General features: G+C 35.0%; 42 protein-coding genes, 1 pseudogene and 1 riboswitch (1 of these 44 running past the window's edge). Of the genes and pseudogenes, 13 read left to right on the top strand and 30 right to left on the bottom strand.

Annotated features, from left to right (window positions below; all coding sequences use genetic code 11):
* Nucleotides 1–187 (bottom strand): IS200/IS605 family transposase (tnpA, locus tag ACFFIS_RS08750; protein WP_390187021.1); only part of this gene is annotated, 187 nt, incomplete at its 3' end.
* A 247-nt stretch (nt 188–434) separates the two neighbouring features.
* Between tnpA and ACFFIS_RS08745 the strand changes: the two genes are divergently transcribed.
* Nucleotides 435–1,595 (top strand): acyl-CoA dehydrogenase family protein, encoded by a 1,161-nt coding sequence (locus ACFFIS_RS08745; protein WP_390187019.1) that lies wholly within the window; start codon nt 435–437, stop codon nt 1,593–1,595.
* A gap of 91 nt (nt 1,596–1,686) precedes the next feature.
* Here ACFFIS_RS08745 and wrbA read toward each other — a convergent pair whose 3' ends face one another.
* Together wrbA and ACFFIS_RS08735 are read right to left on the bottom strand one after the other, a co-directional pair.
* A complete protein-coding gene (wrbA, locus tag ACFFIS_RS08740; protein ID WP_320378758.1) occupies nt 1,687–2,292 on the bottom strand; it encodes an NAD(P)H:quinone oxidoreductase in 606 nt (201 codons plus the stop codon).
* 151 nt (nt 2,293–2,443) lie between these two features.
* Nucleotides 2,444–2,899 (bottom strand): MarR family winged helix-turn-helix transcriptional regulator, encoded by a 456-nt coding sequence (locus ACFFIS_RS08735; protein ID WP_320378757.1) that lies wholly within the window; start codon nt 2,897–2,899, stop codon nt 2,444–2,446.
* A gap of 518 nt (nt 2,900–3,417) precedes the next feature.
* On the opposite strand from ACFFIS_RS08735, the gene ACFFIS_RS08730 reads away from it, so the two are divergent.
* Nucleotides 3,418–5,007, top strand: coding sequence for a peptide chain release factor 3 (locus ACFFIS_RS08730; protein WP_390187016.1), 1,590 nt, complete (start codon nt 3,418–3,420; stop codon nt 5,005–5,007).
* Between the two features lie 150 nt (nt 5,008–5,157).
* Here ACFFIS_RS08730 and ACFFIS_RS08725 read toward each other — a convergent pair.
* The 3 genes and pseudogenes from ACFFIS_RS08725 to helD all read right to left on the bottom strand — a co-directional run.
* Nucleotides 5,158–5,307 (bottom strand): annotated as a pseudogene (locus tag ACFFIS_RS08725) (transposase); the annotation flags it as partial.
* A 221-nt stretch (nt 5,308–5,528) separates the two neighbouring features.
* The gene (locus ACFFIS_RS08720) at nt 5,529–6,296 is read right to left on the bottom strand and encodes an alpha/beta fold hydrolase (RefSeq protein ID WP_320378756.1); all 768 of its coding nucleotides are present in this window, start codon (nt 6,294–6,296) and stop codon (nt 5,529–5,531) included.
* Nucleotides 6,297–6,411: 115 nt separating this feature from the next.
* Nucleotides 6,412–8,727, bottom strand: coding sequence for an RNA polymerase recycling motor HelD (helD, locus tag ACFFIS_RS08715; protein WP_390187014.1), 2,316 nt, complete (start codon nt 8,725–8,727; stop codon nt 6,412–6,414).
* Between the two features lie 281 nt (nt 8,728–9,008).
* On the opposite strand from helD, the gene ACFFIS_RS08710 reads away from it, so the two are divergent.
* Nucleotides 9,009–9,485, top strand: coding sequence for a hypothetical protein (locus tag ACFFIS_RS08710; protein WP_320378754.1), 477 nt, complete (start codon nt 9,009–9,011; stop codon nt 9,483–9,485).
* Nucleotides 9,486–9,710: 225 nt separating this feature from the next.
* On the opposite strand, the gene ACFFIS_RS08705 is transcribed toward ACFFIS_RS08710, so the two are convergent.
* The 7 genes from ACFFIS_RS08705 to qoxA all read right to left on the bottom strand — a co-directional run bounded on the left by ACFFIS_RS08705 (nt 9,711) and on the right by qoxA (nt 16,223).
* Nucleotides 9,711–10,595 (bottom strand): aminoglycoside phosphotransferase family protein, encoded by an 885-nt coding sequence (locus ACFFIS_RS08705; protein WP_390187013.1) that lies wholly within the window; start codon nt 10,593–10,595, stop codon nt 9,711–9,713.
* A 216-nt stretch (nt 10,596–10,811) separates the two neighbouring features.
* Complete coding sequence (locus ACFFIS_RS08700; RefSeq protein WP_320378751.1) at nt 10,812–11,177, bottom strand: hypothetical protein; 366 nt, start codon at nt 11,175–11,177, stop codon at nt 10,812–10,814.
* A gap of 39 nt (nt 11,178–11,216) precedes the next feature.
* Nucleotides 11,217–12,086 (bottom strand): CPBP family intramembrane glutamic endopeptidase, encoded by an 870-nt coding sequence (locus ACFFIS_RS08695; protein WP_390187012.1) that lies wholly within the window; start codon nt 12,084–12,086, stop codon nt 11,217–11,219.
* Between the two features lie 365 nt (nt 12,087–12,451).
* Nucleotides 12,452–12,736, bottom strand: a complete 285-nt coding sequence (qoxD, locus tag ACFFIS_RS08690) for a cytochrome aa3 quinol oxidase subunit IV (protein WP_320379772.1) — start codon at nt 12,734–12,736, stop codon at nt 12,452–12,454.
* A 7-nt stretch (nt 12,737–12,743) separates the two neighbouring features.
* On the bottom strand, nt 12,744–13,340 hold the full coding sequence (qoxC, locus tag ACFFIS_RS08685; protein WP_390187011.1) for a cytochrome aa3 quinol oxidase subunit III: 597 nt from the start codon (nt 13,338–13,340) through the stop codon (nt 12,744–12,746).
* Entirely contained in the window at nt 13,312–15,288 is a 1,977-nt protein-coding gene (gene qoxB / locus ACFFIS_RS08680) for a cytochrome aa3 quinol oxidase subunit I (RefSeq protein ID WP_320378749.1), read from the bottom strand. The genes qoxC and qoxB overlap by 29 nt, the downstream gene beginning before the upstream one ends.
* A gap of 77 nt (nt 15,289–15,365) precedes the next feature.
* The gene (gene qoxA / locus ACFFIS_RS08675) at nt 15,366–16,223 is read right to left on the bottom strand and encodes a cytochrome aa3 quinol oxidase subunit II (RefSeq protein ID WP_390187010.1); all 858 of its coding nucleotides are present in this window, start codon (nt 16,221–16,223) and stop codon (nt 15,366–15,368) included.
* Nucleotides 16,224–16,768: 545 nt separating this feature from the next.
* On the opposite strand from qoxA, the gene ACFFIS_RS08670 reads away from it, so the two are divergent.
* Together ACFFIS_RS08670 and ACFFIS_RS08665 are read left to right on the top strand one after the other, a co-directional pair.
* Nucleotides 16,769–17,725 (top strand): DUF2628 domain-containing protein, encoded by a 957-nt coding sequence (locus ACFFIS_RS08670; RefSeq protein WP_390187009.1) that lies wholly within the window; start codon nt 16,769–16,771, stop codon nt 17,723–17,725.
* A gap of 145 nt (nt 17,726–17,870) precedes the next feature.
* Nucleotides 17,871–19,145, top strand: coding sequence for a DUF5068 domain-containing protein (locus ACFFIS_RS08665; protein ID WP_390187007.1), 1,275 nt, complete (start codon nt 17,871–17,873; stop codon nt 19,143–19,145).
* Nucleotides 19,146–19,215: 70 nt separating this feature from the next.
* On the opposite strand, the gene fosB is transcribed toward ACFFIS_RS08665, so the two are convergent.
* From fosB to ACFFIS_RS08640, 5 genes are all read right to left on the bottom strand, one after another.
* The gene (gene fosB, locus ACFFIS_RS08660; protein WP_320378744.1) at nt 19,216–19,641 is read right to left on the bottom strand and encodes a metallothiol transferase FosB; all 426 of its coding nucleotides are present in this window, start codon (nt 19,639–19,641) and stop codon (nt 19,216–19,218) included.
* 36 nt (nt 19,642–19,677) lie between these two features.
* Nucleotides 19,678–20,184 (bottom strand): NUDIX hydrolase, encoded by a 507-nt coding sequence (locus ACFFIS_RS08655; RefSeq protein WP_320378743.1) that lies wholly within the window; start codon nt 20,182–20,184, stop codon nt 19,678–19,680.
* Complete coding sequence (locus tag ACFFIS_RS08650) at nt 20,175–20,801, bottom strand: hydrolase (RefSeq protein WP_390187006.1); 627 nt, start codon at nt 20,799–20,801, stop codon at nt 20,175–20,177. Before ACFFIS_RS08650 ends, ACFFIS_RS08655 begins: the two co-directional genes overlap by 10 nt.
* Before the next feature lie 13 nt (nt 20,802–20,814).
* Nucleotides 20,815–21,156: an ASCH domain-containing protein gene (locus ACFFIS_RS08645; protein WP_390187004.1), complete on the bottom strand. Its 342-nt coding sequence runs from the start codon at nt 21,154–21,156 to the stop codon at nt 20,815–20,817.
* 167 nt (nt 21,157–21,323) lie between these two features.
* Complete coding sequence (locus tag ACFFIS_RS08640) at nt 21,324–21,737, bottom strand: NUDIX hydrolase (protein WP_390187003.1); 414 nt, start codon at nt 21,735–21,737, stop codon at nt 21,324–21,326.
* A gap of 326 nt (nt 21,738–22,063) precedes the next feature.
* Here ACFFIS_RS08640 and ACFFIS_RS08635 point away from each other — a divergent pair, with 326 nt between their 5' ends.
* The 5 genes from ACFFIS_RS08635 (at nt 22,064) to ACFFIS_RS08615 (ending at nt 27,900) form a co-directional block, all read left to right on the top strand.
* Nucleotides 22,064–23,356, top strand: coding sequence for an arsenic transporter (locus ACFFIS_RS08635; RefSeq protein WP_390187001.1), 1,293 nt, complete (start codon nt 22,064–22,066; stop codon nt 23,354–23,356).
* Between the two features lie 125 nt (nt 23,357–23,481).
* Nucleotides 23,482–24,387, top strand: coding sequence for an EamA family transporter (locus tag ACFFIS_RS08630; protein WP_390187000.1), 906 nt, complete (start codon nt 23,482–23,484; stop codon nt 24,385–24,387).
* Nucleotides 24,388–24,501: 114 nt separating this feature from the next.
* A complete protein-coding gene (locus ACFFIS_RS08625; protein WP_390186998.1) occupies nt 24,502–25,401 on the top strand; it encodes a 3-hydroxyacyl-CoA dehydrogenase in 900 nt (299 codons plus the stop codon).
* Nucleotides 25,402–25,641: 240 nt separating this feature from the next.
* Nucleotides 25,642–26,382 carry an AAA family ATPase gene (locus ACFFIS_RS08620; protein ID WP_390187102.1) on the top strand — a complete coding sequence of 247 codons (741 nt, stop codon included), beginning with the start codon at nt 25,642–25,644 and terminating at the stop codon, nt 26,380–26,382.
* 174 nt (nt 26,383–26,556) lie between these two features.
* The gene (locus tag ACFFIS_RS08615; RefSeq protein ID WP_320378735.1) at nt 26,557–27,900 is read left to right on the top strand and encodes a YjiH family protein; all 1,344 of its coding nucleotides are present in this window, start codon (nt 26,557–26,559) and stop codon (nt 27,898–27,900) included.
* A gap of 269 nt (nt 27,901–28,169) precedes the next feature.
* On the opposite strand, the gene ACFFIS_RS08610 is transcribed toward ACFFIS_RS08615, so the two are convergent.
* The 8 genes from ACFFIS_RS08610 to ACFFIS_RS08575 all read right to left on the bottom strand — a co-directional run bounded on the left by ACFFIS_RS08610 (nt 28,170) and on the right by ACFFIS_RS08575 (nt 39,393).
* The gene (locus ACFFIS_RS08610; RefSeq protein ID WP_390186995.1) at nt 28,170–29,870 is read right to left on the bottom strand and encodes a methyl-accepting chemotaxis protein; all 1,701 of its coding nucleotides are present in this window, start codon (nt 29,868–29,870) and stop codon (nt 28,170–28,172) included.
* A 393-nt stretch (nt 29,871–30,263) separates the two neighbouring features.
* On the bottom strand, nt 30,264–31,268 hold the full coding sequence (locus ACFFIS_RS08605) for a homoserine dehydrogenase (protein ID WP_390186993.1): 1,005 nt from the start codon (nt 31,266–31,268) through the stop codon (nt 30,264–30,266).
* A gap of 19 nt (nt 31,269–31,287) precedes the next feature.
* Nucleotides 31,288–32,349, bottom strand: a complete 1,062-nt coding sequence (gene metX, locus ACFFIS_RS08600; RefSeq protein WP_320378733.1) for a homoserine O-acetyltransferase MetX — start codon at nt 32,347–32,349, stop codon at nt 31,288–31,290.
* A 65-nt stretch (nt 32,350–32,414) separates the two neighbouring features.
* On the bottom strand, nt 32,415–34,145 hold the full coding sequence (locus ACFFIS_RS08595) for a PLP-dependent aspartate aminotransferase family protein (protein WP_390186991.1): 1,731 nt from the start codon (nt 34,143–34,145) through the stop codon (nt 32,415–32,417).
* A gap of 95 nt (nt 34,146–34,240) precedes the next feature.
* Nucleotides 34,241–34,358, bottom strand: a riboswitch (SAM riboswitch).
* Between the two features lie 286 nt (nt 34,359–34,644).
* Nucleotides 34,645–35,271, bottom strand: coding sequence for a metal-dependent hydrolase (locus ACFFIS_RS08590; protein ID WP_390186989.1), 627 nt, complete (start codon nt 35,269–35,271; stop codon nt 34,645–34,647).
* A 26-nt stretch (nt 35,272–35,297) separates the two neighbouring features.
* A complete protein-coding gene (locus tag ACFFIS_RS08585) occupies nt 35,298–36,506 on the bottom strand; it encodes an MFS transporter (protein ID WP_390186988.1) in 1,209 nt (402 codons plus the stop codon).
* Between the two features lie 335 nt (nt 36,507–36,841).
* Nucleotides 36,842–37,927 (bottom strand): metallophosphoesterase, encoded by a 1,086-nt coding sequence (locus ACFFIS_RS08580; protein WP_390186987.1) that lies wholly within the window; start codon nt 37,925–37,927, stop codon nt 36,842–36,844.
* A 356-nt stretch (nt 37,928–38,283) separates the two neighbouring features.
* Nucleotides 38,284–39,393, bottom strand: a complete 1,110-nt coding sequence (locus ACFFIS_RS08575; protein ID WP_320378728.1) for an AbrB family protein — start codon at nt 39,391–39,393, stop codon at nt 38,284–38,286.
* Between the two features lie 377 nt (nt 39,394–39,770).
* Between ACFFIS_RS08575 and ACFFIS_RS08570 the strand changes: the two genes are divergently transcribed.
* Nucleotides 39,771–41,528, top strand: a complete 1,758-nt coding sequence (locus ACFFIS_RS08570; RefSeq protein ID WP_320378727.1) for a pyruvate kinase — start codon at nt 39,771–39,773, stop codon at nt 41,526–41,528.
* 245 nt (nt 41,529–41,773) lie between these two features.
* Here ACFFIS_RS08570 and ACFFIS_RS08565 read toward each other — a convergent pair whose 3' ends face one another.
* Together ACFFIS_RS08565 and ACFFIS_RS08560 are read right to left on the bottom strand one after the other, a co-directional pair.
* Entirely contained in the window at nt 41,774–42,940 is a 1,167-nt protein-coding gene (locus ACFFIS_RS08565; RefSeq protein WP_390186984.1) for an MFS transporter, read from the bottom strand.
* A 180-nt stretch (nt 42,941–43,120) separates the two neighbouring features.
* On the bottom strand, nt 43,121–43,576 hold the full coding sequence (locus ACFFIS_RS08560) for a MarR family winged helix-turn-helix transcriptional regulator (protein WP_320378725.1): 456 nt from the start codon (nt 43,574–43,576) through the stop codon (nt 43,121–43,123).
* Between the two features lie 300 nt (nt 43,577–43,876).
* Here ACFFIS_RS08560 and ACFFIS_RS08555 point away from each other — a divergent pair, with 300 nt between their 5' ends.
* Entirely contained in the window at nt 43,877–45,220 is a 1,344-nt protein-coding gene (locus ACFFIS_RS08555) for a sodium-dependent transporter (protein ID WP_320378724.1), read from the top strand.
* Between the two features lie 240 nt (nt 45,221–45,460).
* Here ACFFIS_RS08555 and ACFFIS_RS08550 read toward each other — a convergent pair whose 3' ends face one another.
* Nucleotides 45,461–46,105, bottom strand: a complete 645-nt coding sequence (locus ACFFIS_RS08550; protein WP_390186981.1) for a pentapeptide repeat-containing protein — start codon at nt 46,103–46,105, stop codon at nt 45,461–45,463.
* Between the two features lie 418 nt (nt 46,106–46,523).
* A complete protein-coding gene (locus ACFFIS_RS08545; protein ID WP_390186978.1) occupies nt 46,524–47,399 on the bottom strand; it encodes a YitT family protein in 876 nt (291 codons plus the stop codon).
* A gap of 263 nt (nt 47,400–47,662) precedes the next feature.
* Here ACFFIS_RS08545 and ACFFIS_RS08540 point away from each other — a divergent pair, with 263 nt between their 5' ends.
* Nucleotides 47,663–48,134: the 5' portion of a 2,3-butanediol dehydrogenase gene (locus tag ACFFIS_RS08540; RefSeq protein WP_320378722.1), read on the top strand. It continues 578 nt past the right edge of the window; 472 of the gene's 1,050 nt are visible here — the first part of the coding sequence; its start codon is at nt 47,663–47,665; its stop codon lies off the right edge, out of view.

Here is a 48,134-nt window from a genome sequence, read left to right as displayed (position 1 = left end):
TATGAATATGATCAATATCGTGGTTCCATTCAACTAATGTGATATTATATTTTTCACTCAACGACACAAATTTATCTTTAGCATAGTCTGAAATAGTATCTTCTATTACTTTCCTTCGATACTTTACGACTAACACAAGATGGTAATACATCGAGAACACCGAGTGGTTATTACTGTCCAACTCCATTATAATATCAACTCCAACACTTTATATGACTGATTATACCATATTGAGCAAAGAGGCAAAAGAAAAAGACTTTGGGCTGTCACCCAACCGAAATTCATCTCCCACTTACCGTTGGGCTACGCCCTTCACACGATTGAAGAGGGAGACTTCTTTCGGAAGTACGTTAAAAACAATATATTTGAACAGTTTCTGAATCAATGGAATAATCATACATAATCATAACATTTTTGCAAAGGGGATGTATGATTTGAAATTAACTTCATGTAAATCGATGGACCAACGGATTAAACTGATGAAAGAAACGGTGCATGTCTTCTCATCTCGTGCTTACCAACATGATAAACAAGCAAGTTTTCCTTTTGAAAACATGAAAGATCTCATTGCCATTGAATATACAGGGCTAACTATTCCACAACAATATGGTGGGATGGGAATCTCTTTATATGAAATGTTAAAACATCAAGAAATTATAGCAAAAGCAGATGGTTCTACTGCCCTATCTATTGGTTGGCATATGGGGATTATGAAAAATCTTGGTGAAAACAATATATGGGGGGATAAAAAATATCGCCAACTTGCAAATCTCGTATTAAATAACGGGGCTCTCATCAACAATTCTGCTACCGAACCTGCTACCGGAAGTCCTACTCGTGGAGGTAAGCCTGAAACAACTGCTAAAAAAACGAACAATGGTTGGAAGATAAACGGCCGTAAAACATTTACAACGATGGCTCCTATGCTTACCCACTTCAACGTTAGTGCTACAATTGAGGATACAGGTGAAGTTGGAGACTTTTTAATTCAACATTATTTACCTGGTGTAATAGTAGAAGAAACGTGGGATGCAATCGCAATGCGCGCAACAGGTAGTCACGATTTAATCTTAAAAGACGTTGTCATCGCGGAAAGTGATTTTGTTAATAAACGAACACCAGGTAAGAAATCACCCCAAGGATGGTTACTGCATATACCAGCCTGCTATTTAGGCATTGCAAAAGCGGCCCAAGAAGTTGCCGTTAACTTTGCGAAATCCTATTCACCGAATAGCATTAATACTACGATATCGGAAATTCCTACAGTCAAACAAAAACTTGGTGAAATAGAATTAAAACTTGTAAAATGCACGCATTTTCTTTATAGTGTTGCAAATAAATGGGATAAAAGCAATTCGCTAATTCGTGAAACGATGCAACCTGAACTTGGTGCGGTAAAATACGAAGTCGTGAATGAAGCGATTCATGTAATCGATTTAGCAATGCGTATAGTTGGAGCAAGAAGTTTATCTGAAAAGAATCCATTGCAACGATATTATCGAGATGTTCGCGCTGGATTACACAATCCACCTATGGATGATATGACACTCATGCAATTAGCTAATCAGTCGTTACAGCGAATAAAGACAGAGTAATATGGATCAACGACGTCTGTCCTTGAACAAAACAAAAAGGTCTGCCCCAAATTACTATGGGGGTCAGACCCTTCTTTACAACGTCCTTTTATTAACCTTTTATTCGTGCTGCAATATCAATTAAACGTTTCACTTGTACATCAACTGCAGGTTTCACATCGTTTACCATGTTACCTTCTCCATCAACAGTCACACTCGCACCATATGGATTTCCACCTGTTGTAAATAATACTGGATCTGAGTAACCTGGCGCTGCAATAATAGCACCCCAGTGCATAAGTGAAGTATAAAGAGATAATATGCTTGCCTCTTGCCCACCGTGATTATTTTGTGCAGATGACATGGCACTTACTACTTTATTAACTAGCGCACCTTTTGCCCAAAGTCCACCTTGCATATCAAGGTATTGTTTCATTTGAGATGCAATTCCACCGAAACGTGTCGCAACACTAAATAGAATTGCATCAGCCCATTCTAAATCTTCAGATGTTGCTTCAGGAATCACATCTTTAGTTGCATCCCAATGCGCTTTCCATGCTGGATTTGAAGCAATTGCAGCCTCAGGTGCTAGTTCAGGTGCACGCAATACACGTACTTCAGCACCAGCAGCTTTACCAGCTTCTTCTGCCCATTTTGCCATTTGATAATTCGTACCTGTTGAACTGTAATAAACTACAGCTAATTTTACATTTGCCATATTGTTCTATCTCCTTTAAGTTTTTTAGTTACATTCTTAAGTTAATATGTTCAGTATTCACTAATACTAAACATAAATAACCTTTAAATCATATATTACGAATTCGAGATACTTTTGTAAAAAAATATGCTCACGATGTAGCATAAGTTTTCTATAAATTTTTAGCATAATAGCCCAGTTTTTTTAATTCCTCTATCACAAATTGCTTTTCTTCCATATTAAGGCCACCCATGATTTGACGGATTGCCTCTTTATGCTTCGGAAAAATCTCATCCATTAAATTTATTCCAATAGTAGTAATTGAGGCAAATGTTACACGTCGATCATTCGGACATGCTATACGAGCAAGATAACCTTTCTTTTCAAGTTTATCTACGACATACGTGATACTACTACTCGCTAGCAATACTTTTTCACCGATTTTTTGTATTGGTTGATCGCCTTTATGATATAGTAATTCTAGTACAGCGAATTCCGTTAAGTTAAGGCCATGCCCTTTTATATCTTGCATCACCTTTTCCTCAACACTTTGTAGCGCGCGTGTTAAAACCACAAATAGCTTCAAAGATAAATTTCCATCTTCTGTGCAAAATTCTGGAGTCTCCATTACATTCATCCTTTATCTCGAATTCGAGATAATTATATAATATTTATTTATGAGCTGTCAAGTGTTCATGATGCGTGCAATATGATAAAAGGTATTTCCATCCAAACTAATATCTCATTTCTACTTAATAGCCTTTCATTATCTAACACTGATTGTACCATAGGCCTGCGTTACCGCCATCTCACTGTACTATTACCTTTGCACTCCTATAGATCAAGATACTTCTTCTTTCGCGAAGCTGCTTAAAGTAACTTCCCCTTCTTTCTTATCTACTCTAAAATTTCTAATGTATGATATAAAACAACGTACACAATATATATCATATAATCTATACATATATATATGGAATTAATGCTAGCATATCGATCTGGCTCTCTATACACTTTCAACATTGACTTACAGCTTTTTTTTATGCTATCGTTTAACGTATAAAAAATGTTATAAAGGAGTCCTATCCAATGTAAAAATCCTCGCAAAATAATACACATACCATTTCAAAATAAAAAGGGGATTTTCTGATGAGTATAAATGAAGAAGTATCTAAACGCAAAACCTTTGCAATCATTTCCCACCCTGATGCTGGGAAAACGACGATGACCGAAAGATTACTTGTTTTCGGAAACTTAATCCGTTCTGCAGGTACAGTGAAAGGAAAAAAATCTGGAAAATTCGCTACATCAGATTGGATGGAAATTGAAAAACAACGTGGTATTTCCGTCACATCAAGTGTAATGAATTTTTCATACAATGGTTACCATGTAAATATTCTAGATACGCCTGGACACGAAGATTTTAGTGAAGATACGTATCGAACGTTAACTGCTGTTGACAGTGTTGTTATGATTATTGATTCAACACGTGGTATTGAAGCACAAACACTTAAATTATTTAAAGTATGCCGTATGCGTGGTATTCCAATCTTTACGTTTATTAACAAATTAGATCGTGAAGGTCGGGAACCATTAGACCTATTAGAGGAAATTGAGGAAGTATTAGAAATTGAAACGTATCCAATGACGTGGCCCGCAGGTATGGGAAAAAGATTTTTAGGCGTCTTTGATCGCCAACACCAGCAATTCATTAAATTTAATGGAAATGAGGAAGAAACAAGTATTGATTTAGATAAAATGGCGTTACCTGAGAATGAAACGCTATTCAACGAATCCACCTATCAATCAGCACTTGATGAGCTTTCCCTTGTAGAAGAAGCTGGCGACGAATTTTCTTTAGATAAAGTACTAGCTGGAGAACAAACACCTGTCTTTTTCGGTAGTGCATTGGCGCCATTTGGTTTAGAAACATTTTTTAATGCCTTTATTTCAATGGCCCCAGGACCTGGTCCAAGAAAAACAACAGAAGGAATTGTATCACCTGACACAGAAAGTTTTTCGGGCTTTATCTTTAAAATCCAAGCAAACATGAATCCAGCCCACCGTGACCGTATTGCTTTCTTGCGTATTTGTTCGGGTAAATTTGAACGTGGGATGAGTGTGCAACTTGTTCGAACAGGTAAAACAGTTAAATTGTCCCAGTCACAACAATTTATTGCATCATCAAGAGACACCGTTGATGTTGCATATCCAGGTGATATTATCGGGATATATGACCCAAATCAATATCAAATTGGTGATACACTTGTTGATGGAAAAGAGCGGTTTGAATATGATGAATTGCCACAGTTCCCACCTGAATTATTTGAAAAAGTAACCGTTAAAAATGCAATGAAATCAAAGCAGTTTCATAAAGGCATCGAGCAACTCGTCCAAGAAGGTGCAATTCAATTATATCGCCGTGACCAGACAGAAGAATATATCTTAGGTGCTGTTGGAGTATTACAGTATGAAGTATTCCAATATCGGATGAAAAACGAATATAATGTAGATATTATGCTAGAACCAATTGGCGATAGAATTCCTCGCTGGTTAAAAGAAGAGCAAGTGAAACGCTCTCTATTTGATGATCGAAGCCTTTTAGTAAAAGACAGAGCTGGCAATTATGTTGCACTATTTAAAAATGAATTTGCTTTAAATTGGTTTAAAGAGAAAAACCCAAAAATTGAGCTCATTGATCTATTTGACACGAATCAGTTTCAACAGCTGAATTCATAACACTTAAGGCTACCTAGCTTATAAGTTAACAAAATTACTAAAAAATACACAATAAAAAAGCAGAAGCAAATTTGGCTCTACGTCAAATGACGTTAGTATTGAATTTTAGTCAATTCAAAAAATGTATTTGGTCATCACACGCTAGGGAAGTTATACTGCCCTAGCGTGTGATTTGTTTTTATCAGATGTGTTTGGTGTTTTGATTAATGGTTTCAACTTGAAATGTATTCTTATTCGATTTTTGTAATGATTAAAATTCCGATAGCCATATGCGACCCGATTAAGTACCTTGATCTTATTAGTTGTCCGGAATGAAAAGTGACCGACTCATGTGGGACAACGGTATGTACGCGCCATTTAATATTCATACTCAAACAACTACTTTTGGCCCATGAAATTAATTCGTGTAAACAAGAAAACGACGCTGGCGAGATTTGACTACCAACGTCATTTATTGTACAACCGCAAATTTATGGATTCAGTACTATAAATTGCATGCTGCTTTTTTTATTATAATCTATTCATTTTAAATCAAAAAACTCCCTCAGTACGTTTTGAAACTTTTCCTGTTCCTCAATGTTAGGTGCATGTCCAGACTGTTCAAATAACATAAATTGTGCACCCGGAATATGATTGGCAATCTCTTTTCCATCTTCTGGAGGGTTTAAACCATCATATTGGCCACTAATCACGAGTGTTTCAGCTTTTACTTTATGTAAATCAGGCCTAAAATCAAATGTTGCTAAGGCATCCGCCGCAATTTCTTGTTGTTCTGGCGTGAGGCGTCCAGGAATACCAGACATCCATGGGCCTATCTTATCTAATTGATGAAATACATAGGCTGACAACTTACCTAGTTGTTCATCAAACGCTAAGCCTTCCACTTCTTCTTTATGTTTTTCAAGTAAGCTCGTTCCTGAATCTTTCGCATGCGTATTACCCGAAATGAGTACCATCTTTTTAATTCTTTCTGGGATTTGTATTGCCACACCTTGTGCAACATACGTCCCCATCGACATACCAATTAAATGAGCTCTTTCAATATGTAAATAATCCATCAGTGAAATAACATCCTGGATATGGTCCTCCAATGTGTAATGGTTTGGCTTCTCAGATTCACCATGCCCTCTTGCATCTACACCAATCACACGATAATGATGCTTTAATACATACATTTCTTGTTTCAACATATGATGATTACTTGTTAGCCCATGAAGAAAAATAATTGCTTCCCCACGTCCTTCTTCCATATAAAAAAGCTCTACACCATTCACAGTTACTTTCGTCATAGACAATCCTCCCCAAATTGTTTGTCCTTTTTTAATCGTATCATATTTTTTATAAAATTCGAGTTAATAATATGAATACTATGCAAAATAAAAGACTTCCACATTAGAAGTCTTATTAATTATCTATTTTAAATTCCAAAACGTAACTTGATTGTGGTGCCTCATTTATAAATAAACATGGTTTTTCTGTTGTTATCATCACAAGTTCATGCATCGCACGGGTGCATGCAGTGTAAAAAAGATTTCTATCTGTTTCATTATAATAGTTTTTTTCAGAAGCATCCGGAATAATAACCGCATCAAATTCGATTCCTTTCGCTAAATAAACAGGTAAGATTAAAATCCCTTTGTCAAACTGATACGTTTCCTCGTGAATCATTTTAACTGGTAATTGTCCCTTTAAATTATGATAGAGCTTTGCTGTTTGTGCAGCAGATTTACTGATGACTCCAATTGTTTCATATCCTTGTTCTAGCAATTTCTTCGTTACATTAACAATTGTAAGATCTACCGGGTCACACTTCTCTAATTTAATGAGTTGCGGTTTCTTTCCTTCGCGGTGAAACGGCTCGATAATTTCACTACTTGGAGCAAATGTCTTCGTAAACGTTACGATTTCTGTCGTTGAACGATAACTTTTTGTTAATGTAACTCGCTCCACACTTTCACGATTTTCAGAGATTAATGGATGATTTTTCGTTGCATAATGGTAAATTGTCTGATTCATGTCGCCTAACAATGTCATTTGTGTATATGGAAATAAATATTTAATATAAGCAAATTGAAAGGCAGAGTAGTCTTGTGCCTCATCAATAAACAAATGTTTGATTTCCCCTTTTACATGATTTCCTAATAGTTGGTCCTGCAAATATAAAAACGGTGTGGCGTCTTCCCATGTTAAGACACCATTCGCCAAACTCGTCATTGTGAGCTGGCAAATATCTTCCCAATCTTGCAATGCTACCGGAGTTACAGTTTGCTCTTTAAACAGGGCAAAATATGTGGCCAAAATATTTACGAATGCAAACCGCTTCACCTTTCTTTTCATTGGTCCGAAATATCGTTTCACAACTTCTTTTCGTAATAACTGTTCTTCTAAGCCAAAATTCTCTTCATCAATAGCTTGATTTTTATAATATGCTTGTAAATAATCTTCCTTATCTAACAACTCGACTTCTTCCATTACCCAATCTTTCTCTCGTTCATCTCTTTCAATATTTTCTAATTCTGTAACAAGCCATTTTGCTACAATTTCCATCTTATTTGGAAGAATCATATCTTCATCTAAGGAGTAAAAATAAGAAGTTATTTTTTCTTTAGAAACAAGTATTTGCTTACGGAACGTGATATTTCTAAAATATACTCCTGTTTCTGCCAACTTATTTACATATCGATCAAGCAAATCTTTATAAGATAGGGTTGATTTATATGCAATACTATTCATACGAACTTCATAATCTTGGTCCGTTTGTTTTGTTAATACATACTCCATTTGCTGAAAAGGTGATTCAACTGTTAATTTCTTTTCAATACTATCTTTTAAAAAATGATAAAAGGTTTTTTGCCTAATATTTTCTTCTCCTAATTCTGGTAATACATTCGCAATATACCCTGAAAACAGTGGATTTGGAGAAAAGAGCAACATATTTTGAGCATTTAACGTTTCACGATAACGATACATGAGAAAGGCAACGCGTTGTAATACTGCAGATGTTTTTCCGCTACCAGCTGCACCCTGAACAAGCATCAAGTTACTCTTTTCGTTACGGATAATTTTATTTTGCTCACTTTGAATCGTTGCAACAATACTTTTCATCATTGCACTCGCATTATTTCCCAACGCTTCTTGTAAAAGTCGATCTCCTATCGTAACACCCGTATCAAACATTCCATCTATATGTCCGTTATCGATAATAAATTGGCGTTTTAATGTCATTTCTCCTGTTATCTTTCCATCAACGGTTTCATAAGTAGCTTTCCCAGGAGAATAATCATAATAAAGACTTGATATAGGTGCACGCCAATCATATATTAAAAAGTCTTCATCTTTTTCATCCATTAATGAAGCGATACCAATATACAATTTATCCTTTTCTGCCGTTTCGTCATCAACAAAATCAATTCTTCCAAAGTATGGGGAACTTTCTAGATCCTCCAATAATTTTAATTCCCGATAATGCTGCCTATGTGTACGCTCTCGTTCAGATAATAATTCCGCCTGCTGTTTTAAACTAGCTTCGGTTTCGATGATATCGTCTGGTTCATCTAAATTAACAGTTACATCTTCCCAAAACGTTTTTCTAAGTTCGATAACACTATCACGTAACGCTGTAGACGAATCATATAATTTTTGTTGTTTTTTATGTATAATATCGATTACTTGATCTACCCGTTCTTGTTCTATTAACCGATTTCTTTCTTCGTTTGTCATAAATAAAAAATCACTCCTATCTTTTAGTTGACACACCTAAAAATAGTTGATATAATATAATTAGATACTTGTATATATATTGATATATTATATCGTTTAACTTATAAATAATAACATAATCACTTATAAATAGCAACCGAACTTTTGATTAAAAGGGCAGGGTGCTTTTTTTATTTTGTATCAAAAACAATTATTTAATATAAACTGTGATATAAATCATTACGATTAGCTAGATAAAGCGTATACTTGATTTAACAATAATACGCGATGAGGTAACATAAATGAGCATATGGTTTTTATTTAATTTATTATTATTGCTTTTATCTATTTGGAAACTATTAATCAGACATCCATTTTCAATTTCTTATTGGCCTTTATTGTTAGGTTTTATTAGTTTATTATTCTTTTTATTTAACTGGACAAGGCATGCTGTATTTTCAACCATACGAAATACACCCGTTCGACAAAAGAAAATAAAATGGGCTAACTTATCAAAAAAAGTGATGCCAATTCATCGTTGGACAGGTACGATAGCTTTATTTTTCGTTATCATCCATGGCGTATCCATCATTTCCCGCTACGGGATTCCTATTCAATGGTCAAAGTTTACTGTCGGTCTATGTGCGGGTATTTTAATGATAAGTATGGTAATAACAGGTTGGTTACGCCTTTATTGGCCTACAAGAACAAAGAGAATGCTTCACCTATATATTGGGATGACACTATTTATTATTATTTTTCTACATATTTTATTATAGATATTAAAAGCAGTTCATAGTACATCGCCTACTTTATAAATATTTTATAGCTTGAATAGAAAGCATAAGTGCGTTAGGCTGGCTCGCAAAATATGTAGAGATATCATCTTTTTTTTAATTTTTGTCTTATCATAAGCGTAAGTAGAGAAATGATTGTTGCTCCTATCATTTCGTTTTGCTTATTATAAACAACCTTTTCCAGTATATTCCTAGTTTACTTTGTCATTACGTTTGATACCATCTTGGAATAATCCGCGTAAAATTATCGTGATCCTTTAGGACATTCATCGCATACATCATCATTTTTTCTTGCATCCCCCTCTTCGTGCCCCAAACAAGCGATGATACAAGGTGTATGACACTATATAACGTATATAGTTCCCAAAAGTCGGTACTTAATTTCGTATGCAAATGATACCCATCAACAATTCCTTGTGTAAACGGAATACTAATCGGACTAGAGAAAAACCCAAGTTTGTGCAAGTCATGTATAGGATCACCCCAGTCCATTCGCTGAAAATCAATAATTCCCGCAAACTTTCCGTTTTCTATAATAATGTTAGCTGGATGAAAATCGTCATGTTGAAATGTTGTCGGTCTCCTTTTCATTAATGATTCGTTTTTTATAAAATAATCTAAGCATAACGTTTTCAACTTTTTATCAATTTTAAGCTGCTCCAACTCTTGAAAATATCGTTTTGTCTTCTCTTTTTTATGCGAATACCAATCTAAATTCACATTCGGATCTTTATATTGATGCAATTTGTATAATTCATTACCAGCTCGAAAACCTGCATCATATTGTGCGTTTTTTGTTAAACTACTTAACGCACTCTCCCCGTCTTCACCTGCAAAGTAAGAAAGAACCATGTAAGAAAAGTCTTCTTCCATTTGATAAGTAATTGCTTTGGGCACATATTCCGAGTAATTCCCTAATTGTTTAATCGTATTAAATTCCTCACGTCTTCTACGCTCACTCTCATTTTTAAAAATTCTAATGAGGAATTTTTCATCAATTATGTATTTAATATCACTTGAATAACCCTTTTTAATTTGCTTTACGTTTTCAGATTCTAACACAAGCGGAATTTTCTTCAACCAAGTCTCCATCTAGCATTTTCACCTACCCAAGTAATATTTTCATCATTATTAATCAACATCATCTTATGGCGTTATCTATTTTTCCGTACAGGGTTCTCATTCTCAACGGACCATAATTAACATTACTTAGTTGATGCAATATTGCATACTTTAGGTTCTTCTCCCACCATTTATAGAAGTCTTTCTAAACTCATTTCCGTTCCACCTCCCCATTTTCAAAACTTACTACACTTCCTTTTTACCTAATATATTTAAAAATGCAATTCCAAATGACATACCTAATGGAAGGGCCAAATTATAAATATGCATACTTTCCTTTCTTAATAATTTTATCGCGATGAGCGCAATAGATAATCCGAAAAACCAGATAAAAAATGTTCGAAATCTTTGTCTTACAACAGACTTTGGTTGTTTACGTACGCTTAGGATAACTAAAATAATGGAATAGAGCGCAAACCCAACTAAGAAGCATCCATATCCTACCAGCGCTACTGTAGCTAGTGGATGGTAGATATTGCGAAATACAATCAACATGACAATTGCTGACCAAATAATCGCTATCGTAAGAATTACCTTATTTGACTTTTTCATTAACCTGCCAACTTTCTTTTAATTTTTATATCATTTCATCTATTTTTTACTATATATGTACGTTATAAAAAAACCAACTATAATCATGAGTGTTGCCAGTAATCCACCTTCCAGTCCGAAAGTACCACCTGTTAAAAAGTCATGGCTACTGTTTAACTTCACATCATACAGTCCATACGGCTCTGTTCCGCTCACTGCAAACCCAAAAACGGAGCCTTGAAAGTAATTCCATGTAATATGATAGCCAATTGGCATCCACAAACTATTTGACTTATCAAACATATATGCAAACAATAACCCAACTAAAAAGATATTCAGCAATCCCAATATAGAAACGTTCGGGTTTGCACCATGAGCACCACTAAAAATGAGAGCAGAGACAATATAAATTACCCATTTATGATTTCCGGTTTGTCGCATCGTTTGCATCACATAACCACGGAAAAATAATTCTTCTGCAAAGCCAACGATAATAAAAAATAGTAAGTATGTCATTGTAAACGTTGAGAAGTGGGGGGTTATTAAATCATTTTCTAATGTAATCTGCTTCGTTATAAGTAGGATCATAAAAATAAACGTAATTGATAATCCCCCTAATATGAGTCCAAATCCAAACTTCTTAAATCCCTTTCCAAAGCCTAACTCAATTATCTTTTTCTTATTTAAAAACCTCCAAGCAACAATGACACTAACAATTGTCCCTAAGACTGCTCCACCATTCACAAAGAGGTTATACCAAGGGTGGCCTTCCAACATCTGATATAGTTCACTCTGATCATGGACAACAACCTCTTTCAAAAAGAAATATATCCCTGGATATGAAAATAAACCATTCAAAATCACCATGAGAATAAAAGCTACAAAAATGAACCATCCTGAACGAATTTGGTTATTTTTATTTTTGAACATGAACCTCACCCCTAATTTTCGTTTTCATATTATGTTCACCACGATAAGTATGATATATATAACTATTAACACTCTTCAGTAATGAATGTTTTCTATTATATGTGATTTTAATAAAAAGATAAATAACTAAATAGCTTAATGTCATTTTATTTTGAGTAGATTTATTAATATCGTGCATAGAATTGTTTCATTTCTCCTTTTTGTTCTGCTGAAGCTTCCGTCATACTTTTCATTGGTTTCTATCTGCATTCTTCTTATTTGCATGTTTTACATTCGAAACCAAACGCAAGTGGTAAGATTTTTTGATTATAAAAAACAAAAAACCTAGCAGCAATATCACTACTAGGTTTTTCACATCATTGATTTTATTGATAGCCCCAAATCATCGTTAGCAATGTACCTAGAATCGTTACAATTGCGACAAATAAGGCGTATAGAACATTTGTATAAATTGATGCTTTATCTTCTGATTCACCAGCATGCATAAACATGACAAGTTGAATACTTGCTTGCATAAATGCGGTGATAAGAAGAATGACAACACCCGTCTTTGGTGATACATCAAACAATAAGACGGATAAGGCAACAGCGGTTAGTACAAGTGAAAAAATAAACCCCATCACATGTTTTACGGGAAATAATTGTTTCAATTCCATTTTACATCATTCCTTTCAAATAAACGAAACTGAATATGAAAATCCAGACAACGTCTAGAAAGTGCCAGTACAACGAAAAGATAAATGATTTATTTGTTGTCTCAGCTGTGAGGCCACGATTTTTTACCTGGAATAGAATCATAAGTCCCCAGAAGAAACCTAATGTAACGTGAATACCGTGTGTACCAAGTAATGTTAGTAAACCAGATGTAAATGCACTAACTGTTAAACCTGCACCAATTTCCACATAATGCGTGAACTCAAATATTTCTACTCCTAAAAAGCCTAGTCCTAACAAAAGCGTAATAACTAGGAAACCCATCATCGCTTTTTTGTTATTTAAACGCATTGCATTGATAGCTAGTCCAATTGTAAAGCTACTCGTTAACAGAACAATCGTTTCAATCAATACAGGAGTAAGTTCAAAAATATCATGACCAGACGGGCCATTACCTGTCCGGTTAACTAATGTAAAATACGTTGCAAATAATGTAGCAAATAATGCAATCTCAGCTCCAAGGAAAATCCAAAAGCCAAAGATTTTCAAGCGGTTTTGTTCTGTGCTATATTCACTTGGCAGTGAGTGGTCCATTTTCATGTGAAAGCACCTCGCATTTCTTTTCAGTCTCCATAATTTCTTCGACAGAAATATGATACCCGTGATCCTTTTCAAAGGAACGGTATGCCATACATGCAAATATTCCTAAAGCAGAAATAATTGCTGGAATCCACATACCAAATACCATACTAAATCCGAACACGAAGAAAATAACACTCATGATAAACGGCAATCCACTATTTGATGGCATATGAATCGGTTCATATTTACCTCTGAATAATTCTTTACCTTCTTCTTTTGCATCCCAGAAAGCTTGTGTCGATTCAACTGTTGGTGTAATCGCAAAATTATAAGCCGGCACTGGACTATGTGTTGCCCATTCAAGTGAGCGTGCATTCCATGGATCTTCAGTCACGTGTCTTGGTGCATAACGTGTACTCCAATAAATGTTATAAACAATTAAGGCAAATCCAATTGCCATACCAATTGCACCGATAAAGGATAGGAAGTTTAACGGTCCAAAACCAGTTGACTCAGAGTACGTATACATTCTTCTTGCTTGACCATTTAATCCTGTTATAAACATTGGGAAGAATGTGACGTTGAAACTAATTGCAATAAACCAGAATGACCATTTTCCAATTTTTTCACTTAAACTAAAGCCAAAGATTTTTGGCCACCAATACGTAAATCCAGCTAACACTGCAAAAACAGTACCCGGAATTAATACATAGTGGAAGTGAGCAACTAGGAACATTGTATTATGGTATTGGTAATCGGCACTTGCCATCGCAAGCATAACACCTGTTACCCCACCAATTAAGAAGATTGGAATAAATGCCATTGCCCATAGCATTGGTACCTTAAATTCAATTTTCCCTTTATATAATGTCAGCAACCAGTTAAACATTTTCACCCCTGTTGGAACGGCAATCGCCATCGTTGTCACAGAGAAAATACCATTTACCATGACACCATGTCCCATTGTATAGAAATGGTGTGCCCAAACTAGGAATGATAATGCCGAAATGGCAACCATACTGTAAACCATTGACTTATATCCATACAAATTACGTCGTGCAAACGTTGAAATAATTTCACTATAGATACCGAATGCTGGAAGTACTACGATATATACTTCTGGATGTCCCCAAACCCAAAATAGGTTTGCCCAAAGCATGTCCATTCCACCATTTGCCATCGTGAAAAATTGTGTTCCAAACAAACGGTCCATCGTCATTAGTGCAAGTGCTACTGTTAATACAGGAAAGGCAAAAACAATAATGACATTTGTAATAAGGATGGACCATGTAAACATAGGCATCTTCATTAATTTCATACCAGGTGCACGCATTTTTAATATTGTCGTAATAAAGTTAATACCGGTCATCAATGTACCAATACCTGCAATCTGAATTGCAATAGCATAGTAGTTCATCCCGACACTTGTACTAAAATCATTACTTGCAAGTGGGAAATATGCTGTCCAACCTGCATCAGGTGAACCCCCAACTACAAACGAAATGTTAAACAACATCGCCCCAAAGAAGAACAACCAAAAGCTAAGTGCATTTAATCGTGGAAATGCAACATCACGAGCACCAATTTGTAATGGGATAACGACGTTCATTAATCCAATAACAAATGGCATTGCCATAAATAAAATCATCACAACACCGTGTGTTGTAAAAATCTCATTGTAATGTTGTCCATCTAATAAACCATTTGCAGGCATGGATGTTTGTGCCCGCATGAGCAACGCATCTGCTCCACCCCTAAATAACATAAGTAATGCAGATAAAATATACATAATACCAATTTTTTTATGATCAACGGTTGTTAGCCATTCTTTCCAGAGATAACCCCACTTTTTAAAGTAAGTTACTCCAGCAACGATTGCGATACATACAACGACAATCGCGATTTGTGACATAACAATCATCGGTTCGCTATGAGGTACTGCAAATCTTGAAAAGTATTCCTTCATGTTGTAACTCCTTTTTTTGCTATGACATTACTTTTCTTTCATTCGTTCTATCACGATAACTAAATGTACAAACAATGTTATTCATTCATTTTCATATGATGGTGTCCAGCATGTTCCCCTTCAGGCGCTGGTAAGAATGTTAAATGTGTCCCATTATATGTTTTACGACCAACATGTCCATCTTTTAATAATCCATTAAAGTCTTTTTCCGTCAAATTATCTGCTGTTTGTTTCACATCTGTTACCCAACTATCAAAGTCTTTTTGTGGCATTGCCAATGTTTCAAACTCCATTTCAGCAAAACCAGCTCCACTAAAATTAGCATTTCGTCCAAAATAAGAACCTGGTGTATCTGCTAGTAAATGTAACGTATTCACCATGTCACTCATTGCATATTTTTGACCCGCAAGTTGCGGAATCCATAAACTCGTAATAGGTCCATAAGAATATAGTCGGAATTCTATCGGTCTATTAACCGGAATGTTAACGTAATTTACAGTTTCAATATTTTGTTCTGGATAACTAAAATGCCATTTCCAGTTTGAAGATGCCGCATAAATAATGAGCGGTTCCTGATCCTCATAACCCTTTGGTGTTGCTTCAACTTCACTTGTTGATTTAATCGTAACAACTGATAAGAAAGCAACGATAAGTATCGGTATAATAATCCAGATTGTTTCTAATACCTTACTACCTTCAATATGTGGTGGTTTATAATCCTTAGTCGCTTTTGAAGCACGATACTTCGTCAGCATAAATATATACAGTGAAACAACTGTTATCACGATAAAGGCCATCGTCCACATGGAAATCTTAATAACGTTGGCCTGATTTTCAGCTACTGGCCCTTTTGGATCTAATACTTTTAGATCACAACCTGTTAACATTGTGACAATAGTAATAACTAAGCCTAGTACAATCCATTTCTTCTTCATAATTATCCCCTTTCTATTTAGTTGTCTTCAGTATGTGAACCACTTTAACATGAGATTCAATTCTTCTAACCTGAACGAATGATAAGTAGATCAAAAGACTTTTTGAAACTATGTAATTTTATTCCTATTTTTTTACATTTTCCATTTCAAAACTAATATGTCACAAAATCTTCAATTGTTTTTATACATTTTGTGACAAAAGTCACAGACAAAATTTTCCGAAAGGATGTAAGTGAATTTTTATATTAATATAAAATAGCACGCATTCACCCCTCACTACTTTATGCCCAGCCCTATTTACCCTTGCCATAAAGCCCTCTTTTCACTTAATATGTCCATTAAGATATAAAAGTAATATCATTTTTAAATGTAATATGACATAAAAATAAAACAGGCTTCTATATCCAACTATTTATTTTGCTGCGACTTGCGTTACAATACACGTATATTCATAGATAAATCTTATCAAACTAGCACATGGTTGATATTGATAACAGCAAATAAAAATAAGTAGACAACTTGTCATGATAGAGAGGAGTGACATATTGATTTGCTCAAGATGTAAGACTGAAAACTCCCACGATGGATTTTACTGCGCACAATGTGGATACCCTTTAGAAAAGACGATTGAAAGTAATATTCACACACAAGATGATTCGGGAAACAGTGCGGAAATAAAAGATAAAGAATTATTTGTACATCAGTTTGAAGAGGATGTACGTTTATTTGTAGGAAAAAAGGCAGACCTATATGAAATAAAATGGGAAAAGGCATCGAAAAAAAATGGGCTATCTTTTAACTTTGCTGCATTTTTCTTCTCTTTATTTTGGTTAGGTTATCGAAAAATGTATAAACCAATCATTTTTATTTTATTAGGATTTCTCGGCATCGATATTTTATTATACTTTCTCGGTTACGAGTACAGTATGGACCTTCGCGCAGACCCCATTGATTATGCCATTCAAATTGGGGTATCTGTTCTTTTAGGATTATACGGAAATGCTTTATATGAAAAGCGTGTACAACAACAAGTAAAATTGATTCGACACATGAAGCCGAATCAGATAGATCGCGAGACACTATATAAAGAAAATGGCGGAACTAGTTGGCTAGGTATTATATTCTCTGCTGTACTCATTTTTCTCGTTTATGGCATACCTTCTTACTTTTTGCCAATACATATTAATTCCATTGACACAATTAAATATTCTCATTTTGAAGACTCACCAGAAATTACGATTGAAGAACTATTTGATTATATTTTTACCACTGGTAGTTGGGAATACACAAACAAAAATCAAGATACCGATCATGTAGATTTTCATGGTATGATGCATGTTGATAACGAGAAACATGATGTGTTGATTTCATTTTATAATGATCGTCATTTAGATACATTAGAAGTTACAACGATTTATATAAACGGAGAAGAACTTTATGAAGAAGATGCAAATGATTTTTTGGATTATTTATTTTATCTGTACAGCGATATGTCCCCATAGAATGAAGGATTCTTTGGGGATATTTCATTTGTTCTCCCTCCACTTCCCCAAGGGTATATTATCCCATGAAAAAAGTCCGATGTTTTTTTAAAAATTTCATGTCATAATAACCTATGGAATTACATCATTGGGAAGGATGATTTATTTGAAAAAGGCTAATAAAATTCTTGGTTTGTTGCTTCTTTCTGTTATTCTAGTGCTTTCAGCCTGTAGTAAAGATGCTAGTAAAGAAAAAGAAGAACCAAAGGATGCGGATAAACAGATTGAAGAAAATCAGGTTGACAAGGATGACGATAAAGAAGTAGTGGAAGAAGATGAAAATGAAGACACGGAATCAGAAACGACGAAAGATGCTTCAGACAATGAAATTATGAATCCAGAAATCGCCTCCGAAACAGATGGTGATGTCGAAGTTATCTTTACAAACAATGATCCGGATTATTACAATGATTTAGACGGTCTCGAAGTAACTATACATAAATATCAACTAGTAAAAGTAACTGACATGAATCAAAGTCAAGACATCCAGTTTAATGAGGACTTAGAAGGCTATGCTGTAACTGCTGATGTAACTGTAAAAAATACACGTAACAAAGATGTCCATTATAATTATGGTATGCGTATACAAATGGAAGACAAATTTGATTATCTTCCCTCAACAGCCCATAAATATATTCCAGAAGAAAAAAAATTGACATTTGATACAGAGAAAACAAATATGTTTTTAGCTGGTACAGAAAAAAACTTCTTTTTAACTTTTGTCATGACAAATGAACAGTATGAAAAGTTACAAAAGAATGATCCGAAGTTCATCATTGAAGCTGGAGCATCGGAGAATGAAGACTACACAAATTCATTTGGCTCAGAGGCGGTATTTGACTTTGCAATTAGTAAAGATCAAGCTGAAAAAGCAGCCAGTGCACCAACATTTTATCAAGATAAATTAACGACTGATAATATTGCCAAAAAGGAACTCATCTTTGAAGACCTAGAAATAAATAAAACAGAAGAATTATATGATTATAAGCTAACAGTAGAAGGCGTTCAATATACAGAAATCACGCCAAATGAATCTAGTAAAGACAGATTCCGTAATTTTGGGGATGATGAACTGGTCGCGCTAAGCGTAAAGCTAAGTGTTGATAACCAATCCGATGAAATGGTTTATAATGATAGCTATAGTGCTACTCTGTTTGTAGATGATGGTGATGCTAGGATTCTCTCACAAGGAATGTTAGGCGCATATGATGAGAGAAAACTAGAACCTGGTAATAAAGGTGAACATATTCTTGTCTATATCATGCAAAAAAAATACTTTGATATCTATGAAAAGTTTGAAATTGAATTTGGACCTTTCCTTGGAGAAGACGGCTATGTTTTCAAAGAAAAACGAATGAATTTTGAATTACCTAGTAAATAAAGAATGAATAGAACCCCTCACCTTTATCGTGCAGGGGTTCTTTGCTTTCACCAAACCGCCAGCTCTCTATTTATACCTCATCATAGAAATGAATATGCGGTTTTGTTTCACGATAATAAGCTAGACGGTCTTCTAATGTCCCTGTATGAAACTCAAACTTATGACCATCTGGATCGGTAAAATAAATAGACTTTTTATCACGGGGATTTCTTTTTCTACCAGGTAATATATTTACTTTTGATAAAACTAACTTCTCATATACTTTTTCAAAATCTTCCTCTCTGATTGAAAAAGCGAGGTGCGTATATGACTCCCAAATCTCACGACGCGGTATATCCTTTTCTTCATTCAAAGCAAGCCAATATCCATTTACATCAAAATAAGCAGTCTTTTTCCCTTTCAATAATAATGTAGCCCCAAATACTTTTTCATAAAACGTAATAGATTGTTCTAAATCAGATACAGAAAACAACAAATGATTCAATCCTTTTATCAACTTAGCTCCCCCTCATCGTCATTTTCAAAACCTTTTTTATGATGATATTGAAGTTTCAAAAGTAGATTGTATGTATGGAACTGAATTAAAACCTGTTACTTCACGATTGTGATATACAAATTGATGATCGTATACCATATCTTCTTGGAATATTCGTTGTAGATAATAATGTAGGTTAGCTATACCAACATTCTCTTCATGGACAATCCAAGCGAAATCTTTCCAATCCAAAATCCCTTCACGTGTTGACCTTGGTGTAGGAAATTCGTAATGGTCAATATCCGCAACAAAAACATACATTCCACCTATTCTCTTGTTATCTACTATCCAGGAAACAACACCTTTAAATTTCACATCTAGTGCATGTATGCCAGTTTCCTCTTCAACTTCTCTTATAACACAATCCATTGGAGACTCACCTGCTTCTATTTTTCCACCAACACCGTTCCAAGTTCCCATCCAAGGTGATTTTTGTCTATTTAACAGGAGTATCTCATGCCCTTTTCGAATAAAACATATGGTATATTTAATATTTACTTCCATGTCGTTACATAACCTTTCTCATTTAAAAAATACATGCTTATTTCCACACTTGTTTCAATATATCCAACTATTTGCTCTAACGTAAATACCTGTAATGAATTCTGTGAAATATCCCCATCATTATCCCAATGCGATCTTACTTGCGTTAGAAGTCGTTTCACCTGCTCAGCTGACACTTCTTCCAAATCAGGTATTTTCCTATTTTCTACATCTTCAAATATCCTTAAATCTACTTTATAATGATTGATTAACTTGCCATTCAAAAGCTGAAAATCATGATGATACCGATGAAAAAGTTCTTTATCATGCTCCATACGGTTCTTCAACCAAGGCAAATAGAATCCTTTTAACCACAGATCATCGGAAATGAGATGTATGTAGTAGCCTAAAATATAATCGATATCCTTGTAAGTACCGTACTTTTTATAAAAAGTTTCTGCTGCAATATTTCTTGAGTAATTTTCATGGTCCCCCTCATAAAAATGGGATAACACCTTCGACTGTCCATGCACTGCGTCCGGTGCTATTCCACCGAGTAATAGAGCTTTTTTATCCCTATTCGGTAATTTTCCCGCAACTTTATTTGCAATAATAACATGCATCATCCATGAACCCATTTAATTCTCCCCCTTAAATAAGTTTTATAGAAATTGCCAATGTTCCCCATTTCATCTCTTGTTCCGGGGAATAAATCTCATACGTACTCTTAACCATGTCATCTATTGACATATTGACTGTATCAAACTTTTCACTTGGTAACGTATCATACATTTCTCTAAATGTCGTAAATTTCTGTAACCCGATTACTTCTACTCTAAGTTTTTCTTTTCCCTCTGGAATTTTTGTAAATTCAATCGTATCGCCAATATTTACTTTTCGTCTCTTTTCATCGTTTAAGCGAACTTCCACAGTCTTCCTACCGCTTTTGATAGATTGAAATGGCGCTATATATAAACTCATTTTATGTAACATATTGAAATCACCGCTCTTTTATTTTATTTATCTACAATGACTAGCATATTGGATTCATCAAATTCTCAATCTCAATCTTGACTATACGCTACTTCCCAATTAACCATCTAAGTCTGCAAAATACTCGCCATAACCTTAACCAAGCTTTGTAATAATATTTAATCTATTCATTTTACTCCTTCTTCCACTAACTTTTTATTAATAAAATTTACTAGTGTATGACGGTCTTCCGGAAAGGAAAGCGCTAGATTCTTAATCTCTTGTTTTGACTTCCAAGCAATTTCATAGATTAATTTATCTGGGTCTTGTATGTTGGCACTTCCACCGATTACTGCTACCTCAAAATAATGTACTTCAACTGCATGGCTTTTCTTTACAAACATCGACCGTTTAATCATTACTTCATATCCAGTTTCTTCGCGGATTTCACGTATGCAGCATGCTTCATAAGTTTCTCCTGGCTTTTTGCCACCAGAGGGCACCGACCAGAGTTTCTCTTCATTAGATAAGCCTTGTTTCACCATTAATATCTGCCGCTTTTCATTCATACAAACACCCGCTGCACCATACCACTTATCCATCTCTACCACTCCCGTTCAACATTCATTCTGCAATACCCAATGTGTTGCAGAACGAAAATTATCTGCTTTATAATCGCGTTGCACTGTATCCCAATCACCATAATATTGGCCATCTAGATATTTTTCCTTATAAAACTACTACCCCGCCATAGTTTTGTTAATTTCTAAAATATTTCACTATTCATAGCATAACAAAAATGCCTATAACGTTTCCATATATTTCTTCCACTTATGTCCGGAAATTTCGTAAAAGTTAGTGAGACCAGATATAATAGAAGGAACAAGAAAACTTTGTAATTAACTTAAAGATAGGAAGGAACACATTTATGGTATATATTGCAATTTTAATTTTTTTCATCACACTCGTCTTTGTTATATGGCAACCAAAAGGCCTTTCGATTGGTTGGTCAGCATGTATTGGTGCAGGCTTAGCATTATTAGTTGGTGTCGTTAATTTCCAAGATGTACTAGATGTAACAGGTATTGTTTGGAATGCGACACTAACATTTATTGCGCTAATTATTATCTCACTTATTTTAGATGAGATTGGACTATTCGAATGGGCCGCTTTACATATGGCAAGAGTAGCTAAAGGTAACGGAGTAAAAATGTTTCTACTTATAACATTTTTGGGAGCAATCGTTGCTGCTTTGTTTGCAAATGATGGAGCTGCATTAATTCTTACACCGATTGTCCTAGCAATGGTACAAGCAATGAATTTTAAAGATAAAATGATATTACCTTTTATTATGGCATCAGGATTTATCGCGGATACGACTTCACTTCCACTCATCGTAAGTAATCTTGTAAACATCGTTTCCGCTGACTTTTTCCATATCGGTTTTATTGAATATCTATCCAGAATGATTGTCCCGAACTTGTTTAGTTTTCTAGCTAGTATTTTAGTTCTGTATATCGCCTTTCGAAAAAATATACCTAGAGAATATGACACGACACAATTAAAACAACCGAAAGATGCAATAAAGGATATATTTTTGTTTAAAACCTCTTGGGTTGTCCTATCCATTTTATTAGTTGGTTATTTTCTGAGTGAATTTATTCAAGTACCTGTATCTTTCATTGCTGGAATCATTGCGATAATTTTTTTACTGATTGCAAGACGAAGTGCAGTAGTTCATACAGTAGATATATTAAAAGGTGCTCCGTGGAACATTGTCTTCTTTTCCATCGGTATGTACGTCGTCGTTTACGGTTTAAAAAATGCCGGTCTCACAACGTTGTTGGCCAATGTTATACAAGTTGTTGTAGATCAAGGAATGTATGCAGCCACTATTGGAATGGGCTTTATCGCAGCAATTCTCTCATCCGTTATGAATAATATGCCAACCGTTATGATTAATGCACTTGCTATTGCAGATACGACTACATCAAGCGCAATGAAAGAGGCGCTTATTTATGCAAATGTCATTGGTTCTGATTTAGGACCAAAGATCACACCAATTGGTTCACTGGCAACACTTCTATGGTTACATATTTTGAATAAAAAAGGTGTAAAAATTACATGGGGTTACTATTTTAAAATTGGGATCATCTTAACAATTCCCACGTTATTTATTACATTAACTGGATTGTTTATTTGGCTACAAATTATACATTAGGATTCAAAAATCCATTTAAAAATAATTGAACATCTATTTTTAACAAACTATTTAATTTCTAACACATTTGTATAATGAAAGATTCATAGTATGATAAATGTATAACATTAGAAGGAGATAGCAACATGTGGTTTATTTTTTCACTTTTAACAGCATTCGCTTGGGGTGCTGCGAATTTATTTTACAAGAAAGGATCAAATATTGAGGATCGTTATAGCCATCTAAAAATCGTCGTAATGGTGGGCTTTGTAATGGGTATTCATGCAGTAGCCTATATAATGGTTACAGGTGTTAATTTTGAACCGTTTGATATGATTCGCTATTTACCCGTTTCTTCCATGTATATTTTATCGATGACGATTGGTTACATTGGATTAAGATATATTGAGCTATCAATTGTGGCGCCAGTGCAAAATTCCTCAGGTGCAGTAACCGCTATTTTATTATTTATCTTTTTCCCAAGGGAATTAAGTATGTTTGACATAGTAGGAGTAATAGCTGTTACAGCAGGTGTTATTGGACTTGCAATTTACGAAAAACAGGATGAAACAGTTGCACTCGCGACTTCCACGGAAGTTGATAAAAAGTACCGGATTGGGTTTTTGGCGATTATCTTTCCTATATTGTACGCTCTCATAGATGGACTAGGTAGTTTTGCAGATGGCATTTATTTAGATGAACTAGCATTAATTAGTGAATCTTCAGCTTTACTCGCTTATGAATTTACATTTTTAATTTGTGCAATCCTTTCCTATTTATATTTAAAATTAATCAAGAAAGAGAATTTTATTATTTTTAAGGAGCGAGATAAAGGGTTTGCTGCTATTCTAGAAACAACTGGTCAATTTTTCTATGTCTTTGCGCTTGCAGGGAATGCCATGATTGCGGCACCACTTATCGCTTCTCACGGAATATTTTCAGTAATTTTATCACGCATATTTTTAAAGGAAGTTTTACATAAAAAGCAATATATGATGATTGCAATCGTAATGCTCGGCATTATTTTATTAGGAATAGCAGATGAGTTGTAGTAATTATCGAAAAGACCAATTATACAAACTAAGTAGTTTTAGCTGCATTCTTTTCGTTTCTTGATTTATAATATAAGAGTCACCCTAGATATTACAATAAAAGGAGTCCTAAAAGTGAACTATAAAAATATTACGATTGCTGGTAGCGGTGTATTAGGTAGTCAAATTGCATTCCAGACCGCCTTTAAGGGGTTCAATGTTTCAGTTTATGACATAAATAATGAAGCAATTGGAAAGGCAAAAGAAAGAATAACTTCTTTAAAAGCACGTTATCAAGAAGACTTAGAAGCATCTATCAAAGAGGTAAACAATGCGTATGATCGTATCACCTTTTATACAAATTTAGAAGAAGCAGTTGCAGATGCTGATCTTGTAATAGAGGCAATTCCTGAAGTGATTGATATTAAAACGAATTTTTATAAAGAGTTAGCAAAAGTTGCACCAGATAAGACTGTATTTGCAACAAACTCTTCGACCCTACTTCCAAGTCAATTTGCCGAAGTAACTGGAAGACCTGAAAAGTTTTTAGCATTGCATTTTGCTAATGAAATTTGGAAAAATAATACGGGTGAAGTAATGAAACACCCTGGTACGAATATGAAATATTTTGATGAAGTTATTGCATTTGCGAAAGCAATTGGTATGGTACCACTACCATTATACAAAGAACAACCTGGATATATATTAAACTCTTTGCTCGTTCCATTATTAGATGCAGCCCAATCACTGTTAGTAAAAGAAGTTTCTGATGTGGAAACAATTGATAAAACATGGATGATTGGAACTGGTGCACCGCTTGGTCCATTCGCCATATTAGATGTAGTAGGAATCACTACTGCATATAATATTACGTTAGCAAAAGCAAAGGCTACTGGTAATCCTGAATATCAAAAAGTTGCAGATGTACTTAAAAAGGAATACATCGACAAAGGGAAACTTGGAAGAGAAACTGGCGAAGGTTTCTACAAATATCCAAACCCAAACTTTATGAAACCTGATTTTCTAAAAGGATAAATACCACTCTTTCACCGCAAAAGAGGTTGGGACAATACAAAAGGGTCAGACCCCTCAACTACTTCATTTAGTATTTATTATGAAGCTTTTACTAATTATAGGTAGTTTAACGGAGGTTTCAGGCCTTTATGTCCTTACCTCTTTTTTTAGTGATTATTTTTTAATCCTAGCCTTTCTATGTTATGATTTTATCCAAGCGATAATTGTACGGAGGTATTTTTAGTGGAAAATATAAGAGGAATGCAATATATAAGGAGTGTTAGTTTAGAACGCGAGAATATTGGTTCCTATAACCAATATCCATTTCATTTACCAAGCATTAAACGTTTAGATGAACTATCTTTCCATCCTCATGTCACCTTTTTTGTTGGGGAAAATGGCATGGGTAAATCAACATTATTAGAAGCTATTGCTATCGCTTGCGGATTTAATCCAGAAGGTGGTTCCTTTCATTTTAATTTTACGACATATGACTCACATTCATCCTTAGAAAAACATATCAGACTCGTACGAGGTGTGCAAAAGCCAAAAGACGGCTTTTTTCTACGCGCGGAAACATTTTATAATGTTGCCTCTAATATTGAAGCTATGGATAACGCCCCTGCACCAGGACCACGCATTATTGATTCATTCGGTGGTGTTTCGCTTCATGAGCAATCACACGGGGAGTCTTTTTGGGCCACTTTTATGAATCGCTTTCGTGGAAACGGCATATATATACTTGATGAGCCTGAAGCCGCATTGTCACCACAAAAACAGTTGTCCATGTTGACTCATATACATGAATTAATCAATCGAAACTCCCAATTCATTATTGCGACCCACTCTCCCATCATCATGGCTTATCCACATGCTAAAATAATTGAATTTACGGAAGATGGAGCTAGGGAGACTTCTCTTGAGAAAACAAATCATTATGTTACGATGAAACAATTCTTTGAAGATAAAGATAGACTTATACATTATTTATTGCATGATTAATCTTGAACAAGTATCATGCATACAAATTCTGCAACACTATATACTAGTAAGGAATTTGAATCTATATATTAAACGTATGAGAATAATATGTTAAATTCCCTCTTGTATATTTATACATCCATATGTATAATAAATGTAGGATATATCATACAAGCATGACCATCGGAGGCACTTATGAAAGAATTTCAATTGAAAGATCATATCAAGTTTATCGTACCATCATTAATTGGTATATTTTTATTTATGACGCCCGTTAAAACAACAGAAGGTTTTACAATTCCAATTGCCATATTAGCCGGATGGGTGGAAACAAAACTGGCAAACTATTTATCTCTCATTATGATGATAATTATTGTACTAACAGCACTTCTAACAATCGTCATGAAGATAATTGGAAAAAGGCGATTAACAAATAAGCCATTTATACAACGTCTATTTCTAGTTAGCAGCTTTTGGACGATTGTTCGTATCTTGGCAGCTATATTTGCTGTCATGGTCTATTTTAAAATAGGGTCGGAAGCTATTTATGGTGACGATACAGGAAACACATTATTAGGTAGTCTTTTGCACGTTCTTTTTTCTGTATTTCTATTTGCAGGTCTTTTCTTACCACTATTAACGAACTTTGGGTTACTAGAACTATTCGGAACATTTATGACTAAAATCATGCGCCCAGTATTTAAGCTACCTGGACGTTCATCTGTTGATGCACTCGCTTCATGGATTGGTGACGGAACGATTGGTGTTTTATTAACAAGTAAACAGTATGAAGATGGATATTATACGAAAAGAGAAGCTGCCATTATCGGGACAACATTTTCAATTGTATCCATTACATTTACACTTGTCGTTATTGGTGAAATGAATTTAAGTCGTATGTTTATTCCTTTTTATATTACAGTAGTAATCGCTGGCTTAGTTGCAGCTATCATTATGCCACGTATTCCGCCACTTTCACGGAAGGCTGATACGTATATCGATCCAACAAAAGAAAAAGTCGATGAATCAATCCCGGAAGGATATAATGCTTTCTCATATGGTTATAAAAAGGCATTAGAACGTGGAAAACAAGAAACAAGTATTAAAAAGTTTTTCAAAGAAGGCATTCAAAATGTTCTTGATATGTGGATGGGAGTTGCGCCTGTTGTGATGGCGTTTGGTTTAATTGCATTAGTTATTGCTGAGTACACACCATTATTCCAATGGTTAGGCTTGCCTTTTATTCCTATTCTTGAATTAATGCAAGTGCCAGAAGCCGCTGAAGCCTCAAAAACTATTTTAATTGGTTTTGCTGATATGTTTTTACCAGCGATTGTAGGCTCGTCCATCGTTTCGGAAATGACCAGGTTCATTGTTGCAGCTTTATCTGTCACACAACTCATATACATGTCTGAGGTAGGTGGTCTCTTACTCGGTTCGAAGGTTCCCGTTTCCTTTAAGGATTTGGCAGTTATTTTCTTACTACGTACTGTTATCACGTTACCTGTTATCGTATTGATTGCACATATTTTGTTTTAATGAATAAGTATTTGATAAAAATTACCCTAGGTCATATGTTTCTCCTTGACCTAGGGTAAAACTATTGTTATAGAATGATTACTAATCAACGTAAATAAAGTAATGTTGATTGCCAATTAATCGAATCGGACTTTTACTGGCTGTTGATTTTTCACTTAATATACCTTAAATTCCCGAATTTTTCATGTAGAGACCTTACCGCCTAGTAACTTGCCATCAGTTAAACTTTAAGATCAATAAAGAATCACCGCAAAACTATCTTCTTCACCTTACACTTTAAATCTATTCACAAGCACTTGTAAGTCCTCAGCCATTTTAGCTAAGGAGTTAGCTGAAGCGGTAATTTCATCCATAGAGGCAAGTTGTTCTTCTGATGCAGATGCAACATTTTGTGTATTACTAGCGGAAGTTTGAGAGATACGAGCCATTTCTTCCATCGAAGCATTGACCTCTTCAACACTAGCAGACATTTCTTCTGTTACTGCTGAAACTTCTTGAATTTGAGCAGTTACTTCTTCGATTGACGTTAGAATCCTTTGAAAACCTTCGCCAGTTTCTTTTACAACTTGCATTCCCTGTGATGCATCTTCTGTTCCTTTGTTCATCAATTCAACCGCAAGTGATGTGTCTACTTGTATTTGTCCAATTAAACTCGCAATTTGATCAGCAGAATCCTTTGATTGCTCTGCAAGATTTCTTACCTCACTGGCAACTACTGCAAATCCTTTGCCATGTTCTCCTGCACGTGCTGATTCAATAGCCGCATTAAGTGCTAATAAGTTTGTTTGTTCCGCAATTCCTGTTATTACCTCGGTTATCGAACCAATCTTAATAGATTGTTCCCCTAAGCGCCTAATTACTAATGCCGATTCGCTTACAGAAGTATTAATTTCATTCATTTGTCTAATAACCTTTTGCAAGGATTCATTACCTTCATTTGCTTCCTTATTCGTATCTGTTGCTAATTCGGATACTGAAGATGTTGTATCTGCAACTTGTTGAATTCCGATAGCCATTTCATTCATTGCCTGTGCACTTTCGCCCGCTTCTTTACCTTGTATTTCTGTCCCGCTCGCGACTTCTTGAATTGACGTAGCGATTTGTTTTGTAGCTAATGAAGTTTCTTCTGCACTTCCTGTTAATTGCTCTGATGATGCAGCAACTTGTTCTGATGTATCTCTGATTTGACTTATCATTTGACGTAAGCTACTTATTAAACGATTGAAGGAAATAGCCAAATCTCCAATCTCATCTTCAGATTTAACGGAGAGTTCTTTTGTTAGATCTCCTTCTCCTTCAGAAATTTCCTTAAGCTGTTTATTTATTGTTTGAATAGGTCGTACAATCGTTCTCGTAAAAAATATACTGCATATGACTGCGATTACGCCCAAAATAACAATCGTAATGGATAGGATAGTTAATAATGAAAAAACAGTATCACTTATTACTTTGATTTTTGGACCTACAAGCCACATACCAATTATTTCCCCGTTCTTGTTTTTTAAGGGTTGATACATTGTTAGGTATTTTTGTCCTACAATATCAGCTTCACCTATATAAGGTTCTTCATTTTTCAAAACAACCTCTGCAATCTCCGGGTCAGATTTCGTACCAATCGTTCTTTGTCCATCTTTCATAACATTTGTTGCAACTCTTGTATCTCCTTGAAATATCGTAGCTGCTCCATTTGTTATTTCACCAATTTTATCTAAAATCTCATTATTACCATTAATCTTTACTTCACCTTTGTATAATTCGCCGTCTTTTATCTCCCAATCTCCCTTATAAGTTTCATCTAACCAGTTATAACCTATACCTGAAACAACTTTTACCCTATCAGTAAAAACCTTTTCCATTGCTTTATTTATTTGATAATAAGACACAAATGCAATAATAACAGATAAAAAGAGAATAATTCCTATAACTAAAAGATTAATTTTTGTTCCAACTTTAAAATTCCTAAATTTCATTTCAAGTTTTCCTTCTTTCATAATTAAATTCATCACTTTTGGTTCGCCCGAATAATATTAAATAAAATATCTATAGTAACTACCTTTATGAAATATCATAAATCGATTTTCTTAATTAAATTTACTGATAACAAATGCAAAAGTTTTAGTGAATTTCGCTAACCTTCCATCATACATCATCCCTCCATCTTATTTTCTTGTCTCCAAATATATTTATCGTCAATTTTTAAACGATTGTAATCAAATGAATTCACATTTTATCGGAATTTATTATCCCAAATTTGCCAAAAAAAGGGAGGGCAGACCCCAAAGAAGCCCTACAAAGTCATTGCTTTGTAGGGCTTCTGTTATCTTTATTTCGATTGGTTTTTCAATATAATAGGTTGGCTTTTCCTATATCGTTGTTACCTCATGTCTGTTTTGTTCTTTCGTAGCCTTTGGCTTCAGTGGTAACATACACAATTCTTCTATCATTGCACTAGCAGTTGGGAGCGAGCCTGCACCTGGCCCTTGTAAAGTTAGTGAACCAACTAAATCGGTTTGAAGATGAATTGCATTTTCTACTCCTTCAACAGGGAATAGTGGATGTCCCTCTGAAATGATACAAGGCTTGACGTGAGCATGCATGTTTCCATTTTTTATCGAAACAGTAGCAATATGGCGAATACGCTTTCCCTCTAACTGAGCTTTCTTTATTTCATCAACAGTTATTCCTTGAATGCCAGTAAGTGTAACTGATTTCCAATCAGGCTGCTTACCAAAAATAAGTTCACATAAAATCATTAACTTATAAAAAGCATCCATTCCCTCTATGTCATTTGTCGGATCCGCCTCAGCAAATCCAAGCTCTTGTGCAGCACGTAATGCAGCTGTAAATGAAATTTCTTCTTTCCGCATTTCTGTTAAAATATAATTCGATGTTCCATTTAATATTGCAGTAATTCCTTGAATCTGGTTCACTTGCAACAGTTGTTTAATTGTCTGGATTATTGGTACACCCCCTGCAGTCGTAGCCTCAAAACCAATCTGTACTTGGTTTTGTTGTGCTAATTGCATCAGTTCACCCCCATGGTGGGCAAACATTTCTTTATTAGCAGTAATGACATGTTTACCTGCTTGAATACATTGTTTTAAATATGTATAAGCAGGTTCTTTCCCAACAATCGCTTCAAAAACAACATCAATTTTTGAATTCTCGATAATCGCCTTCATATCCGTTTCAATCGATACTGATCCTTGAAAATCGGTGTAATTATGTGGATTTCTAATGACAATCACAGAAACTTCAACACGTCTACCTATTAGTTGCTGTAATCTTTTTTGATGGGTTTGTATCGTTTGATATACTCCCTTACCTACCGTACCGAAACCAAGTAAAGCAACATGCAATATTTCCAAAAAAATACCTCCATCTATTTTAATTCAAAAATTCCTTAATTATATTTCCCCATTTTTCATATTCTGTTAAAAAACCGTCATGCCCAAAGGATGTAGGAACAAAATGATAGGAACAGTTAGGGGCTTCTTTCGAAAACTTTTGAATAAAATCCGGTTCATATATTAAATCATCTCCATAACCAATTGTTAATATTGGAGCCTCAAATGATTTACACCCAGTTTCCCATCCTCCTCGTCCTTCTCCAATATCATGGTAATTCATCGCTCCCAGTAAATAAAGATAACTATTCGCATCAAATCGTTGCGTCAATTTTTTTCCTTGATAATCTAAGTAGGAGATAACAGAAAATGTACAAGCTTGTTTTTCGCGCTGAAATCTTTCATGGAATAAATGGGAACTACGATACGTTACCATCCCCAACATTCTAGCTATTTCTAAACCCCGCAACATTTGATTTTCACCATATTCCCCACCGTTCCATTCCACATCATTCTTGATAGCCGACTCAGCGATATAATTAAAGCCAATACCATAATCGGAAAGAACTGGGGTTGCAGCAAGGATAATTAATTTATCCATCATCTTTGGATAAAGCAGACCCCATTCCATAACTTGCATTCCACCAAGAGAACCACCAACAACTCCTGCTAGATGATTGATACGAAGTTTTTGTAATGCCTTGTACTGTGCCTTCACAATATCTTTTACAGTAATAACTGGGAAAGTCATACGGTACATTTCGTTTGTAGCAGGATTAATGGATGACGGTCCTGTCGATCCGTTACAGCCACCGAGTACATTGAATGTTAGTATCCGGAATTTATTAGTATCTATATAATTTTGTTCACCTATTAGACCACTCCACCAGCCTGGTTCTTCCTTAGATCCAACTGTAAGATGGTTCCCTGTTAATGCATGACAAACGAGAATCACCGGAGCAGCTGGTGGACCGACTAGTTCATAACGTAGCTTCACTTTCTTAAGTATTTTTCCTGATGTAAGTCGAAGCGAGCCGATTTCAATATCAGCAACTGACCGACATGATTTAGTTGCATTCGTTTGATCAAATACTAATGACAAACAATCAACTCTTTTCTAATCAATTTATCATAATGGAAAGCCATTACCGATAATGAACAAGACTGTTAAATTTCAACGGCAACTTGTTCAATGGAATGATTTCCGCGTTGCTTTATGATTTCCTCACATATTCTTTTTCCTGTTATTACAGTAATACCGGCATTTTCCGCATATTGTAATACGGGGTCTACTTTAGTTTCATTTTCTATCCACAATAACTTTCCTTGTTTGTTTATCAACTGTTCAATAATCGTTTTCGGCAATGCTTGACTATGAGATAATACGACATCAATGCTAACGACATTTAAATCAGCAATCGTTTTATCTCCTAAAAGAACCTCATATCCAAACGACTTTAGTTTATTTATATCATTTTGAAATGAAGCTGGTGCGCTTTGGTAACCTAACACTGCAACTACCTTTTTCCTAATCCCTTTACTTCTATCAAAAGGAGAATGCAACAACCACTTTTGAGCGGCTTCCACATCACTCACATTACTTTGCAATGTAGATTTCGTTGCTTGAGAAATCGCTTGATCAAGGTCTTGAATGATATCTTCTGCAGTTTCTATCCCAATGGACAGACGAATTAATTCCTCTGATACACCACTCTTTATAAGGTCTTCCGCACTTAATTGCTGATGAGTAGTAGATGCAGGATGGATGATAAGCGACTTTGCATCCCCAACGTTTGCTAAATGTGACCAGAGTTCAACATGATCAATCACCTTTTGTCCTACTTCTCTCCCACCTTTGATTCCAAATGTTATAATGGAGCCAAAGCCGCTTTCCAAATACTTACGTGCAAGATCATAGGATGGATGTGTATCTAATCCAGGATAATTTACCCATTCTACAGCTGGGTGTTCCTGTAAAAAGGCTGCAACCTTTCTAGTATTTTCTTGATGACGTTCTATCCGTAAATGTAATGTTTCTAAACCTTGCAATAACAAAAATGCATTTTGTGGACTTAAACACGCTCCAATGTCACGAAGAAGCTGCACACGTAATTTTGTAGCGAATGCCGCCGGACCCACATCTATATAACGGAGATTATGATAAGTTTCATCTGGTTCTGTGAATTCTGGAAAGCGACCAACTCCCCAATCAAAACGTCCACCATCAACGACAACTCCTCCAATCGAAGTTCCGTGGCCACCAATCCATTTCGTTGCGGAATGAACTACAATATCAGCCCCCCAAGTAAGTGGTTTCGTTAATATCGGTGTAGCAAAAGTATTGTCTATAATTAGTGGAATACCTTGTTCATGCGCAATTTTTGCAACAGCTTCTACATCAAAAACATATAAGCTGGGATTCGTAATAATTTCTGCAAATATTGCTTTTGTTTTATCTGTAATCGCTTCTTTAAATGCTTCAGGCTTTGTACCATCAACAAATTTAGTGGTAATGCCATACTTCGGTAAAGTCTTAACAAAAAGGTTATATGTCCCGCCATATAGGTTGCTATCAGCAATGATCTCATCTCCAGCACCCGCAATATTCAAGATTGCTAATGTTATTGCAGCCATGCCAGAAGATGTAGCAACGGCCGCGACACCATCTTCTAGAAGTGCAATCCGCTGTTCAAAAGTATCAATGGTTGGATTGCCAATACGTGTATATATGTTTCCGGCTTCTTTCAAACCAAATAGATTTTGAGCGTGCTCCGTATCACGAAAAACATATGATGTTGTTTGGTAGATTGGAACAGCTCGCGATCCTGTTGTCGGATCAGCTTCCTGCCCCCCATGTAGCAAAATTGTTTCTTGGCCATGCACTTGAAAATTTGACATAAAAATTCCTCCCTAAAATTTTATCGGATTTTGAAAGAGGGGAATAAAAAACACCCCCTTCCTAAGAAGAGGGCGTATTATCTTTACCGTTCCTCCTCTTATCTTCCAGATCCATTATGATCTGTAGGAATTAGCACCTTTAAAAACAAGCAATTTTGCTTTTAGGTTGCCGGGCTTCACAGGGCCTAGTCCCTCTGCCACTCTTAATAAGAGAATTAATTTTTTAAATTTAATGACTACTATATATGGATTTTATGCACTTGTCAAGGGGAAATGGTCATTCTTTTGATATTGTGTTAGAAAACTCACACTATTAATTGATTTAACTTACATTCCAATTAGCTTTATTTAACTAGATTAGTGCGATTCAAGTGAACATGAATGAAACTAGATTTCCGACTTTTCATGCAGAAATCTTCTCGAATACTTGAGGTTTCGGCTTGCAGTAAGTTATCTGCGTTAAATAGAAAAGACACCTTTTTGAATGGTGTCTTCTTCTTTAAAGTTCAATTCCTTTATAAGGCAAAAATGGTTTTATCCCACGCTTATTACCTGGTATAAATCGCATATCCGCGAACAAATGGCTCATATATGCAAGTACACACACCTTAAACAATCCATTTAATGGAAAGTCAATTGTTAAATAATAAGCAATAATACTGTAAAAAGCCACGCCTAGCAATGAATGAGTATACGATCGATGTGCCAACAAGGAAGCAATCATTACGTATATACCAAATAATTGCATCCATATTGCCATCAGTACATACCCAACAAAAGTAATTACCATACCCGTAAGCATTAGCATAAACTTATTTGAAAACCGTGGTAATACAAATAAAAGTATAATAGAACCGATGTAACTGATATATCCCTCACTGCCCTTGGCAAAAAAGTAAGCATAGCAACCTAAAAGAATACCTATCATGCGAACAGCTGTATTTAAGTATTTTTTCGATACTGAAATGCGGTTGGCCAATTTTCCGCCAGTGTCTAAATCCGGCGCAAGTCCCGAAATCATCCCAGCGCCAATTAAAAAGAGGACATCTCCCCCTACTGCACCGGTTTCCTTTGCTACTGCAAAACCTACACTAGCACCAATTACTGCATGAGCTGTACCCCTCATGTTGCTCACCCCTTTTATTCTAGGGGTCAGACCCCTTCAATCTGTTGTTCATCTGCTTTTGTCTTTTGACCACATAGGATGACATAGACAATAAGTGCAATAATGGCAACTACAGCCATAGCCAAGTAAAGTCCTGTATAACCAGTAAATGGTATGACATGACCAAGCATGTAGGGGCCAATTCCGATACCAAAATCAAGTGCGATAAAGTATGTTGATGTAGCTAAACCGAGACGATGCGGTTCACACACTTTGATTGCTATGGCTTGTGCACAAGATTGGAAATTCCCAAATCCTAGTCCAATAATCGCGCCAGCAAAGAGCAGTGTCATACCATGTTCTGCTGCGCTTAATAAAAATAGTCCGACTGCCATCAGAATTAGTGCAGGATACACAATAATATTCGCACCTTTCATATCCATCAGCTTTCCTGTAAACGGACGAGAAAGTAGAACCGCCACCGCATAAACTAAAAAGAAGAAACTCGCAGCATTTTGTAAATGTACTTCTTCTGCAAAAAATGCTAAAAACGACAAGACTGCTGCATATCCTAACGAAGCAATGACTGTTACCAAAGCAATAGGTAATGCTTTAAATTCAATGAAGTTAGACAAGTTGAATCTCTTTTTCACTTTATCTTCTGGCATAATTTCTGGCTGCTGTTCCAAGACTGGTTCCGATTTGACCATCAATCCCACGACAAGACTAAATAGTCCTAAAGCTAAACAAAAGCCGAAGATAAATGAAAAACTCGTATGCTGACTAAGGAATATTCCTAGAAAAGGACCTATTGCCGTAGCCAAAACAGTACTCATGCTAAAATAACCAATTCCTTCCCCTCTTTTTTCACTAGGAATAACTTGTGCAACCATCGTTCCTGTAGCTGTAGAAGCAACTCCCATGCCTATACCATTCAATAAACGGTTAGCAAGTAATAAAGATAAACTATCCGTAAAAAAGTAAAAAACCGTCGTAATAATAAAGAAAATGAGTCCAGACAAAAGAATGAGTTTACTATCCTTTTGTTCAATTATTCTCCCTGTCATCAGACGGCCAAATAATGTTCCTATTATAAAAATGCCCGATACCAATCCTGCAAGACTTGGTGAGGCATGAAAAGCATCCTTTGCATAAGGTCCCATTACAACCATCAATAAATACATCACAAGCATAACAAGAAAATTAATTGATGATACAATCATGAAGTCCTTTGTCCATAATTTTTCAGTTTGCATTGTAAATCTAATCCTTCTTTCTTAAAGTATAATGCAAAAGTATTTCGTTACCCTAATCAAATTTTAAGCAACTTAAATAATATATCATTTTTTATTAATACATCGCAAGTATTTTTGTTTATTAAGTTTTTTATGAGGATTAGAAAAAGTGCCAAGGAATGACAATAGCAAAATATCAGGGTAGATACGAATATAATTGATGTTTTGCTAAATTACAAAAAAGCAGTCACAAATTCATTATGACCGCCCCTTTTTCCCTCTGTACATGGAGATATATTTAAAAGTTACATTGATAAAAAACCATTTGTCATGTATAGCAACTCACACCTCCATCTCTATATCCCGTTAAATTTAACTTTTAATTCAACTACTTCAGACTGACTTCCAATTCTAAATGGGGGACCCCAAAAGCCAAATCCCGAAGTTACAATGGAATGCAAGTTTCCTTTTTGTAAATAACCCCAATCATTCTCATACAACAAACCTGTAATGATATTTGCTGGTGCAATTTGCCCTCTATGTGTATGACCTGATAAAAGTATATCAATCCCATTCTCATTTGCCTCAGATAATGCTATAGGTTGATGATCAAGCATGATAATAGATTGTTGTCTGTCAATACCTTTCATCAATTCTTTGATACTTTTTCTATCATTGTCTGTCTTATCATTTCTTCCTATGATATAAAGACTTTCGTCAATTTGCACCATTTCATCACCTAGCATGGTAATCCCCGCCTTATCCATTTCCACAAATATTTGTTCGATGTCCCCACCATAATAATCATGATTTCCAGATACTGCGTATACGCCGAGTGGTGCTCGTAATTCCGCTAAAACTTCTCCCATATTTTCTTTTAAAAATGGACCAATATTATCATTTATAATATCCCCAGGAATCATAACGATGTCAGGCTGTCTTTCATCTACTATTCGAACTAGCTTTTCGAGATGTCGTTTTCCAATCAACTCTCCCAAGTGTAAGTCTGAAACTACAAAAATGGTAAGTTCATCCATGTTTGCTTTTTTATTCAATGTGATTTCATGTGTACGCACAACTGGAGTCCACGCAAGATATGAACCGTAAGTAAATACGAACATAAAAAATACAAGTATAATAGCGCCTAAGATTCGAACACCTTTCTTTTTAAAAACAAAGTAAATGATATTTATAATTGGCAACAGGATCATACTATAGCCAATGATGACCATCCACATACCACTAACAAAGGCGAGTGTTTTCGTTGTAAATATTCGCTCCATAAATATACTAAGTGATAGGAAGATAAGAATGATGATATAAATCATTTTATTTTTACGCTTAAAAGTACTCTTGATCCAAATCCATCCATGATAACCGACATAAAGGCATAGTAAAAAGTAAATTACGAGTATAATAATTCCAATTAATATATTCCCCAATACTTCGTCTCCTTTTACAAATGATGATATATGTATCATTAACAACTTATGTTTATTACTAAGTATGATTCGTTTACCGTTTTATAAATCCCCTACGTCATTCATCGCCTTATTCATCCCCCCAACAGAGTTCACAACAGCTAGATTAACTATACAATAGCATAGTGATCCAAAGATATATAAACTAATTAACAATTACAAATTCTTAACTTAAAAGTCAGCAATAGAGCAATTTGAAGAACACCTCTCTGCCAGTCTTAAACCAGTAAATTATTTTCAAAAGACTGGCAACATGCTTTATAGCAATGAAAGAGGATATTCACATTGCAATTGTTTGGTTTACACTCCATTTCAATTTACCGGGAGTGATAACCAGTAATTTTTCTACCATGTTTTTTTCTTTCCATTACATGAAATAGCCATTTTAATAAAGGAGGTACAGCAAAGAAAATGAAAAATGTCCGAAATAGCTGATAGCCAGAAACAATCGATAAATCTGCGCCAATTTCATGTGCAATAATACTCATCTGATCCATGCCACCTGGTGCAAGACTTAAAAGTGCTGTAGATTCTGTTACGTGGTGTAAAACGGTCAATAATATACTCAGTAAAATAGAACCTACCATTAGCATGAATCCACTACCAATCGCTAAACTAAACGTCTTCAATTTATGCTCAATTTGATTTGCATGCAACATTAATCCCACATGTGTACCAATTAAAAGCTGTGCTATATTAATCACAAAGGTCGGTAACGTAGGTCCGGATATTCCAGCTAACTGCAAAATAGCTGTCCCAATAACAGGGCCTAATAAATACGCAGTAGGGAAGTGTATTTTATTCCCAACAATCGCAAAAGCAACACAAATCACAGCATAGAATATAATGTTGGGAAACATTCCAACTGTTTCTCCAACTGTAGTTACCGTAACTGAGCTAGCCCCATCTTGTACAACAAACGGAATAGATACTAATAAAGGCATCATGATTACAATGATCATTAAGCGCACCACTTGTGTGACGGTCACTACTGCTAAATTAATTCCTTTTGTTTCTTCCGCTAATAAAATCACTTGCGTTAGCCCACCTGGAACACTTCCTAATAATGCTGAACGGAAATCACTATCAGAGAACTTTGAAACAAGGTATGCAATTCCTACACACCATAACATCAATAAAAAAGTCAGCAAGATCATAGATGGTAACTGCCGGGCTATCTCATGTAGTGCGGCTGAAGTCATCGCCAACCCGATTGTGTATCCAACCATAACCATCCCTGAATCCCGCAAATAATTTGGCCAAGTGAATCTCCATTTTGTAACATTATTTATCATTACCATGACAACCATTGGTCCAAGCAACCATGGAACTGGGATGTGTAAAATTTTAAATATTGCCCCACCTAGCACAGCTATAATACCTGTAATGATTATTCTTTTATCATTCGTTGATACATGTTGATTCATTGTTAGAGCCTCTTTCTAGTCAAAATAAGTTAATATCATGCACATGTCAGTCAGGCGATTTATAAAGCTGAAATAAAACAGCTTTTGTCCACTTCACAACCTTACTATTTTTTACAAGTTCACTCCAGTAAACTGCATGCTTTGAATCATATTTTCAACTTTACAAAACTTATATTCAGGCTCTATGTAATAATCCTTCAGAACTTGAAAAATCGTGTTTATCCTTAACGGTTTTATCACACAGCACAAAAAACTTCTACAAACATGCTTGATTACAATAAGTGATAATTCTGGCAAACTCAGAATATCATTAAATTATAGTAGATTGTACATTTTATATACAGCTTTTAAAAAATAATGATGGATGAGGTATGCCGATGAATCCCTTTTATGAACCATACCGTTTATTGCAAATTTATCAATCTATTTTGTTCAGAGAGAATAAACTTGTCAACTACCCTACAGCACATCAACAGTTTAGTGCCCTGAATTTAATTGCATTTAAGCAACTGCAACATAATATCGATACTTATTTGTTAGAGTTCTTAAAAGCAAATGGACTTATATTAACTAATGTTGACAATATATTAGAAGGATTATATAAAACATTGTTGAACTTAGGTATAGGAGCCCCACCTCCCTTTTTAGCCAACAGACAGCAATACAATGCAGCAAAGCACAGGAAAAGCTCTATTTTCCATTCATACCAAACGAGACAACCCGAAATAATGGTAACACTAGATATAAACGCGTCCAAAGAAATATTAAAAGAACTCTTAGTAAATGGAATGACAATTGCTCGCATTAATTGCGCCTATGGAACAATAGAAGATTGGAGAAGATTAATTCACTTCATTCGAAGTATAGAGAAAGATATACATAACCAACTACCCCATCCGTGTAAAATTTACATGGATTTATCTGGAGCAAAAGTAAGAGTTGGCCCAATCAAAAAAAAGACTTTCCCATTAAAAATTAAAATAAATAAAGATCGTTACGGATTTCCTTTGCATAATAAAAAAGGAATTCTTGTAATGAAGCATCATACACACATTCACGATTTAGATTCATTTGAATTTGTTCTTCCCCTTAACATAAATAAAGACATTCCACAATTGGCTGCAGGAGATGTTCTACATTTTACGGATGTACAAAAAAGAAAAAGAGAGTTTAATATTTTAGCTAGCCATACATACGGATATGTTGTCACTATTAATAAAACAACGTATATTTCAGAAGGCACTCGGCTACTGCATGAACAGTCTGGCAATGAATATCAAGTTGGAACTTTAAAAAGCAGTCCCGTCGACATATATGTAAAAAGTGGCGATTATTTGAAAATACATTTAGCAAAATCAATAGAAGGAAAAGCTGCTACTAAAAATAACCCTGCTGAGATTTCCACCACTCTGCCGCAGATTTTTTCTGATGTTAAGGCCGGAGAGAATATATATTTCAACGATGGAAAAATCCATGGTATCGTGGACCACGTTGATAAAAATTTCATTATCGTGAGCATTATTTACCCAAGCACTCCAAAAAAAGTGAAAGAAAATAAGGGTATCAATTTGCCAGATACTAAAATAAAATTACCTGCTATTACCGCTCAGGACATTCATGATTTACCTTTCATTGTTAAACATGCAGATTTTTTAGGTATTTCTTTTATACAACAGGCTGAAGATCTTGCCTATTTACATCAAATTCTTCATCAATCTCTTCTAGAAAATCTAACAATAGTAGCCAAAATTGAAACGAGAAATGCCATTCATAACTTTTCAGATATATTATTACAGGGATTGCATTTCCCTAAGTTTGCGGTAATGATTGCTAGGGGTGATTTGGCTGTTGAAGTAGGCTTTGAAAAATTACCTATCATTCAGCAAGAAATGTTAGACATGTGTAAAGCAGCCCATGTTCCAACTATTCTTGCTACTGAAGTATTGGATCGACTGACAAAAAAAGGAATTCCTTCGCGAGCGGAATTAGCCGATATATTTATCGGGAGTTCTGTGGACTGTATGATGTTAAACAAAGGGACTTATGTAGATAAAGCAGTTGATTTCTTAAAAGAAACGATGCAATTAATTGTTAAACAACACGAATATTATCATAAGTATGTCCGGGGATTTTGATTACACAGCTATCCCTATGACAATCTTTAATTTCATCTGCAGTTTCGCTGGGATTTTATATATTAGGATGGTTCGAGAAAAATGGAGCAAGTATATCATTTCGACTTTTAATCATAAACGAATTAACATAAATTAAAAAGGATAAATCCCTCAAGCTATTTCAGCTAGACAGGAAATATCCTTTTTATAATGGGGCATGGGGGTCAGAGCCCCATGTCCAACCTCATAATCGGTAATGAGTTCGTTCAAGCCTGTTTTACAGCTGTTTTTCCCTTGCTGATTGCAAACTTAACAAGCATCATGATGACAACAGAAATAATAAGTCCGGCAGCAATTACTGTATACTGGAAACGTATGGTTGGTATTCCAGCCAATCTAGAAATAGAATCAAACACGATTGGTGATAAAAACTGTCCGATATAAATTAGACTTGAAACAATTGCAATTACCCGATCCGTTATGGAGGGATCGACGCTATTTAATGTTTTTACATTGATTAACGGGAAAATAACCCCTTGCCCAAAACCTATTAAACAGACACTAACTAAAACAACTATAATAGAGTTGCTAATAGACAATAAACCAAAGGCAATCCCCATTACAAGTAAGCTAACTAACATGATATAACTTTTAAATAAGTCTTGTAGTCGTACAAGTATAATGCTTGTAATCATTCCACCAACAGTTGTGAATGACATGACGAGACCTGCTACTTTTGAATTTCCTAAATGATTCTGTTCTAAGTATAAGGCCATATTCGTGGCAACCGCATAATACACCATCATAATAACACAAGCTGCAAGAGCTAATCCGTATACTGAAAGTGGAATCCCTTTCTTTGCTTCTCCATCTAAAGGCTTAATTGGTTTGTTTTTAGGTAAGTATAAAAATACAAGAACAAAAATTATAAGACCTATCCAATATACATTAAACGGTACCCGCCAGTTAAACGATGCAAGATATCCCGCTAAAAGCATTGTAACGATACCACCAACATTACTAAAAGCAGTATTATACCCCATCATTTTCACTTGTTCTTTTCCTTTAAAATGATCACTAATTAAAGTAAACGACAGTGGCATGACGAGACCAACACCCGCTCCTAGTAAAAAGCGGAAGGCTAGAAGCATTTCAATCGAATTGGTAAACTGCGCACCAACACCCGTTAGTATGTAGATAGCTAGTCCCCATAGAACGATGGAGCGTTTAGATATTTTCTTAGTTAAGTAACTTGATAGAAATGAAAACGGAATAATAAATAAAGATGGAGCTGTTAACACTAGCTTAATCATTACTGGATCCGCATCAGGAAATTGCGCCGCAATTAACCCTAGAGCAGGTGATATTGCTGCACCAGCCATAACGGTTGCCATCGCAATAGAAATAATCGTTGGTTTAAGCATTCGACTCATAATCAAAATCAATCTCCCTTTATGTATACATGCAATTACGTTATTTATATTTATAGAAATATGTTTATCCCCTTGAATCCTATCCGATATATGGAATCCTAAATTGTTTGGTTGATGATTCAAAAGATAAGGTAACCATGTTACATCATCTCCACCATCTTCTGTATCCTATCAGAAATTTTAGTGATTACCCCCCTTTCGTAGATTATTTATATTTGTTGAAGCTTCCTCTATCATATTAATAAAAAACTCCAAATCCTCGTTGGATAGGTGATTAAACACAACTTTCATAGACTTACGACCTTCATTTTGTAATTCTGTCATCATCTGTTTGCCTTTCTCTGTCATTTCTAAATAAACAACCCGACGATCATCTTGATCACGGTAACGGGATACATAGCCATTTTCAATGAGTTTATTAGACGAAGTCGTCACTGCTCCTGGAGTTAAATATAATAGATCAGCCAATTCAGACATCCTTTTAGGACCACTTCTTTCTAATAAAAATAAAATATCCGACTGTGACCCAGGAAAATGATTTTTAAAAACATCTTTCCAAAAATAAGTCATGTTTCTAGATAAATTCCAGTATAACTTATGAAATTTGATAAATAGCTCTTCATTTTGTTTATTCATTTAGTTAGCTCCTTAGAAAATAGTATAAGGATTTCGAAGACGACAAATTAAAATAAGTAGACCAAATACTTTAATCAATAAATACTTTAACGATTAAAGTAAATATAAGTATAATATTTTCAAGTATACCATGTCAAACATTCTATAAAAGCACCTAAACTTCTTTCAATTATTATTACCCAAATGAACTGCCAATCTTCCTTTCCAAATCATTTTGAACATATTTTCACATTACCATTGACAAGCATGTCCATATCATGGAAAATTGACAATATTAATTACACGAGGAGGATACATAATTTGGAGCAACGAGAGCAGTTTACCACTAGATTGGGATTTATTTTAGCAGCAGCCGGATCCGCGATTGGACTCGGCGCAATTTGGAAATTCCCTTATATTGCCGGGCAAAACGGTGGTGGTGCATTTTTAATTATTTTTCTTATATTTACATTTATATTAGGGCTTCCACTCTTATTGGCGGAATTTACAATTGGACGAACAGCCCAACAAGATGCCGTCAATTCTTTTAAACATATAGCCCCAAAAACGAAATGGTATGGCATTGGAATACTTGGAATGGTAACCTGCTTTATTCTACTTTCATTTTATAGTGTCATCGGCGGATGGATTATTATCTACTTAATAAAAGCGATAACTGGTGGATTGAATGGTCTTAGTAGCCAGCAATATGCTTCTGTCTTTGAACACACGATTGCAAACCCTGTTGTGAGTTTATCTGTTCAATTTATATTTATTTTGTTTACAATTTTTGTTGTGGCAAAAGGTGTTCAAAAAGGAATTGAACGTGCAAGTAGTATCATGATGCCTGCGTTAACTATTCTATTTATTATTTTAGTCATCCGTGCAATTACATTAGATGGTGCTGCAGGTGGTATATCATTTTTATTTCAGCCTGATTTTTCCAAAGTTACTTCAAAAACTATTTTAGAAGCGATGGGGCAATCTTTTTTCACCCTGAGTGTTGGAGTATCAGTCATGATTACATATAGTTCCTATTTACCAAAACAGCAAAGTCTTCCTAAATCTGCGTTTTCTATTGTTGGAATGAATATTGCAATTGTACTTTTGGCAGGTCTAGCCATTTTCCCGGCGGTATTTTCTTTTGGACTTGCACCTGATGCTGGACCAGTACTTTTATTTCATGTACTGCCAACTATTTTCAGTCAATTACCATTTGGGATGGTATTTTTCGTAGCGTTTCTCATTGTCTTTTTATTTGCTGCATTGACATCTGCATTTTCTATGTTGGAAATTATTGTTTCCGTCATTTCAAAAGGAGAACAAGCAAAACGAAAAAAGTGGGCATGGATCATCGGTATCGCTATATTTATTTTTGGAGTCCCTTCAGCATTATCGTATAGCTTATTAAGTGATTTTACTTTATTTGATAAGTCATTCTTTGACCTTGCAGATTACACAGTAAGCAATATTCTCATGCCTTTTGGTTCATTATTAATAGCGGTATTTGTCTCAGTTAAAATGAAAAAGTCAGCTCTTTTTGAAGAATTAAAACGAGGTAGTAAGATAAAATACAGCGTGTTTCATGTTTGGTTTTTCCTGATACGCTATATTGCACCTATTTTAATTGTTGCAGTTATGCTAGACGTATTAGGAGTTTGGTAGGTTTGAAAATATTAGTTTTTTTTAAGTTAAATAGACTAGACTTAAAATGAATATTTACATTATTCCAAGTAGCGCAAGTCAAAAGGATTGTTCACTTTTTGACTTGCGCAATTGATACGAGCTGGGATGTACGCTCAGTTTATCTCATAGAAACAGGTCCAGCATCACTGCCAGTTTCATTGCAGTACGATTCATATGTTAAAACAACAGTCGGTTAAAAATCAACACTCATCATCAACATTATCTTTTAACTTTTAATCCTAACATTCCAGCAAATCCAATTGCTTGTTCTGCTGAAACGACGCACCCTTCTAAATCCTCCAAGGATACAGTAATGCTATCAAACGTTGAACTACTAATGTCAATCCCTTTAAGTGGTGTACCTGAAAAGTTTACTTCATTTATATCACATTCATTAAAACCAACTTTATTTAATTTGCATTCGTAATAATCTGTATTTCTCAGTATGCAATGATCGAACATAACTTGTCTTAGTCTCCCGTAACCATACGAACTAAGATTCAACATACAACTATCAAAGTGCACATTCCTCAAACTAGCTTCTGATAGATTTATCCCTATCATCTTTGATTCTTTAAATACAACCCTATGGATGATACCTTCCATAAAATCCGCATTGGACAAATCGCAGTTTTCAAAAATAACATCGGTTAACTCAATATTTTTAAAAGAAACATCGTCAAATATTACCTTTTTAAAAACAACTTGGGAGAATGCAATGCGATCCATTTCTACCCTACCAATCGTACAACTTGATATTGTACAATGATTAATAAATGGTTCGTCTTTATCATATATATCCTGGAAATGAACATGTGGTAAATGATGTGGAATTTTTGGTTGTTCCATTTTTATCTTTGACAATTTCTCCTCACCTCCGTCTTCAAAATTCCTTATTTCTATGCCATCATAACATAATATTCCTAACGAAAGGGAGACTCATAGAAAAAGCTTGTTGAATCCTCATACTCATGATCTGTAACGAAATGTAATCCATCCCCAATCCTAAATCCAAACATCTTGCCGACTTACTTCCATTAGCCACTCATAGAAAGTGAATATGTGCAAGCAACTAGATGAATCACATCTAACGATACAAAGCTGAATAAAATGTATACTTTCAACCCCCTTGTTACAAGTAAGATAACATGTAGTCAAACATGAAGAACGCCTAGGTACTTTATATACTTAGACGTTAGAATGGGCATTAGTATGTAGCATTTGAGCATACTTATTGTTTATTCATAGTAACAAAATATCTATGTTTGATTTTCAAATCATATTAGTGAATATCATGCTTTTTGAAGTTTCCACCCTTCACTTCTGCTACATCGTATACAGCAACAAAAGCAAATTTATCAATTTCATGTATGATTTCTTTCATTTTACTATCCTCTAAGCGGTTGATGACACAAGTAATTTCTCTGTATTGTTCATTGGAGTAACCACCTTTTACTATGTTATACGTAGCACTCCGCCCTAAGCGATCACGAATTGTTTCGACCATTAATTCGGGTTTGCTTGTAATAATTTTAAATGTTTTTGAACCACTCAAACCTTCTTCAACTGTATGGATTACTTTCGAAGCAATATAATAAGCGATCCCAGATAGGAAAGCGCCTTGAAGCCCAAAGACTGTTGAAACAATAATAAATACAAACAAGTTCAGGAACAAAATTAAATCACTTGTTCCAAACGGTAATTTTCGCGAGAGTAATACTGCTAACATATCAATACCATCCAATGCACCACCGTTTCTTAGTGCTAACCCCATTCCAAATCCAATGATAATACCGCCAACAACGGTTACTAACAATGTGTCCCCTTGAATAATTGTTGGTATATGATGCATAATGCTCGTCCCAAATGCTAAAGACACAATGCCGATAATGGAATTAATGGCAAAGCTTTTCCCAATTTGTTTATACCCTAAAAATATGAAAGGAATATTTAATAGACCAATTAGAATTCCTAATGGTAATCCAGTTAATTGTGAAGCCACAATACTTAGACCTGTAACGCCACCATCTGACACATTGTTAGGAATTAATATCGCTTCTAGTCCATATGCAGTAATAAATGCTCCAATTACAACTGCTATTCCCCGTAACACTTTTTTTAAATCATTCGTTCTTTTTTGGTTCGTTATATTACTCATAGCATGTCCTCTTTCCAAATCGTCTGTTTCTATCCTCACAGCATTAATATTTATTTATCTTATCATATTTTTACAATTTATTACTATTATTAGTACCCTCATTCCAGTATCAGCCATACTCACTTCTTTTATTCTCTATCATGTATACGACACATTTTGTGAACATATTGTGTACTTGAACATTCATGCTTGAACTCTCAATAATATAGGTTTATTCTAAAACTGTAAGGCGATATTAATACTTTTAATCTGGAGGGATCAATATGAAAGCAGCAGTGTGGCATGATCAAAAGGATATCCGTATAGAGGAAGTAGAGCCAAAGGTATTAAAAAATAATCAAGTTAAAATAAGAGTCGCATGGGCAGGTATTTGCGGAAGTGATTTACATGAATACCAAGAAGGCCCTGTGTTCATTCCTATTGATAAGAAAGACCCACTTACTGGTGAAATAGCTCCAATTACAATGGGACATGAATTTTCTGGTGTTGTTGAAGAAGTAGGATCCGAGATTACGAAAGTAAAACCTGGTGATAGAGTAGTAGTAAATCCTACTTTAACTTATGGAAACAAACCTGAAGATATTGATGCATATGATGGTTTTAGCTTCATCGGCTTGCATGGTGATGGAGGTTTTACATCTTACGTAAATGTTCCTGAGGAAAGTCTTTATATACTACCTGAAACTTTAACATTACAAGACGGTGCATTAGTTGAACCTACAGCAGTGGCTGTAC

Origin of the sequence: Paracerasibacillus soli (assembly GCF_042432965.1) — a bacterium.
Lineage (GTDB): Bacteria > Bacillota > Bacilli > Bacillales > Amphibacillaceae > Paracerasibacillus > Paracerasibacillus soli.
This window is presented reverse-complemented; position numbering and strand designations above follow the sequence as displayed.

Excerpts from the sequence above, each read along its gene's own strand:
- ACFFIS_RS08565 (WP_390186984.1), bottom strand. The coding sequence starts at position 42,940 with ATGAGTCGAATGCTTAAACCAACGATTATTTCTATTGCGATGGCAACC.
- ACFFIS_RS08700 (WP_320378751.1), bottom strand. The coding sequence starts at position 11,177 with ATGAAAAAGTCAAATAAGGTAATTCTTACGATAGCGATTATTTGGTCA.
- qoxC (WP_390187011.1), bottom strand. The coding sequence starts at position 13,340 with ATGAAAATGGACCACTCACTGCCAAGTGAATATAGCACAGAACAAAAC.
- wrbA (WP_320378758.1), bottom strand. The coding sequence starts at position 2,292 with ATGGCAAATGTAAAATTAGCTGTAGTTTATTACAGTTCAACAGGTACG.
- ACFFIS_RS08545 (WP_390186978.1), bottom strand. The coding sequence starts at position 47,399 with ATGAGTAATATAACGAACCAAAAAAGAACGAATGATTTAAAAAAAGTG.
- ACFFIS_RS08620 (WP_390187102.1), top strand. The coding sequence starts at position 25,642 with ATGCAATATATAAGGAGTGTTAGTTTAGAACGCGAGAATATTGGTTCC.
- ACFFIS_RS08705 (WP_390187013.1), bottom strand. The coding sequence starts at position 10,595 with ATGGAGACTTGGTTGAAGAAAATTCCGCTTGTGTTAGAATCTGAAAAC.
- ACFFIS_RS08655 (WP_320378743.1), bottom strand. The coding sequence starts at position 20,184 with ATGGAAGTAAATATTAAATATACCATATGTTTTATTCGAAAAGGGCAT.
- ACFFIS_RS08630 (WP_390187000.1), top strand. The coding sequence starts at position 23,482 with ATGTGGTTTATTTTTTCACTTTTAACAGCATTCGCTTGGGGTGCTGCG.
- ACFFIS_RS08575 (WP_320378728.1), bottom strand. The coding sequence starts at position 39,393 with ATGAATCAACATGTATCAACGAATGATAAAAGAATAATCATTACAGGT.
- ACFFIS_RS08695 (WP_390187012.1), bottom strand. The coding sequence starts at position 12,086 with ATGTTCAAAAATAAAAATAACCAAATTCGTTCAGGATGGTTCATTTTT.
- ACFFIS_RS08720 (WP_320378756.1), bottom strand. The coding sequence starts at position 6,296 with ATGACGAAAGTAACTGTGAATGGTGTAGAGCTTTTTTATATGGAAGAA.
- ACFFIS_RS08730 (WP_390187016.1), top strand. The coding sequence starts at position 3,418 with ATGAGTATAAATGAAGAAGTATCTAAACGCAAAACCTTTGCAATCATT.
- ACFFIS_RS08650 (WP_390187006.1), bottom strand. The coding sequence starts at position 20,801 with ATGGGTTCATGGATGATGCATGTTATTATTGCAAATAAAGTTGCGGGA.
- ACFFIS_RS08615 (WP_320378735.1), top strand. The coding sequence starts at position 26,557 with ATGAAAGAATTTCAATTGAAAGATCATATCAAGTTTATCGTACCATCA.
- ACFFIS_RS08640 (WP_390187003.1), bottom strand. The coding sequence starts at position 21,737 with ATGGATAAGTGGTATGGTGCAGCGGGTGTTTGTATGAATGAAAAGCGG.
- ACFFIS_RS08710 (WP_320378754.1), top strand. The coding sequence starts at position 9,009 with ATGAGCATATGGTTTTTATTTAATTTATTATTATTGCTTTTATCTATT.
- ACFFIS_RS08560 (WP_320378725.1), bottom strand. The coding sequence starts at position 43,576 with ATGAATAAACAAAATGAAGAGCTATTTATCAAATTTCATAAGTTATAC.
- ACFFIS_RS08735 (WP_320378757.1), bottom strand. The coding sequence starts at position 2,899 with ATGGAGACTCCAGAATTTTGCACAGAAGATGGAAATTTATCTTTGAAG.
- ACFFIS_RS08585 (WP_390186988.1), bottom strand. The coding sequence starts at position 36,506 with ATGCAAACTGAAAAATTATGGACAAAGGACTTCATGATTGTATCATCA.
- helD (WP_390187014.1), bottom strand. The coding sequence starts at position 8,727 with ATGACAAACGAAGAAAGAAATCGGTTAATAGAACAAGAACGGGTAGAT.
- ACFFIS_RS08635 (WP_390187001.1), top strand. The coding sequence starts at position 22,064 with ATGGTATATATTGCAATTTTAATTTTTTTCATCACACTCGTCTTTGTT.
- ACFFIS_RS08645 (WP_390187004.1), bottom strand. The coding sequence starts at position 21,156 with ATGTTACATAAAATGAGTTTATATATAGCGCCATTTCAATCTATCAAA.
- ACFFIS_RS08570 (WP_320378727.1), top strand. The coding sequence starts at position 39,771 with ATGAATCCCTTTTATGAACCATACCGTTTATTGCAAATTTATCAATCT.
- qoxA (WP_390187010.1), bottom strand. The coding sequence starts at position 16,223 with ATGAAGAAGAAATGGATTGTACTAGGCTTAGTTATTACTATTGTCACA.
- ACFFIS_RS08595 (WP_390186991.1), bottom strand. The coding sequence starts at position 34,145 with ATGTCAAATTTTCAAGTGCATGGCCAAGAAACAATTTTGCTACATGGG.
- ACFFIS_RS08590 (WP_390186989.1), bottom strand. The coding sequence starts at position 35,271 with ATGAGGGGTACAGCTCATGCAGTAATTGGTGCTAGTGTAGGTTTTGCA.
- ACFFIS_RS08610 (WP_390186995.1), bottom strand. The coding sequence starts at position 29,870 with ATGAAATTTAGGAATTTTAAAGTTGGAACAAAAATTAATCTTTTAGTT.
- qoxB (WP_320378749.1), bottom strand. The coding sequence starts at position 15,288 with ATGAAGGAATACTTTTCAAGATTTGCAGTACCTCATAGCGAACCGATG.